Origin of the sequence: Streptomyces sp. NPDC096040, assembly GCF_040303265.1 — a bacterium.
GTDB lineage: Bacteria > Actinomycetota > Actinomycetes > Streptomycetales > Streptomycetaceae > Streptomyces.
Map to the genome: position 1 here is coordinate 56,502 of NZ_JBEOTA010000009.1, position 54,863 is coordinate 111,364.

Annotated in this window: 56 protein-coding genes, 2 tRNA genes, 5 pseudogenes and 1 riboswitch (2 of these 64 cut by a window edge); of the genes and pseudogenes, 43 read left to right on the plus strand and 20 right to left on the minus strand. The window is 71.5% G+C overall.

The window, feature by feature from the left end:
* From ABTY98_RS13855 to ABTY98_RS13905, 11 genes are all read left to right on the plus strand, one after another.
* Positions 1–39, plus strand: partial view of a DUF6380 family protein gene (locus ABTY98_RS13855; RefSeq protein WP_352221110.1) — the final stretch only. 102 nt of this gene lie to the left of the window's left edge; 39 of the gene's 141 nt are visible here — the last part of the coding sequence; its start codon lies beyond the left edge, outside the window; the stop codon is at positions 37–39.
* Positions 36–1,457 (plus strand): hydroxysqualene dehydroxylase HpnE, encoded by a 1,422-nt coding sequence (gene hpnE, locus ABTY98_RS13860; RefSeq protein ID WP_352221111.1) that lies wholly within the window; start codon positions 36–38, stop codon positions 1,455–1,457. Before ABTY98_RS13855 ends, hpnE begins: the two co-directional genes overlap by 4 nt.
* Complete coding sequence (locus tag ABTY98_RS13865) at positions 1,457–2,584, plus strand: polyprenyl synthetase family protein (protein WP_352221112.1); 1,128 nt, start codon at positions 1,457–1,459, stop codon at positions 2,582–2,584. Before hpnE ends, ABTY98_RS13865 begins: the two co-directional genes overlap by 1 nt.
* A 117-nt stretch (positions 2,585–2,701) precedes the next feature.
* Positions 2,702–4,693 carry a squalene--hopene cyclase gene (gene shc / locus ABTY98_RS13870; RefSeq protein ID WP_352221113.1) on the plus strand — a complete coding sequence of 664 codons (1,992 nt, stop codon included), beginning with the start codon at positions 2,702–2,704 and terminating at the stop codon, positions 4,691–4,693.
* Positions 4,694–5,335, plus strand: coding sequence for a 5'-methylthioadenosine/S-adenosylhomocysteine nucleosidase family protein (locus ABTY98_RS13875; protein ID WP_352221114.1), 642 nt, complete (start codon positions 4,694–4,696; stop codon positions 5,333–5,335).
* A gap of 5 nt (positions 5,336–5,340) precedes the next feature.
* Complete coding sequence (gene hpnH / locus ABTY98_RS13880) at positions 5,341–6,363, plus strand: adenosyl-hopene transferase HpnH (protein WP_352221115.1); 1,023 nt, start codon at positions 5,341–5,343, stop codon at positions 6,361–6,363.
* 4 nt (positions 6,364–6,367) lie between these two features.
* Complete coding sequence (gene ispG, locus ABTY98_RS13885; RefSeq protein ID WP_352221116.1) at positions 6,368–7,525, plus strand: flavodoxin-dependent (E)-4-hydroxy-3-methylbut-2-enyl-diphosphate synthase; 1,158 nt, start codon at positions 6,368–6,370, stop codon at positions 7,523–7,525.
* 27 nt (positions 7,526–7,552) lie between these two features.
* Positions 7,553–9,559 carry a 1-deoxy-D-xylulose-5-phosphate synthase gene (gene dxs, locus ABTY98_RS13890; protein ID WP_352221117.1) on the plus strand — a complete coding sequence of 669 codons (2,007 nt, stop codon included), beginning with the start codon at positions 7,553–7,555 and terminating at the stop codon, positions 9,557–9,559.
* Positions 9,556–10,941 (plus strand): aspartate aminotransferase family protein, encoded by a 1,386-nt coding sequence (locus tag ABTY98_RS13895; RefSeq protein ID WP_352221118.1) that lies wholly within the window; start codon positions 9,556–9,558, stop codon positions 10,939–10,941. The genes dxs and ABTY98_RS13895 overlap by 4 nt, the downstream gene beginning before the upstream one ends.
* A 92-nt stretch (positions 10,942–11,033) precedes the next feature.
* On the plus strand, positions 11,034–11,657 hold the full coding sequence (locus ABTY98_RS13900; RefSeq protein WP_352221119.1) for a helix-turn-helix domain-containing protein: 624 nt from the start codon (positions 11,034–11,036) through the stop codon (positions 11,655–11,657).
* Positions 11,654–11,776: a DUF6126 family protein gene (locus ABTY98_RS13905; protein ID WP_352221120.1), complete on the plus strand. Its 123-nt coding sequence runs from the start codon at positions 11,654–11,656 to the stop codon at positions 11,774–11,776. The genes ABTY98_RS13900 and ABTY98_RS13905 overlap by 4 nt, the downstream gene beginning before the upstream one ends.
* 22 nt (positions 11,777–11,798) lie before the next feature.
* Here ABTY98_RS13905 and ABTY98_RS13910 read toward each other — a convergent pair whose 3' ends face one another.
* Complete coding sequence (locus ABTY98_RS13910) at positions 11,799–12,596, minus strand: tyrosine-protein phosphatase (protein ID WP_352221121.1); 798 nt, start codon at positions 12,594–12,596, stop codon at positions 11,799–11,801.
* 173 nt (positions 12,597–12,769) lie between these two features.
* Here ABTY98_RS13910 and ABTY98_RS13915 point away from each other — a divergent pair, with 173 nt between their 5' ends.
* The 4 genes and pseudogenes from ABTY98_RS13915 (at position 12,770) to ABTY98_RS13930 (ending at position 18,130) form a co-directional block, all read left to right on the plus strand.
* On the plus strand, positions 12,770–14,866 hold the full coding sequence (locus tag ABTY98_RS13915) for an alpha-galactosidase (RefSeq protein ID WP_352221321.1): 2,097 nt from the start codon (positions 12,770–12,772) through the stop codon (positions 14,864–14,866).
* A 313-nt stretch (positions 14,867–15,179) separates the two neighbouring features.
* Positions 15,180–15,343: riboswitch (cyclic di-AMP (ydaO/yuaA leader) on the plus strand.
* Between the two features lie 2 nt (positions 15,344–15,345).
* Positions 15,346–16,287, plus strand: coding sequence for a M23 family metallopeptidase (locus tag ABTY98_RS13920; protein ID WP_352221122.1), 942 nt, complete (start codon positions 15,346–15,348; stop codon positions 16,285–16,287).
* 208 nt (positions 16,288–16,495) lie between these two features.
* A pseudogene (locus tag ABTY98_RS13925) lies at positions 16,496–17,256 on the plus strand (DUF6250 domain-containing protein).
* An 88-nt stretch (positions 17,257–17,344) separates the two neighbouring features.
* Positions 17,345–18,130: an SGNH/GDSL hydrolase family protein gene (locus ABTY98_RS13930; protein WP_352221322.1), complete on the plus strand. Its 786-nt coding sequence runs from the start codon at positions 17,345–17,347 to the stop codon at positions 18,128–18,130.
* A 44-nt stretch (positions 18,131–18,174) separates the two neighbouring features.
* Here ABTY98_RS13930 and ABTY98_RS13935 read toward each other — a convergent pair whose 3' ends face one another.
* Positions 18,175–18,777, minus strand: a complete 603-nt coding sequence (locus tag ABTY98_RS13935) for a TetR/AcrR family transcriptional regulator (protein WP_352221123.1) — start codon at positions 18,775–18,777, stop codon at positions 18,175–18,177.
* A gap of 42 nt (positions 18,778–18,819) precedes the next feature.
* Positions 18,820–19,338 (minus strand): GNAT family N-acetyltransferase, encoded by a 519-nt coding sequence (locus tag ABTY98_RS13940; protein WP_352221124.1) that lies wholly within the window; start codon positions 19,336–19,338, stop codon positions 18,820–18,822.
* Between ABTY98_RS13940 and ABTY98_RS13945 the strand changes: the two genes are divergently transcribed.
* Entirely contained in the window at positions 19,337–19,939 is a 603-nt protein-coding gene (locus ABTY98_RS13945; protein ID WP_352221125.1) for a helix-turn-helix domain-containing protein, read from the plus strand. The two genes, ABTY98_RS13940 and ABTY98_RS13945, sit on opposite strands and share 2 nt — an antisense overlap.
* Positions 19,940–19,984: 45 nt before the next feature.
* Here the strand turns inward: ABTY98_RS13945 and ABTY98_RS13950 are convergent, their stop codons facing one another.
* Positions 19,985–21,163: a glutamate dehydrogenase gene (locus tag ABTY98_RS13950; RefSeq protein WP_352221126.1), complete on the minus strand. Its 1,179-nt coding sequence runs from the start codon at positions 21,161–21,163 to the stop codon at positions 19,985–19,987.
* A gap of 139 nt (positions 21,164–21,302) precedes the next feature.
* On the opposite strand from ABTY98_RS13950, the gene ABTY98_RS13955 reads away from it, so the two are divergent.
* From ABTY98_RS13955 to ABTY98_RS13990, 8 genes and pseudogenes are all read left to right on the plus strand, one after another.
* On the plus strand, positions 21,303–22,520 hold the full coding sequence (locus ABTY98_RS13955; RefSeq protein ID WP_352221127.1) for an MBL fold metallo-hydrolase: 1,218 nt from the start codon (positions 21,303–21,305) through the stop codon (positions 22,518–22,520).
* A 99-nt stretch (positions 22,521–22,619) separates the two neighbouring features.
* A complete protein-coding gene (locus tag ABTY98_RS13960) occupies positions 22,620–22,883 on the plus strand; it encodes a hypothetical protein (RefSeq protein WP_352221128.1) in 264 nt (87 codons plus the stop codon).
* Positions 22,884–23,649: 766 nt separating this feature from the next.
* Positions 23,650–25,989, plus strand: a complete 2,340-nt coding sequence (locus ABTY98_RS13965; RefSeq protein WP_352221129.1) for an ATP-binding protein — start codon at positions 23,650–23,652, stop codon at positions 25,987–25,989.
* A gap of 67 nt (positions 25,990–26,056) precedes the next feature.
* Entirely contained in the window at positions 26,057–26,491 is a 435-nt protein-coding gene (locus ABTY98_RS13970) for a roadblock/LC7 domain-containing protein (RefSeq protein WP_046728213.1), read from the plus strand.
* Between the two features lie 2 nt (positions 26,492–26,493).
* Positions 26,494–26,865 (plus strand): DUF742 domain-containing protein, encoded by a 372-nt coding sequence (locus ABTY98_RS13975; RefSeq protein WP_352221130.1) that lies wholly within the window; start codon positions 26,494–26,496, stop codon positions 26,863–26,865.
* A complete protein-coding gene (locus ABTY98_RS13980) occupies positions 26,843–27,442 on the plus strand; it encodes a GTP-binding protein (RefSeq protein WP_352221131.1) in 600 nt (199 codons plus the stop codon). The genes ABTY98_RS13975 and ABTY98_RS13980 overlap by 23 nt, the downstream gene beginning before the upstream one ends.
* A gap of 61 nt (positions 27,443–27,503) precedes the next feature.
* Positions 27,504–28,085: a GAF domain-containing protein gene (locus tag ABTY98_RS13985; RefSeq protein ID WP_352221132.1), complete on the plus strand. Its 582-nt coding sequence runs from the start codon at positions 27,504–27,506 to the stop codon at positions 28,083–28,085.
* Between the two features lie 57 nt (positions 28,086–28,142).
* Positions 28,143–28,741: pseudogene (locus ABTY98_RS13990) on the plus strand (TetR/AcrR family transcriptional regulator).
* A gap of 78 nt (positions 28,742–28,819) precedes the next feature.
* On the opposite strand, the pseudogene ABTY98_RS13995 reads toward ABTY98_RS13990, so the two are convergent.
* Both ABTY98_RS13995 and ABTY98_RS14000 read right to left on the minus strand, forming a co-directional pair.
* Positions 28,820–29,008: pseudogene (locus ABTY98_RS13995) on the minus strand (MFS transporter); the annotation flags it as partial.
* Between the two features lie 119 nt (positions 29,009–29,127).
* On the minus strand, positions 29,128–29,430 hold the full coding sequence (locus ABTY98_RS14000) for a muconolactone Delta-isomerase family protein (RefSeq protein ID WP_352221133.1): 303 nt from the start codon (positions 29,428–29,430) through the stop codon (positions 29,128–29,130).
* Between the two features lie 457 nt (positions 29,431–29,887).
* Between ABTY98_RS14000 and tdh the strand changes: the two genes are divergently transcribed.
* The 7 genes from tdh (at position 29,888) to ABTY98_RS14035 (ending at position 34,919) form a co-directional block, all read left to right on the plus strand.
* Positions 29,888–30,916 (plus strand): L-threonine 3-dehydrogenase, encoded by a 1,029-nt coding sequence (tdh, locus tag ABTY98_RS14005; protein WP_352221135.1) that lies wholly within the window; start codon positions 29,888–29,890, stop codon positions 30,914–30,916.
* 32 nt (positions 30,917–30,948) lie between these two features.
* Complete coding sequence (locus ABTY98_RS14010) at positions 30,949–32,142, plus strand: glycine C-acetyltransferase (RefSeq protein ID WP_352221323.1); 1,194 nt, start codon at positions 30,949–30,951, stop codon at positions 32,140–32,142.
* Between the two features lie 39 nt (positions 32,143–32,181).
* Positions 32,182–33,084 carry a LysR family transcriptional regulator gene (locus tag ABTY98_RS14015; protein WP_352221136.1) on the plus strand — a complete coding sequence of 301 codons (903 nt, stop codon included), beginning with the start codon at positions 32,182–32,184 and terminating at the stop codon, positions 33,082–33,084.
* A 46-nt stretch (positions 33,085–33,130) separates the two neighbouring features.
* Positions 33,131–33,778 carry a helix-turn-helix domain-containing protein gene (locus ABTY98_RS14020; RefSeq protein ID WP_352221137.1) on the plus strand — a complete coding sequence of 216 codons (648 nt, stop codon included), beginning with the start codon at positions 33,131–33,133 and terminating at the stop codon, positions 33,776–33,778.
* Positions 33,775–34,311, plus strand: a complete 537-nt coding sequence (locus tag ABTY98_RS14025) for a GNAT family N-acetyltransferase (protein ID WP_352221138.1) — start codon at positions 33,775–33,777, stop codon at positions 34,309–34,311. Before ABTY98_RS14020 ends, ABTY98_RS14025 begins: the two co-directional genes overlap by 4 nt.
* A gap of 30 nt (positions 34,312–34,341) precedes the next feature.
* A complete protein-coding gene (locus tag ABTY98_RS14030) occupies positions 34,342–34,701 on the plus strand; it encodes an MmcQ/YjbR family DNA-binding protein (protein ID WP_352221139.1) in 360 nt (119 codons plus the stop codon).
* A gap of 144 nt (positions 34,702–34,845) precedes the next feature.
* Positions 34,846–34,919, plus strand: a tRNA-Pro gene (locus ABTY98_RS14035).
* An 88-nt stretch (positions 34,920–35,007) separates the two neighbouring features.
* On the opposite strand, the gene ABTY98_RS14040 is transcribed toward ABTY98_RS14035, so the two are convergent.
* Entirely contained in the window at positions 35,008–35,274 is a 267-nt protein-coding gene (locus ABTY98_RS14040; RefSeq protein ID WP_352221343.1) for a hypothetical protein, read from the minus strand.
* Positions 35,225–35,647, minus strand: a complete 423-nt coding sequence (locus ABTY98_RS14045; protein WP_352221140.1) for a muconolactone Delta-isomerase family protein — start codon at positions 35,645–35,647, stop codon at positions 35,225–35,227. The genes ABTY98_RS14040 and ABTY98_RS14045 overlap by 50 nt, the downstream gene beginning before the upstream one ends.
* A 124-nt stretch (positions 35,648–35,771) precedes the next feature.
* Between ABTY98_RS14045 and ABTY98_RS14050 the strand changes: the two genes are divergently transcribed.
* Positions 35,772–35,924 (plus strand): hypothetical protein, encoded by a 153-nt coding sequence (locus ABTY98_RS14050; RefSeq protein WP_352221141.1) that lies wholly within the window; start codon positions 35,772–35,774, stop codon positions 35,922–35,924.
* Positions 35,925–35,951: 27 nt separating this feature from the next.
* On the opposite strand, the gene ABTY98_RS14055 is transcribed toward ABTY98_RS14050, so the two are convergent.
* The 3 genes from ABTY98_RS14055 to ABTY98_RS14065 are packed head-to-tail and all read right to left on the minus strand — an operon-like array spanning position 35,952 to position 39,067.
* Positions 35,952–36,479: an NUDIX hydrolase family protein gene (locus ABTY98_RS14055; RefSeq protein ID WP_352221324.1), complete on the minus strand. Its 528-nt coding sequence runs from the start codon at positions 36,477–36,479 to the stop codon at positions 35,952–35,954.
* Positions 36,480–36,521: 42 nt separating this feature from the next.
* Positions 36,522–37,664 (minus strand): amidohydrolase family protein, encoded by a 1,143-nt coding sequence (locus tag ABTY98_RS14060; protein WP_352221142.1) that lies wholly within the window; start codon positions 37,662–37,664, stop codon positions 36,522–36,524.
* Complete coding sequence (locus tag ABTY98_RS14065; RefSeq protein ID WP_352221143.1) at positions 37,664–39,067, minus strand: type I glutamate--ammonia ligase; 1,404 nt, start codon at positions 39,065–39,067, stop codon at positions 37,664–37,666. The genes ABTY98_RS14060 and ABTY98_RS14065 overlap by 1 nt, the downstream gene beginning before the upstream one ends.
* A 229-nt stretch (positions 39,068–39,296) precedes the next feature.
* Here ABTY98_RS14065 and ABTY98_RS14070 point away from each other — a divergent pair, with 229 nt between their 5' ends.
* Positions 39,297–40,151: a Cof-type HAD-IIB family hydrolase gene (locus ABTY98_RS14070; RefSeq protein WP_352221144.1), complete on the plus strand. Its 855-nt coding sequence runs from the start codon at positions 39,297–39,299 to the stop codon at positions 40,149–40,151.
* A gap of 6 nt (positions 40,152–40,157) precedes the next feature.
* Here ABTY98_RS14070 and ABTY98_RS14075 read toward each other — a convergent pair whose 3' ends face one another.
* Positions 40,158–40,850, minus strand: coding sequence for a response regulator (locus tag ABTY98_RS14075; RefSeq protein ID WP_352221145.1), 693 nt, complete (start codon positions 40,848–40,850; stop codon positions 40,158–40,160).
* 484 nt (positions 40,851–41,334) lie between these two features.
* Between ABTY98_RS14075 and ABTY98_RS14080 the strand changes: the two are divergent.
* Positions 41,335–41,526: pseudogene (locus ABTY98_RS14080) on the plus strand (transcriptional regulator); the annotation flags it as partial.
* Between the two features lie 13 nt (positions 41,527–41,539).
* On the opposite strand, the gene ABTY98_RS14085 reads toward ABTY98_RS14080, so the two are convergent.
* Positions 41,540–42,010 (minus strand): Dps family protein, encoded by a 471-nt coding sequence (locus ABTY98_RS14085; RefSeq protein ID WP_352221146.1) that lies wholly within the window; start codon positions 42,008–42,010, stop codon positions 41,540–41,542.
* Positions 42,011–42,145: 135 nt separating this feature from the next.
* On the opposite strand from ABTY98_RS14085, the gene ABTY98_RS14090 reads away from it, so the two are divergent.
* The 5 genes from ABTY98_RS14090 to ABTY98_RS14110 all read left to right on the plus strand — a co-directional run bounded on the left by ABTY98_RS14090 (position 42,146) and on the right by ABTY98_RS14110 (position 44,516).
* Positions 42,146–42,919 (plus strand): sulfite exporter TauE/SafE family protein, encoded by a 774-nt coding sequence (locus tag ABTY98_RS14090; RefSeq protein WP_352221147.1) that lies wholly within the window; start codon positions 42,146–42,148, stop codon positions 42,917–42,919.
* A 104-nt stretch (positions 42,920–43,023) separates the two neighbouring features.
* Positions 43,024–43,188, plus strand: a complete 165-nt coding sequence (gene rpmG / locus ABTY98_RS14095) for a 50S ribosomal protein L33 (RefSeq protein ID WP_093497749.1) — start codon at positions 43,024–43,026, stop codon at positions 43,186–43,188.
* A gap of 70 nt (positions 43,189–43,258) precedes the next feature.
* Positions 43,259–43,519 (plus strand): type B 50S ribosomal protein L31, encoded by a 261-nt coding sequence (locus ABTY98_RS14100; RefSeq protein ID WP_352221148.1) that lies wholly within the window; start codon positions 43,259–43,261, stop codon positions 43,517–43,519.
* Positions 43,520–43,554: 35 nt separating this feature from the next.
* Positions 43,555–43,677, plus strand: coding sequence for a type B 50S ribosomal protein L36 (ykgO, locus tag ABTY98_RS14105; protein WP_046728129.1), 123 nt, complete (start codon positions 43,555–43,557; stop codon positions 43,675–43,677).
* Positions 43,678–43,769: 92 nt separating this feature from the next.
* Positions 43,770–44,516, plus strand: a complete 747-nt coding sequence (locus tag ABTY98_RS14110) for a cobalt-precorrin-6A reductase (RefSeq protein WP_352221149.1) — start codon at positions 43,770–43,772, stop codon at positions 44,514–44,516.
* A 659-nt stretch (positions 44,517–45,175) separates the two neighbouring features.
* On the opposite strand, the gene cobF is transcribed toward ABTY98_RS14110, so the two are convergent.
* Both cobF and ABTY98_RS14120 read right to left on the minus strand, forming a co-directional pair.
* Positions 45,176–45,958, minus strand: a complete 783-nt coding sequence (gene cobF, locus ABTY98_RS14115) for a precorrin-6A synthase (deacetylating) (protein WP_352221150.1) — start codon at positions 45,956–45,958, stop codon at positions 45,176–45,178.
* 45 nt (positions 45,959–46,003) lie between these two features.
* Complete coding sequence (locus ABTY98_RS14120; protein ID WP_352221325.1) at positions 46,004–46,513, minus strand: DUF309 domain-containing protein; 510 nt, start codon at positions 46,511–46,513, stop codon at positions 46,004–46,006.
* Positions 46,514–46,625: 112 nt separating this feature from the next.
* Here ABTY98_RS14120 and ABTY98_RS14125 point away from each other — a divergent pair.
* Positions 46,626–46,699: transfer RNA gene (locus tag ABTY98_RS14125), tRNA-Pro, on the plus strand.
* A gap of 92 nt (positions 46,700–46,791) precedes the next feature.
* Here ABTY98_RS14125 and ABTY98_RS14130 read toward each other — a convergent pair.
* Genes ABTY98_RS14130 through glyA form a run of 5 tightly spaced genes read right to left on the minus strand, consistent with a single transcriptional unit; the run spans position 46,792 to position 53,058 of the window.
* A complete protein-coding gene (locus ABTY98_RS14130) occupies positions 46,792–47,412 on the minus strand; it encodes a sarcosine oxidase subunit gamma (protein ID WP_352221151.1) in 621 nt (206 codons plus the stop codon).
* Positions 47,405–50,236 (minus strand): sarcosine oxidase subunit alpha family protein, encoded by a 2,832-nt coding sequence (locus ABTY98_RS14135; RefSeq protein ID WP_352221152.1) that lies wholly within the window; start codon positions 50,234–50,236, stop codon positions 47,405–47,407. Before ABTY98_RS14135 ends, ABTY98_RS14130 begins: the two co-directional genes overlap by 8 nt.
* Complete coding sequence (locus ABTY98_RS14140) at positions 50,233–50,532, minus strand: sarcosine oxidase subunit delta (RefSeq protein WP_352221153.1); 300 nt, start codon at positions 50,530–50,532, stop codon at positions 50,233–50,235. The genes ABTY98_RS14135 and ABTY98_RS14140 overlap by 4 nt, the downstream gene beginning before the upstream one ends.
* Positions 50,533–50,542: 10 nt before the next feature.
* Positions 50,543–51,763: a sarcosine oxidase subunit beta family protein gene (locus tag ABTY98_RS14145; protein ID WP_352221154.1), complete on the minus strand. Its 1,221-nt coding sequence runs from the start codon at positions 51,761–51,763 to the stop codon at positions 50,543–50,545.
* Entirely contained in the window at positions 51,760–53,058 is a 1,299-nt protein-coding gene (gene glyA / locus ABTY98_RS14150; protein WP_352221155.1) for a serine hydroxymethyltransferase, read from the minus strand. The genes ABTY98_RS14145 and glyA overlap by 4 nt, the downstream gene beginning before the upstream one ends.
* A 106-nt stretch (positions 53,059–53,164) precedes the next feature.
* Here glyA and ABTY98_RS14155 point away from each other — a divergent pair, with 106 nt between their 5' ends.
* The 3 genes and pseudogenes from ABTY98_RS14155 to ABTY98_RS14165 form a co-directional block, all read left to right on the plus strand.
* Positions 53,165–53,860 (plus strand): GntR family transcriptional regulator, encoded by a 696-nt coding sequence (locus tag ABTY98_RS14155; RefSeq protein WP_352221156.1) that lies wholly within the window; start codon positions 53,165–53,167, stop codon positions 53,858–53,860.
* Positions 53,861–54,092: 232 nt separating this feature from the next.
* A pseudogene (locus ABTY98_RS14160) lies at positions 54,093–54,392 on the plus strand (PfkB family carbohydrate kinase); the annotation flags it as partial.
* Positions 54,393–54,527: 135 nt separating this feature from the next.
* Positions 54,528–54,863, plus strand: partial view of an ABC transporter ATP-binding protein gene (locus tag ABTY98_RS14165; protein ID WP_352221157.1) — the beginning only. Its footprint extends 1,482 nt past the window's final position; only the first 336 of its 1,818 coding nucleotides appear in the window; its start codon is at positions 54,528–54,530; its stop codon lies off the right edge, out of view.

A 54,863-nucleotide genomic window follows, 5' to 3' on the forward strand; every position in this document is an offset into this window, starting at 1 on the left:
CACCGGCACGGCGGGCGGGCAGGGGAGGCTGCACGATGACCGACGGCACGCGATCCGAAGGGACGCACGACGACATCCCGTCCGGGCGCACCGCCGTGGTGATCGGCGGCGGCCTGGCCGGGGTCACGGCCGCGCTGGCGCTCGCCGACGCGGGGGTGCACGTGACGTTGCTCGAAGGCAGGCCGCGCCTCGGCGGGCTCGCCTTCTCCTTCCGGCGCGGCGACCTGACCGTCGACAACGGCCAGCATGTGTACCTGCGTTGCTGCACCGCCTACCGCTGGTTCCTCGACCGTATCGAGGGCGCGGCGCTGGCACCGCTGCAGGACCGGCTCGACGTGCCCGTGCTCGACCTCGCGAAACCGCAGGGGCGCCGGCTCGGCAGACTCCGCCGGGACCCCCTGCCGGTGCCTCTGCACCTGGGGCGCAGCCTCGCCGCCTACCCGCATCTCTCGCTCGCCGAGCGTGCCAGAGTCGGCCAGGCCGCTCTCGCACTCCGGTCGCTCGATCTCGGCGATCCGTCGCTCGACACACAGGACTTCGGCAGCTGGCTGGCTGCCCGAGGCCAGTCGGCTCGGGCCATCGAGGCACTGTGGGACCTGGTGGGGGTCGCCACCCTCAACGCGGTGGCCCAGGACGCCTCCCTGGCGCTCGCCGCGATGGTGTTCAAGACCGGTCTGCTGTCCGACCCGGGCGCGGCCGACATCGGCTGGGCCCATGTGCCGCTGGGCGAACTGCACGACCGGCTGGCCCGCAAGGCGCTCGACTCCGCGGGCGTGCGCACTGAGGTCCGTACACGCGTCACCTCCGTCTCCACCAACGAGAACGGGGGATGGAGCGTTCAGGTTCCCGGCGAGACGCTCAGCGCCGACACCGTGGTGCTCGCCGTGGCCCAGCGCGAGGCCTACGACCTGCTGCCCGAGGGCGCCCTCGACGCCCCGGAAAACCTTCTGGAGATCGGCACCGCGCCGATCCTCAACGTCCATGTGATCTACGACCGTACGGTGCTCACCAAGCCGTTCTTCGCGGCCCTGGGCACCCCGGTCCAGTGGGTGTTCGACCGTACCCACGCCTCCGGGCTGCGCGAGGGCCAGTACCTCGCACTGTCCCAGTCGGCCGCACAGGACGAGATCGACGTACCCGTGGCCGTCCTGCGCGAGCGCTATCTGCCCGAACTGGAACGGCTGTTGCCCGGCGCGCGCGGCGCCGGGGTGAAGGACTTCTTCGTGACCCGGGAGCGCACCGCGACCTTCGCCCCCACCCCCGGCGTCGGGCGGCTGCGGCCCGGCGCCCGCACCAAGGCCCCCGGCCTCTACCTGGCCGGAGCGTGGACCGCCACAGGGTGGCCCGCGACCATGGAGAGTGCGGTCCGCAGCGGTGTGAACGCGGCCGACGCCGCGCTGCACACCCTGGGCCGGCCCCGCCCCCGTCACCTCTTCGAGTTCGAGGAGGCGGCGTGATGCCCGCTCAGCAGGCGGCAGGCCCCCGCACCCCCGGTACCGCAACAAGAGGAGAAACTGTGCCCACTGTGCCCCCGGCCGAGACGGCTGCCGACGCGGTGGACGTGACCGCGCTCCTGGAGCGCGGCCGGACCCTTGCCAACCCGGTACTGAAGGCGGCCGTCGACCGCCTGGCACCCCCCATGGACACCGTGGCCGCCTACCACTTCGGCTGGATCGACGCCGAGGGCAACCCCGCCGACGGCGACGGCGGCAAGGCCGTACGGCCCGCGCTCGCCGTGCTCTCCGCCGAGGTCACCGGTGCCGGCCCCGAGGTCGGCATCCCCGGCGCCGTTGCCGTCGAACTCGTCCACAACTTCTCGCTGCTGCACGACGACCTGATGGACGGCGACGAACAGCGCCGCCACCGCGACACCGTCTGGAAGGTGCACGGCCCTGCCCAGGCCATCCTGGTCGGCGACGCCCTCTTCGCCCTCGCCAACGAGGTGCTGCTGGAACTCGGCACCGTCGAGGCCGGCCGCGCCACCCGCCGGCTCACCACCGCCACCCGTGCCCTGATCGACGGCCAGGCGCAGGACATCTCCTACGAGCACCGCGACCGCGTCAGCGTCGAGGAGTGCCTGGAGATGGAGGGCAACAAGACCGGCGCGCTGCTCGCCGCCTCCAGCTCCATCGGCGCGGTGCTCGGCGGCGCCGACGACCGCACCGCCGACACCCTGGAGAGGTACGGCTATCACCTGGGCCTCGCCTTCCAGGCCGTCGACGACCTCCTCGGCATCTGGGGCGACCCGGAGGCCACCGGCAAGCAGACCTGGAGCGACCTGCGCCAGCGCAAGAAGTCCCTGCCGGTCGTCGCCGCGCTCGCCGCGGGCGGGCCCGCCTCCGAGCGGCTCGGCGAGATCCTCGCCGCCGACGCCAAGAGCAGCGACTTCGAGAACTTCTCCGAGGAGGAGTTCGCCGCCCGCGCCGCCCTCATCGAGGAGGCCGGCGGCCGCGAGTGGACCGCCGAAGAGGCGCGTCGTCAGCACACCATCGCCATCGAAGCCCTCCACGCCGTCGACATGCCCGACCAGGTCCGGGCACGGTTCACGGCGCTGGCCGACTTCGTCGTCGTACGAAAGAGATGATCACTATCGGTCGAATAGCCCTCGCGTAGTCGCCGGCCGGTGCGAGCGCGCAACCAGCACCGGCCGACGGCGGACCCACAGCAGAACGATTTCGCACGACTGCACGAAGGGGAAGCCATGACAGCGACGACCGACGGAAGCACCGGGGCCACCCTGCCGCCCCGCGCTGCCTCGGCCAGCACCGACCTCACCATCCCCGTGGCGGCCGGGGTACAAGAAGCCGCCGAACGCGCCGTGAGGCGTGCCACCGACCATCTGCTCGCCCGGCAGGACGCGCAGGGCTGGTGGAAAGGTGACCTGGAGACCAACGTCACCATGGACGCCGAGGATCTGCTGCTCCGTCAGTTCCTCGGCATCCAGGACGAGTCCACGACGGCCGCCGCCGCACTCTTCATCCGCGGCGAGCAGCGGGAGGACGGCACCTGGGCCACCTTCTACGGCGGCCCGGGCGCACTCTCCGCCACCGTCGAGGCGTACGTCGCCCTGCGGCTGGCCGGGGACGCGCCCGACGCGCCCCACATGGCGAAGGCCTCGGCCTGGATCCGCGAGCGCGGCGGGATCGCCGCCGCCCGGGTCTTCACCCGGATCTGGCTCGCCCTGTTCGGCTGGTGGAAATGGGAGGACCTGCCCGAACTCCCGCCGGAACTCCTGTACTTCCCCAAGTGGTTCCCGCTCAGCATCTACAACTTCGGTCAGTGGGCCCGGCAGACCATCGTGCCGCTCACCGTCGTCTCGGCCAAACGCCCGGTGCGCCCCGCACCCTTCCCGCTGGACGAGCTCCACACCGACCCGGCCAACCCCAACCCGCCCCAGCCGTTGGCTCCGGTGGCCAGTTGGGAGGGTGTCTTCCAGCGGCTCGACAAGGTTGTCCGCGGCTACCGCAAGGTCGCCCTGCGCCGGCTGCGCGGCTCCGCCCTGAACTCCGCCGCCCGCTGGATCGTCGAACGCCAGGAGAACGACGGCGCCTGGGGCGGCATCCAGCCACCGGCCGTGTACTCGGTGATCGCCCTGTACCTGCTCGGCTACGACCTCGAACACCCCGTGATGCGCGCGGGACTTGAGTCGCTGGATCGTTACGCCGTCTGGCGCGAGGACGGCGCCCGGATGATCGAGGCCTGCCAGTCCCCGGTGTGGGACACCTGTCTGGCGGCCATCGCCCTCGCCGACGCAGGCGTGCCCGCCGACCACCCCCAACTGGTCAAGGCCGCCGACTGGATGCTCGGCGAGCAGATCGTGCGGCCCGGCGACTGGGCCGTGAAGCGCCCCAACCTCCCGCCGGGCGGCTGGGCGTTCGAGTTCCACAACGACAACTACCCCGACATCGACGACACCGCCGAGGTCGTCCTCGCGCTGCGCCGGATCAAGCACCACGACCCCGAGCGGATGGAGAAGGCCATCGGGCGCGGGGTGCGCTGGAACCTCGGCATGCAGTCGAAGAACGGCGCCTGGGGCGCCTTCGACGTCGACAACACCAGCCCGTTTCCCAACCGGCTGCCGTTCTGCGACTTCGGCGAGGTCATCGACCCGCCCTCGGCCGACGTCACCGCGCACGTCGTGGAGATGCTCGCCTTCGAGGGCATGTCCCACGACCCGCGCACCCGGCGCGGCATCGAGTGGCTGCTCGCCGAACAGGAGCCGAACGGCTCGTGGTTCGGGCGCTGGGGCGTCAACTACGTCTACGGCACCGGCTCCGTGGTGCCCGCGCTGACCGCGGCCGGGCTGCCCGCCTCGCACCCGGCGATCCGGCGCGCGGTGACCTGGCTGGAGCAGGTCCAGAACGAGGACGGCGGCTGGGGCGAGGACCTGCGCTCCTACAAGTACGCCACTGAGTGGAGCGGACGCGGCGCCTCCACCGCCTCCCAGACGGCCTGGGCGCTGATGGCGCTGCTCGCGGCGGGGGAGAAGGACTCCAAGGCCGTCGAGCAGGGTGTGCGGTGGCTCGCCGAGACCCAGCACGAGGACGGCTCCTGGGACGAGCCCTACTTCACAGGCACCGGCTTCCCCTGGGACTTCTCCATCAACTACCACCTCTACCGGCAGGTCTTCCCGCTCACCGCGCTCGGCCGTTACGTCTACGGCGAGCCCATGCCCGAGGCCGAGAGGAGCTGAATGAGCACCACGCCCGCTCCGGCTCCGCTGCTGATCGCCTGCGCGCTCGGCATCGAGCACCTCGCCCTGCGCGCCGGCGAACGCGGCGGCGCGGGCGGGCCGGTCACCGTGCTGCGCACCGGCATGGGCCCCAGGGCGGCGGAACGGTCCGTCACCCGGGTCCTGGCCGACCCGGCACTGGCCGGTGCCGCCGTCCTGGCCACCGGCTTCTGCGCGGGACTCGCCCCCGGGATGCACCCCGGCGACCTGGTCGTCGCCGAGGAGACCCGGGACCCGCGCGGCAGTGTCCCCTGCGTCGGCACCGAACTCCTCGTGAAAGAACTGGTGCGGGCCGTGCCCGGCCGCACCGTCCACACCGGCCCTGTCACCGGTTCCGATCACGTCGTCCGCGGTCACGAACGGTCTGATCTGCTCGCGACCGGCGCGATCGCGGTCGACATGGAATCGGCGGCCACGCTCCTGAGCGCCGTGCACGCGGGCGAGCGCCCGGTTGCGGCCGTCAGGGTGGTCGTGGACGCTCCTGAACATGAACTCGTCCGGATCGGCACAGTGCGCGGTGGAATATCGGCTTTCCGCGTTCTTCGATCCGTTCTTCCCGCTTTTTTCGAATGGCACCGTTCTTTGCTGCTCCCCCGGAGGTGAGCCAGATGGCCATGCCGCTGCGCCAGACCATCAAGATCGCTACATACCTGGCCGAACAGAAGCTCCGCAAGCGGGACAAGTTCCCGCTGATCGTGGAGCTGGAACCACTGTTCGCCTGCAACCTGAAATGCGAGGGCTGCGGCAAGATCCAGCATCCGGCGGGTGTGCTCAAGCAGCGCATGCCGGTCGCGCAGGCCGTCGGGGCGGTTCTTGAGTCCGGCTCGCCGATGGTGTCCATCGCAGGTGGTGAGCCCCTCATGCACCCCCAGATCGACGAGATCGTCCGGCAGTTGGTGGCTAAGAGGAAGTACGTCTTCCTCTGCACCAACGCGATGCTGTTGCGCAAGAAACTGGACAAGTTCACGCCCTCCCCGTACTTCTCCTTCGCCGTGCACATCGACGGGCTGCGCGAGCGGCACGACGAGTCCGTTGCGAAGGAAGGCGTGTTCGACGAGGCCGTGGCGGCCATCAAGGAGGCCAAGCGGCGCGGCTTCCGGGTGACCACCAACTCGACCTTCTTCAACACCGACACCCCGCAGACCATCATCGAGGTGCTCAACTACCTCAACGACGACCTCAAGGTCGACGAGATGATGATCTCGCCCGCCTACGCCTACGAGAAGGCCCCCGACCAGGAGCACTTCCTCGGCGTGGAGCAGACCCGCGAGCTGTTCAAGAAGGCCTTCGCGGGCGGCAACCGGCGCAAGTGGCGGCTCAACCACTCCCCCCTCTTCCTGGACTTCCTGGAGGGCAAGGTCGACTTCCCGTGCACGGCCTGGGCGATCCCGAACTACTCGCTCTTCGGCTGGCAGCGCCCCTGCTACCTGATGAGCGACGGGTACGTACCGACGTACCGCGAACTCATCGAGGAGACCGACTGGGACAAGTACGGCCGCGGCAAGGACCCGCGCTGCGCCAACTGCATGGCGCACTGCGGCTACGAGCCCACCGCCGTCCTCGCCACCATGGGCTCCCTCAAGGAGTCACTGCGCGCGATGCGCGAGACGGTCAGCGGAAACCGGGAGTGACCGCATGACCGCCATCTCCCTGGGCCTCCCCGAGGTCCCGGCCCGGCCGATCGCCGAGCGGCGCGTGTCGCGGCAGATCCACGTCGGACCGGTGGCCGTCGGGGGCGGTGCCCCGGTGTCGGTGCAGTCGATGACCACGACCCGTACGTCGGACATCGGCGCCACCCTCCAGCAGATCGCCGAACTCACCGCGTCCGGCTGCCAGATCGTCCGCGTCGCCTGCCCCACGCAGGACGACGCGGACGCCCTGGCCACCATCGCCAGGAAGTCCCAGATCCCCGTGATCGCGGACATCCACTTCCAGCCGAAGTACGTGTTCGCGGCGATCGAGGCCGGCTGCGCGGCCGTCCGCGTCAATCCCGGCAACATCAAGCAGTTCGACGACAAGGTGCGGGAGATCGCGCGGACCGCGAAGGACCACGGCACACCGATCCGGATCGGCGTCAACGCCGGCTCGCTCGACCGGCGGCTCCTTGAGAAGTACGGCAAGGCGACCCCGGAGGCGCTCGTGGAGAGCGCTCTCTGGGAGGCCTCGCTCTTCGAGGAGCACGACTTCCGGGACATCAAGATCTCCGTCAAGCACAACGACCCGGTCGTGATGATCGAGGCGTACCGGCAGCTGGCCGCCCAGTGCGACTACCCGCTGCACCTCGGTGTCACGGAGGCCGGCCCGGCCTTTCAGGGCACGATCAAGTCGGCGGTGGCCTTCGGCGCGCTGCTCTCGCAGGGCATCGGCGACACCATCCGGGTGTCGCTGTCGGCCCCGCCCGCCGAGGAGGTCAAGGTGGGCATCCAGATCCTGGAGTCCCTGAACCTCCGGCAGCGGCGCCTGGAGATCGTCTCCTGCCCGTCCTGCGGGCGCGCGCAGGTCGACGTGTACAAGCTGGCGGACGAGGTGACGGCCGGCCTGGAGGGCATGGAGGTGCCGCTGCGCGTCGCCGTCATGGGATGCGTGGTCAACGGCCCCGGCGAGGCACGGGAGGCCGACCTCGGCGTCGCCTCCGGCAACGGCAAGGGCCAGATCTTCGTCAAGGGCGAGGTCATCAAGACCGTCCCCGAGTCGAAGATCGTGGAGACCCTCATCGAGGAAGCGATGAAGATCGCCGAGCAGATGGAGCAGGACGGCGCCGGGTCCGGAGCACCCGCCGTCACCGTGAGCTGAACAGCACGGACCGAGAGGGGGCCGAGCGTGACAATTCTGGAGACCATCCGGGGACCACGCGACCTGAAGGCGCTGTCCGAGGCGGAACTTCATGAACTGTCCGAAGAAATACGCGAGTTCCTGGTGCATGCGGTCGCCAGGACCGGCGGTCACCTCGGCCCCAACCTGGGCGTCGTGGAACTGACCGTGGCACTGCACCGGGTCTTCGAGTCCCCGGTCGACCGCATTCTCTGGGACACCGGTCACCAGAGCTATGTGCACAAGTTGCTGACGGGCCGCCAGGACTTCTCCAAGCTGCGCGGCAAGGGCGGCCTGTCCGGATATCCCTCGCGCGAGGAGTCCGAGCACGACATCATCGAGAACAGCCACGCGTCCACCGCGCTCGGCTGGGCGGACGGCCTCGCCAAGGCCCGCCAGGTGCAGGGGGAGAAGGGCCATGTCGTCGCGGTGATCGGCGACGGCGCGCTGACCGGCGGGATGGCCTGGGAGGCGCTCAACAACATCGCGGCCGCCAAGGACCGGCCGCTGATCATCGTCGTCAACGACAACGAGCGGTCGTACGCCCCCACCATCGGCGGGCTCGCCAACCATCTGGCCACCCTGCGCACCACCGACGGCTACGAGCAGGTGCTGGCCTGGGGCAAGGACGTACTCCTGCGCACCCCGATCGTCGGCAACACCCTCTACGAGTCCCTGCACGGTGCCAAGAAGGGCTTCAAGGACGCCTTCGCCCCGCAGGGCATGTTCGAGGACCTGGGTCTCAAGTACGTCGGTCCGATCGACGGCCATGACCTCAAGGCGGTCGAGTCGGCGCTGCGACGCGCCAAACGCTTCCACGGCCCCGTGCTGGTCCACTGCCTCACCGAGAAGGGCCGCGGCTACGAGCCCGCGCTCGCCCACGAGGAGGACCACTTCCACACCGTCGGCGTGATGGACCCGCTCACCTGCGAGCCGCTCGCGCCGTCCAACGGACCTTCCTGGACCTCGGTGTTCGGTGACGAGATCGTCCGGATCGGCGAGGAACGGGACGACGTCGTGGCGATCACCGCCGCCATGCTGCACCCCGTCGGTCTCGGCAAGTTCGCCGAGCGCTTCCCCGACCGGGTCTGGGACGTCGGCATCGCCGAGCAGCACGCGACCGTCTCGGCGGCCGGCCTCGCGACCGGCGGACTGCACCCGGTCGTCGCCGTCTACGCCACCTTCCTCAACCGCGCCTTCGACCAGCTGCTGATGGACGTGGCGCTGCACCGCTGCGGGGTGACCTTCGTCCTGGACCGGGCGGGCGTCACGGGTGTCGACGGCGCCTCCCACAACGGCATGTGGGACATGTCCGTCCTCCAGGTGGTCCCGGGCCTGCGGATCGCCGCCCCGCGCGACGCGGAACAACTGCGCCTCCAGCTGCGCGAGGCGGTCGCCGTGGACGACGCGCCCACCCTGGTCCGCTTCCCGAAGGAGTCGGTGGGGCCGGAGATCCCGGCCGTCGACCGGATCGGCGGGCTGGACGTGCTGCATCGCGGCGCGGACGCTCAGGTACTGCTGGTCGCGGTCGGCGTGATGGCGCCGGTGTGCCTCCAGGCCGCGGAGCTGCTGGCCGCTCGGGGCATCAGCTGCACGGTCGTGGACCCCCGTTGGGTCAAGCCCGTGGACCCCGCGCTGCCGGTCCTGGCGGCCCAGCACGAGCTGGTGGCCGTCGTCGAGGACAACAGCCGGGCGGCCGGCGTCGGCTCGGCGGTCGCGCTCGCGCTCGGTGACGCCGAAGTGGACGTGCCGGTACGCCGGTTCGGGATTCCGGAGCAGTTTCTGGCGCATGCGAAGCGGGGGGAAGTGCTGGCCGACATCGGGCTGACGCCGGTGGAGATCGCCGGGCGGATCGGGGCGAGCCTCGCGGGGCGGGGGGCCGAAGGCGCCCACGGGGGCACCGGGCGAGGTCGTGTGGCGGGTGCGGCACCGGCTGGGTTGATCGCGCCCCGCGGCGGCAGCCGCACATCGACGCGCCCCGCGCCCCTGCGGGGCGCCGACAAGGAGAAGCAATGAGTACGGAGTTCGACCTCGGCGCGTTGCTGGCCGAGCGCGGAGCCGAGCGCTACGAGCTGCACACCAAGTACCTGAACCACCAGCTCCCGCGCATGCTGCACACCATCGGCTTCGACAAGGTGTACGAGCGCGCCGAGGGCGCCCACTTCTGGGACGCGGACGGCAACGACTACCTGGACATGCTCGCCGGGTTCGGGGTGATGGGCCTGGGCCGCCACCACCCTGTCGTCCGCAAGGCCCTGCACGACGTCCTGGACGCCCAGCTGGCCGACCTCACCCGCTTCGACTGCCAGCCGCTGCCCGGACTGCTCGCCGAACGGCTCCTCATCCACACCCCGCACCTGGACCGGGTGTTCTTCGGCAACAGCGGCACCGAGGCCGTCGAGACGGCCCTGAAGTTCGCCCGCTTCGCCACCGGAAGACCGCGTGTCCTCTACTGCGACCACGCCTTCCACGGCCTGACCACGGGCTCGCTGTCGGTCAACGGCGAGGACGGCTTCCGGGACGGCTTCGCTCCGCTGCTGCCCGACACGGCCGTCCCCCTCGGTGACCTGGACGCGCTCGCGCGGGAGCTGAAGAAGGGCGATGTCGCCGCCCTGATCGTCGAGCCGATCCAGGGCAAGGGCGTGCACGAGGCCCCGCCCGGCTATCTGCGCGGCGCCCAGGAACTGCTGCACAAACACAAGGCGCTGCTGATCGCCGACGAGGTGCAGACCGGCCTCGGCCGCACCGGCGACTTCTACGCCTACCAGCACGAGGACGGCGTCGAGCCGGACCTGGTGTGCGTGGCCAAGGCGTTGTCCGGCGGCTATGTCCCCGTGGGCGCGACCCTCGGCAAGGACTGGATCTTCAAGAAGGTCTACTCGTCCATGGACCGTGTCCTGGTCCACTCGGCGAGCTTCGGCGCGAACGCCCAGGCGATGGCGGCCGGACTGGCCGTTCTCTCCGTCATGGAGAACGACCAGATCGTCGCCAACGCCCGGGCCGTGGGGGAGCAGCTCAAGTCGCGGCTCACCGCGCTGATCGACAAGTACGAGCTGCTCGCCGACGTACGCGGCCGGGGCCTGATGATCGGCATCGAGTTCGGCAGGCCCAGCTCACTGAAGCTGCGCAGCCGCTGGACCATGCTCCAGGCCGCCCGCAAGGGCCTGTTCGCGCAGATGGTCGTCGTACCGCTGCTGCAACGGCACCGGATCCTCACCCAGGTCTCCGGCGACCATCTGGAGGTCATCAAGCTCATCCCACCGCTGATCGTCGACGAGACGGACGTGGACCGCTTCGTGGCGGCCTTCACGGACGTGATGGACGACGCCCACAGCGGCGGCGGCCTGATGTGGGACTTCAGCAAGACCCTCATCAAGCAGGCGGTGGCCAACCGCTGACGCCCAGCGAGGGCCTCCCGCGGGCGGCCCCCGCCTTTTGTCTGAGAGGCAAGGAATTTGCCGCTGAGGCAATAGCCCGGCTCAATAGAGGTATGAACGTCTCAGACCCGGCGCCGCCCGCCGGTCCCGGCGACGACCTGCCCTCCGTCGCCCCGCAGCTGCGCTCCCTGCGCCGCCGCGCCGGCCTCACCCTGGAGGCCGCTGCCCGGGACGCCGGGCTGTCGCCGGCCCACCTCTCCCGGCTGGAGACCGGGCAGCGCCAGCCGTCGCTGCCGATGCTGCTCGCGCTCGCACGTGTCTACGGTACGACGGTTTCCGAGTTGCTCGGCGAGACGGTCGCCGACCGGGACGCGATCGTGCGTGCCGCGGACATGGAGCCGACCAAGGCGGGCGGCTGGACGTACTGGCAGGCCGGGGCGCCCGGCCGGGGCATGCAGGCGCTGCGCGTCCGGGTGCCGTACGGCTCCCAGGGCGACATCGTTCGGGTGCATCCCGGCGAGGAGTGGCTGTACGTCCTGCACGGGCGGCTCCGGCTGCGCCTCGGCGACACCACCCATGTGCTCGCGCCCGGCGACAGCGCGCACTTCGACTCGCTCACCCCGCACCGGCTCGCCGCCGAGGACCACGACGGGGTCGAGCTCCTGTTCGTCCACACCCTGCTGCAGAGTCCCCTGGCCGCGTTGTGCCTGGGGCCGATCACCGGAGAGCTGCCGTGAGCAACATCGAGGAGAAGTTCCCCCGGGCCCTGTGGGTCCGGCTGATCATCTACATCGCCGGCGGGCACGTATTCGCCGCGTTCCTCTACCTGCTGTTCGCCGTCGGCGGCAAGGGCTGAGCACTCCCGTCGCCGCCCGGCCTCAGTCGAGGAGGCGGGCGCGCAGCCGCTCGCGGACCTCCGGGGGGACCTTCAGACCCTGCTCCAGGTACGTGTCGACGTCACCCCACGTCTTCTCGATGCTCTCGAAGGCCGCCGTCAGATACTCCGCGCGGGCGTCGAAGAGCGGGCTCAGCAGCTCCATCACCTCGGGGCTGTACGCGCTGTCCCCGCCGCCGCTGCGCCGCACCTTGTAGCGGCGGTGCTTGGCGTTGGACTCCAGATAGTCGGCGAGAATCGCGTCCCGCTCCACGCCCACCGCGAGGAGCGTCACGGCTATCGAGACGCCCGCCCGGTCCTTGCCGGCCGCGCAGTGCATCAGCGCCGGGACGCTGTCCTCGGCGAGCGCGTGCAGCACGCGCGAGTGCTCGTCGGTACGGTCCCTGACGATCGTGCGGTACGAGTTGACCATCCGGTTCGCGGCCTTGCCATCGCCCAGGAGTCCGCGCAGCTGCTCGATGTCGCCCTCGCGGACCATCGTCCAGAACTCGGCGCCGTGCGCCGGGTCAGTCAGCGGCAGGTTCAGGTTCCGCACGCCGGGCAGCTCGACGTCCGGGCCCTCCAGCTTCTGGTCGGCCGCGTTGCGGAAGTCGAAGATCGTGTGCAGACCGAGGGAGGCGAGGAACTCCGCGTCCTGCTCCGTCGCGTGTGCCAGATGCCCGCTGCGGAACAGCACGCCCTGCCGGACCCGGCGCCCGTCCACGGTCGGCAGGCCACCCACGTCACGGAAGTTGCGCACACCGGCCAGTTCGGGCTCGGTGGACGGGACCTGCTGCGTCACGGGGGCTCCTCCCGGCCGGCCCCGTCGGCGCTCCTCGTCGACGGGCACTGGGTCGACCATACGACATCGGTTTCCGCGGGCAATGAGTTGTCCACAGGCGTTGCTTCAGGGGCCCGTGGCCTTGATGATGTTGGTGCTTGAGCGGATCTGTTGGCACCTGTGTGAGGTTTCTAGTGGTGGACATCGCCGAAAACGGTCGTACCTGGCTCCTGTCGGGCCCCGGCAGCAGCTACGCGCTGCACCTCACGGAGGACGACGAGCTGCTCCACCTGCACTGGGGCCCCAAAATCGGGCTCGCCGACGCCGAGGAGCTCAGCACCCGGGCGCTGCCCCGCTACTGGGCCTTCGAGTCCCCGCTGGACGGCCGTGAGGAGTACCCCGTCGAGGGCGGCCCCCGCTTCGTCCGCCCCGCGCTCTCCGTGCGCACCGAGGAACGCCGCGGCACCGAGTGGACCTTCGAGTCGTACGAGACGGACGGTGGCACCGGGGATGCCGCGAACGGTGAGGGACTCCGGCTTCGCTTCCGGGACGACCGGATCGTCATCACCCTGCACTACCGGATGCGCGGCGATGTCGTCGAGCGCTGGGTGACCGTCGACAACGAGGGTGACGCGCGCGTGGAGCTGCTGCGCGCCGACCCCGCCGCCTGGACGCTCCCCGACCGCGAGGGCTGGCGGCTCTCCCAGCTGCACGGCCGCTGGGCCGCCGAGTCCCGCCTCACCAGCGCTCCGCTCACCTACGGCGAGAAGGTCATCGGCAGCCGCCGCGGCCACACCGGCCACCAGCACCTGCCCTGGGTCGCCCTCGACACCGACGCCACCGAGGAGCGTGGCGAGGTCTGGGGCTGTGCCCTCGGCTGGTCCGGCTCCTGGCGGATCGCCGTCGCCCAACTCCCCGACGCGCGGGTGCAGATCACCGGCGGCGCCGGTTACGACGACTCCGGCCTGCTGATGCTGGCGGAGGGCGAGTCGTACACCAGCCCGGTCTTCGCGGGCCTGTGGACCGACGGCGGCTTCGGCGGGGCGAGCCGCGCCTGGCACGCCTACCAGCGGGCGTACATCATCCCGGACGCAGACCGGGACCGGCCGGTGCTGTTCAACTCCTGGGAGGCCACCACCTTCGACATCTCCGAGGAGCAGCAGGCCACCCTCGCCCGGCGGGCCGCCGCGATCGGCGTCGAACTGTTCGTGGTCGACGACGGCTGGTTCGGCGCCCGCACCAGCGACCGCGCGGGCCTCGGCGACTGGACGCCCAACCCCGACCGCTTCCCGAAGGGGCTCAAGCCCCTCGCGGACTATGTGCACGCCCTCGGCATGCAGTTCGGCATCTGGGTCGAACCCGAGATGGTCAACGCGGACAGCGACCTGTACCGCGCGCACCCCGACTGGGTCCAGTACCAGCAGGGACGGAAGCGGACGGAACTACGCAATCAGCTCGTCCTCAACCTCGCCCGCGAGGACGTCCAGGAGTACCTCTGGGGACAGCTGGACACCCTGCTGTCCAGCGCCCCGATCGACTACGTCAAGTGGGACTTCAACCGCTGCTTCACCGACGCGGGCTGGCCCGGCGAGCCGTATCCGCAGCGCCTGTGGGTCGACCACGTCCGCGGGCTGTACGCCCTGCTCGACCGGCTCCGGGCAGCGCACCCGAACGTCGCCATCGAGTCCTGCTCCGGCGGTGGCGGCCGGATCGACCTCGGCATCATGAGCCGCACCGACGAGGTGTGGACCTCCGACAACACCGACCCGCTGGACCGGCTCGCCATCCAGCACGGCTTCAGCCAGATCCATCCCGCCCGGGTGATGTCCGCCTGGGTCACCGACAGCCCGAACCATCAGCTCAACGGCCGGGTCAGCTCGCTGCGTTTCCGCTTCGTCAGCTCCATGGCGGGGGCGCTCGGCGTCGGCGGCGACCTCTCGCAGTGGACCGAGGAAGAGCTCGCCGAGGCCGGCCGCTGGGTGAAGCTCTACAAGGACATCCGGCCCCTGGTGCAGCGCGGCGACCAGTTCCGGCTGCGGCCGCCGACCGGCGGGCTCAGCGCGGTGCAGTACACGCTCGGCGACGAGACCGTGGTCCTCACCTGGCTCCAGGCGCAGAGCTACGGCGAGCCGATGCCGGCACTGCGACTGCAGGAGCTCGACCCGACAGCGTCGTATGAATGCCGCGAAACGGGCGAAGTGCACCGAGGTGCTGTTCTGTTGCATCACGGGCTGCGCACAGAGCTGCATGGCGACCTGGATGCGGCAGTTCTCCGGCTGCGCCGCATCTGAGTCTTCTGTCCGAATTGGCCCCTTCATTGCAACTCGCCCTGGAATAGAGGGACGTGGCGTGACGTGACGTGCGTGAGGAGCGCCATATTCGTGACCGTCCGTCGCGCGTCATGTCCACGTAATTACCGTGCTTTTCAAGGGGATCAGGAAAGCGAGGAAAGCCGGAATACACGGAGGGTGACCGGGAATTCCCGTAACGGATCAAGCGAAACTCGGACAGGCGGAACCGGTGGCTTGTCCGGGTGCGTCTTGCTCGCTTACGTTCGCCACGCATCCGGGCGGAACGCCGAACCCTGCCACCGCCCGGAGTCCCCACACACACTCACCCGTGCACGGCAGGAGCGGGGGACCCACCAGGTATGACCGCCTGTTCCGGTTCCCGGGACGGCTAGGGGTGCAGCCACGTCTTCCCGCGTGTGCCGGGCAGCTCCAGCCCGGACCCGACAGCTCACCTCGCGGGCGCCGGAGGGGAATGCGTCATGCCCGCGAAGGGTAAGCACCGCCGCCCCAAGACCCAGCGTTTCACCCGCTCCATGGCCGTCGCCGGAACCGGTGGCGCCGCGCTGGCTCTGCCGCTCATGGGGGCCACCGGCGCCCACGCGGCCACCGCGCAGTCCGTTTCCGAAAAGGCCACGCAGTCGCTTCCGACCATCGAGAAGACGGCTGTACGGAAGGCCGCCGTTCAGAAGTCCGCCACCGAGAATTCCACACACCACACCTACACGGTGGTGCCCGGCGACTATCTCTCGAAGATCGCCCGCGAGCAGAACGTCGACGGCGGCTGGCACCGGCTCTACGCCGACAACTGGCAGGCCATCGGCGACAACCCCTCGCTGATCCACCCCGGTCTCAAGCTCACCCTCAGCGGCCGTCACACGACGACGACACGGACCCCGAACTCGGACTCCCGATCCGAGACGCGGTCCCACTCGCGGTCGTCCACCCCCTCCTCGTCCTCGTCGTCGTCCTCGAACTCGGCCTTCCCCTCGGGCACGTCGACAACGACGGCCTCCGGCTTCACCCTCCCGGTCACCGGTGCCACGGTCGGCACCGGCTACCACGTGGCCGGCAGCATGTGGTCCAGCGGTTACCACGCCGGTGTCGACTTCGTCGTCCCGACCGGCACCCCGGTCAAGGCCGTCGGCGCGGGCACGGTCGTCACGGCCGGCTGGGGCGGTTCCTACGGCAACCAGGTCGTCATCAGGCTCGCCGACGGCTACTACGCGCAGTACGGCCACCTCTCCGCGCTCTCCGTCTCGGTCGGCCAGACCGTGACCGCGGGCAAGCAGATCGGCCTCTCCGGTGCCACCGGCAACGTGACCGGCCCGCACCTCCACTTCGAGATCCGGACCACCCCCGACTACGGCTCGGACGTCGACCCGGTCGCCTACCTCCGTTCGAAGGGCCTCGCCGTCGGCTGACCAGGCGCCTTCACCGATCTGACACGCACTCCGAAGGCCGGACCCCCGATCCCCGGGTCCGGCCTTCGGCGCGTTGCTTTCTCGTGGCAGGAGTGCTCGGGTCGTCGACAGCGAAGGCGGGGCGGCGGCACAGCGATCCCGCCGGGTCCAAGCGCTTTCCGCTCATGCGCTCGCCCTCACTCGCGCCCCGACGGAAGGAACCCGCCGTATGACGACCACCCGCCGAGGCTTCGGAGCCCTGGCCGCCGGAGCCGCCCTCGCGGGCTTCGTACCCGCTTGGCATGCGAGCGCCGCGCCCCGGCATCGCCCGGCTGATCGCCCACGACGACTTCCGCCACGGCCTCGGCCAGTGGTTCGTGGAACTGGAGCAGGCCGGCACCGTCGCCGCCTCGCACGGGATCCTGGAGGTCGACGTGCCCGCCGGCGCCACCGTCTGGAGGGGCCGTACGTCCTGGAGTACACCGCCACACCGGTGTCGGCGGGCGGCGCCAACGACCGAGTCTCTGACCTCGACAACTTCTGGAACGCCACCGACGTCCGTTCCCCTCACGACCTCTTCGTCCATCCCGCGCGGTGGCGTGCTCGCCGAGTACGACTACCTGAAGACGTACTACGCCGGCTACGGCGCCGACTACAGCACCACGACCGGGCTCCGCCGTTACGTCGGCGAGCCCGGCGTACGGCCGCTGGTCCACGACCACACCGAACCGCTCCTGGTCGCGAACCGGCCCAACCGTGTGCGAATCGTCTCCGACGGCGCGGCTGTGCAATGGTGGAACAACGGCCGACCGGTGTTCCACCACACCGACCTGGAGCCCCTGCACGCGTGGGTACTTCGCCTTCCGTGCCACCTGGAGTCACTTCAGGTTCAGCGACTTCGACGTCTGGCGATCATCACCTCAACGTCGCTGGTCAGGGCCTTATTCCAACCTTGGTGAAGTATTTAGAAGTGTCTTATCTCACCGCTAGTCAACCCCTTATTACGGTCGCGTAGGTCACAGTCGAAGGTGAATCATGGTCCGATGTGGCAGACGATTCGAAGAGTGACAAGGCATCAGTGATCGGGTCGTACGTGGCGGTGGGGGACAGCTTCACCGAGGGTGTCGGCGACCCCGGCCCCGACGGGGCGTTCGTCGGCTGGGCCGACCGGTTCGCGGTACTGCTGTCGGACCGGCGGCCCGAGGGCGACTTCGAGTACACCAACCTCGCGGTACGCGGGAAACTGCTCGACCAGATCGTGGCGGACCAGGTGCCGCAGGCCCTGGAGCTCGCCCCGGACCTGGTCTCCTTCTGCGCGGGCGGCAACGACATCATCCGCCCCGGCACCGACCCCGACGAGGTGGCCGAGCGGTTCGAGCGGGCCGTGGCCCAACTGACCGAAGCCGCCGGCATGGTACTGGTGACCACCGGCTTCGACACCCGTGGCGTGCCCGTCCTCAAGCATCTGCGCGGCAAGATCGCCACCTACAACGGGCATGTCCGGGCCGTCGCCGACCGGTACGGCTGCCCGGTCCTCGACCTGTGGTCCCTGAAGACCGTGCAGGACCGGCGGGCCTGGGACGGCGACCGGCTGCACCTCTCTCCCGAGGGGCACACGCGCGTGGCCCTGCGGGCCGGTCAGGTGCTCGGCGTCGAGGTGCCGGCCGACCCGGACCAGCCGTGGCCGCCGCTGCCGCCTCGCGGCACCCTGGAGGTCCGCCGCGACGACGTGCACTGGGCCCGCGAGTACCTGGTGCCGTGGATCGGGCGGCGGCTGCGCGGTGAGTCGTCGGGTGACCACGCGACGGCCAAGGGAGCGCTCTCCCCGGACGACATCAAGATGCGGATCGCTTCCGTGGCTTGAGGCGGCGAGAGTGTGTAAGGGGCGGCAACCTCGCGGGCCGCCCCTTACTGCTCCTCGGGCAGCCCCAGTTCGCGCGCCAGCGCCTCGTCGACCCACTCCTGCGCCCGGGAGCGGGGCAGGGCACCCGGGTACGAGGTGAGCTGGACCGCGAGCCCGTCGAGCAGGGCGGTCAGCCGCAGCGCCGCGGCCGTGGGGTCGGGGCACCGGAACTCACCGGCGGCCACCCCTTCTGCGATGACCTCGGCGATCGCCGCCTTCCACTGCTGGTCCAGCTCCTTGGTGACCTCCCGCAGGGCGGGTTCGCGCAGCGCCACCGCCCAGCCCTCGATCCACAGCCGCCAGCCCTTGGCCTGCCCGGTCGGCGCGTACCAGCGCACCGCCGCCCGCAGCCGACGCGACGCCGTCGTGCGGCGGCCCAGCAGCTTGCGCAGATGCGCCAGGTCGTCCTCGGCGGCAAAGGCGAAAGCGGCGGCGACCAGCTTCTCCTTCGTCGAGAAGTGGTACAGCACCAGCGCGTTGCTCACCCCGAGGGTCGAGGCGACATCGGCGATCCGCACCGCCGCCACGCCCCGCGCCTCGATCTGCTCGATGGCGGCCCGCAGCAGTTCCTCCCGCCGCTCGGCCACACTCAACCGCACTCTCGCCACGCGGTCACCCTAATCGGTCGTACCCCCGCGCGCGTTGCCGTCTCAGGCCAGCGGCAGTCGCATGAGCGTGAGGTCCAGCCAACGGCCGAACTTGGTGCCCACCTCCCGGACCGTGCCGGCGTGCTCGAAGCCGAACCGCTGGTGCAGCCGGACCGACGCGGTGTTCTCCGCCTCGATGCCCGCGATCACGACGTGGTGGCCGGCCTCGCGCGCCGCGGCGACGAGCGCGCCCAGCAGTGCCGAGCCGATGCCGAGCCCGTGCCGGCCCTCGCGGACGTAGACCGAGTCCTCCACCGTGTACCGGTAGCCGTCCAGCTCCCGCCACGGGCCGTACACCGCGAACCCGGCCACCTCGCCCGCCACTTCGGCCACGAAAGCCGAGCCGCGCGCCAGATGGGCGGCGAGCCAGGCCGCTCCCTCGACGGGAGACTGCGGGGTCTCGGTCCACAACGCCGTCGAGTGCTCGATCGCGTGGTTGCGGATCGCGCGTACGGCCTCCAGGTCGCCGGGTCGGGCCGGACGGACCGTCACCGCCCCGCCTCTCTCGTATATTGGATTCATGTCCAACATAGTAGATCCGCCGATGGACCCCCTCGTGGCGCGGATCGCGGCCCGTGTCCGCATCGAGCGGGAGCGCCGCCGCTGGACCCTGGCCCAACTCGCGGACGTCTCCGGTGTCTCCCCGGCGATGATCAGCCGGATCGAACGCGGCGAGAGCAGCCCCACCGCGGTCGTCCTCGGCAAGCTGTCCGCCGCGTTCCAGCTGAGCGTCGCCTCCCTGCTCGCCCTCGCCGAAGGCGTGCGGGACGGCGTGGCCGACACCGGGGGAGTGCGGCGCGGCGCCGACGCGGCCGAGTGGCGCGACCCCGGCACCGGCTACCGGCGCCGTCAGATCACCGGACCGCGCTTCCCGGCGGAGATCGCCGAGATCCGCCTGCCCGCCGGAGCCCGGGTGCCCTACCCCGCGGCCGCCTTCGCCTTCGTACGACAGCTCGTCTGGGTCCTCGACGGCCGCCTGACCTTCCACGACGGTGGCACGGTCCACGAACTCGACGCCGGCGACACCCTGGAACTCGGGCCGCCCGCCGAGCGTGTCTTCGCCAACACCACCGACGCCGAGTGCCGCTACGCCGTCGTCCTCACCCGCGACGCACAGCCGTGAGCCGACGGTGGTCTGCGGCTCGGGCGCCGCTGAGCGCCCGTCCTCTCACCGGTACCAGCCGAACCGTTCCGCGATCACCGGCAGCCGGTCGCTCACCAGGGCGTGGGCCGCGGCACGCGGGGTCGTGCCGTCGGACTCGGCCCGATCCAGCATCAGCTCCACCAGGGCCCGCATCGAGCGGCGGGTGTGGGCGAACGCCTCGTCCGCGTCCGGCCCGATGTCGCCGAAAAGGGTCCACCACCACCAGGCGTTGGTACCCGAGTTGACCACCACGTCCGGCAGCACGGTCACCCCGCGCTCCGCGAGCCGCTCCTCCGCCTCGGGCAGCACGGGCATGTTTCCCGCCTCCACGATCCAGCGGGCGGTGACGAGGTGCTCGTTGGCCGCGTCCACGACGTACGACACCGCCGCCGGCACCAGCACCTCCGCATCGGCGGACAGCCAGGCTTCGCCCGGCAGTTCGAGATCCCCGGGGCGCAGCACCGCGCGGTCGACGGTGCCGTACGCGTCCCGCGCGCGCAGCAGCGCTTCGACGTCCAGGCCCGCCGGGTTGGCGATCGTGCCCTTGACATCGGCGACGGCCACCACCGTGAGTCCCGCGCGGGCGAGGAAACGCGCCGTGGCCCCGCCCATCGTGCCAAGCCCCTGCACCGCGACCCGCGTCCCCGCGTACGGCACCCCGGCCCGGTCCAGGGCCGTCAGTGCCGACTCGGCGACTCCGCAGCCGCCGACCAGCTCGTCGAGACCGATCCCGTCCACCTCGATGGCGAAGGCGTCCGCCAGCCGCCGCCGGGCCGCGGCCTCGTCGTCCAGCAGTGGATACACGGCCTGGACCGAGGAGACCAGCCCCGCCTCGACGGCCGCCCGGTCCACCAGATCCTGGGTGAGCCCGAGGTCCTCGCCGGTGGTCCAGAAGCTCTCGACATACGGCCGCATTGCGCGCAGATAGCGGACCAGCAGGGCGTACGACCCCGGGTCCTGCGGATCGCAGTCGATGCCGCCCTTGGCCCCGCCCAGGGGGATGTAGCGGCCCTCGGGGTTGTAGTGCAGGGCCTCCTTCATCGTCATGCCGCGGGCCAGCCCGGTGACCTCCTCCAGGGTGCAGCCCGGCCGCATCCGCAGACCGCCGCTGGCCACCCCCCGAACCAGCCGGTCGACGACCAGGAAACCCTGCCGGCCGGTGATGTGGTCGGTCCAGACGAGAGACATCAGGGGAGCGGCCATAGTGGCTCCTGAGGGGTTGGTGAAGGAGGGTGCTACTGAACAGTGGGTCAGTATTCGGAGGTGGGCGACAGGGTGTCAACGCCGACCACCGGAGGGGCCGACCATAATGGAGCATCCCGGCGACACCACTGGAGGTACCGTGACCCGTTTGCGTTCCCTGAGCTCCGGGCTCCGCGTGCTGCGGCCCGCTGCCTTCGGCGTGGACCCCGGCGGCGAGCGCATGGCCCGCATTCAGGGCTCACCGCACTTCAAGGACGGTGTCTTCCAGAACCCCGGCGGTACCGCCCGCACCCGCCCCTCGGGCTCGATGCTGGACTTCGCGAAGATCTACTTCGAGAAGGAGCAGCGCGTCCGCCGAGCTCCCCGGGGCGCCGTCCCGGTGCACGCCACCACCGTTGCCGACCTCGCCCGGCCCGCCGCCAGTGGGCTGCGGCTGACCTGGATGGGCCACTCCAGCGTGCTCGCGGAGATCGACGGACACCGCGTCCTCTTCGACCCCGTCTGGGGCGAGCGCTGCTCCCCGTTCCCGTTCGCCGGGCCCAAGCGGCTGCACCCGGTGCCGCTGCCGTTGGGCGCGCTCGGCCGGGTCGACGTGGTGGTCATCTCGCACGACCACTACGACCACCTCGACCTGCCCACCATCAAGGCGCTGGCCGGCACGGACACCCTCTTCGCCGTGCCGCTCGGCGTCGGCGCCCACCTCGAACACTGGGGCGTCCCCGCCGACCGGCTGCGCGAGCTGGACTGGCACGAGGAGACCAGGGTCGGCGGCCTCACCCTGACGGCCAATCCCGCCCGCCACTTCTGCGGCCGTGGTCTGCGCAACACCCAGCACACCCTGTGGGCGTCCTGGACCGTCGCGGGCGAGCAGCACCGGATCTACCACAGCGGTGACACCGGTTACTTCGAGGGCTTCAAGGACATCGGCGCCGACCACGGGCCCTTCGACGCGACGATGATCCAGATCGGTGCGTACAGCGAGTTCTGGCCGGACATACACATGACGCCCGAGGAGGGCATGCGGGCCCACCTCGACCTGCAGGGCGGTGCCCCGCACGGGGTGCTGCTGCCGATCCACTGGGGCACCTTCAACCTCGCCCCGCACGCCTGGGCCGAGCCGGGGGAGTGGACGAAGGACGCCGGGGACGGAGCGGGCCAGGCGGTGGCGCTGCCGCGCCCCGGTGAGCCCTTCGAGCCGTCCGGGAAGCTGCCCGCCGACCCGTGGTGGCGCGAGGTGTCGGCGCCGATCGCCCGGCCGTGGCGCCTTGCCGTCCAGCCGCGGAGTGAGGCCGGGCAGGAGAACCTCGGCCTGGTCGGCGAAGCGGTGACGCCGGACGCGGACGACCTGGTGAAGTGAGGGCTCCGCCGTTGTCGCGGTGACGTGTAAGTGCCGTGCGTGCCCCTGCGCAACCCGGGCAGTGGCACGCGCATTGACCATGTCCGCCTGCCAACTCCCGTGTCCTTATCGGAATTTGAACCCGGCCCGGCGCTTCTGCACCGAGGCCGTACGCTCACTGCTGGAGGAGGCCGCGCCGGAACTCCGCGCTCGGCGGCCCGTATCGGCCCGGGTTTCGGTGTCACGCCGTCGGACCGGGTCGCCATCCCCACCCAGCTCCTCGCCGAAGTCACCGCCGGTGCCATCTTCCACGACGGCTTCCGTACGCTCTCCCCGGCCCGGGCCGCCCGCCTGGTCCGCGAACTCATGCGGCTTGCCTGCTGATGGACCGGCGCCACCCGCCGTACGGCAAGTGGCTCGGCAGTGCGCTCGCCCAGGCCCCCGGGGCCGCTCGGCTCGCCCCCGCTCTCGCCGCCAGGCACTGGCATGCGCGCGAGCGGCGGCCGTTCCGCGTGTACGAGATCGTCGCCCATCCGCACAACGAACTCCAGCTCACCGCCCGCGTCGACCCGGCCCCGCCCCTCCCATTCCCGGCCCTGACGGGTGCTGCGCGCCGACCGCTTCGCGCGTGCCCTCGCCGCCCGCACCAAAGGATCCCGGCATGTCGCTGTCCGGGCCCTGCAGCAGGCCGCTCATCCAGTGCGAGCCGAGGGGGGAGGGTCACCGTGAGTGATGTTCTGCGGGGCGGTGACAGGGGTGCGGCAGGTCGCGCGGTCGTCCTGCCGGGGCGGTCGAGGGTGTGCGGACCGATGGTGGAGGAGAGGCGCCGTGTGTCGGTCGTCCGGGCGCCCAACTTCTCCTTACGACCGTTTTTGAGCAGGTCGGATCGGTTGGTGGCCGGTCGGAAGTGAGGCGCCCACGGGGATATCGGTCCTTCGTGCGACAGCTCATACCAGGGCGGGACCATCTCCGGGTGACTTTGTCAACTGCCCACCGCACATGATGCGTTGGCGACTACTGTGAGTGTCCGTCGGGCGTCACGGGGCCGAATTCTTTTGCGGTCCCCTCGGCCGGCACCGCGATGGCGCATACCCGACTCGCGCGAGACGCGCGAGCATTCCAGGCCCGACGGACCAGTACGAGGACGCAGATGTCTCACCTCCGTGCACCGGCCGCCCGTGCCGACCGCCGTGAGGGCGGCCGGCACGGACGTCCGGTCGCCCGACCCGTTCCCGCGCTGCCCGAGACCCACATAAGGCCTCAGCTCATGCGCCTCGCCGTGCTGCCGCCGATCGCGGTGGCGCTCAGCGGCTACGCGGCCGTCCTGTTCACCGTCCGCTCCACCGGAGCCCGGCCCAGCCTCACCCTGCTGGCCGTACTCGCCGGAGCGGTCTCGGTGACGGTCGCGGCCATCGTGATCGCTGCCGTGGCCGCGGGCCGCGCCGCCCGCTCGGTCAGCGACCGCGTCGGCATCCTGCGCCGCAACACCGCCCGCGGCGAGGCCGAACTGCTGGCCCTCGTCGACGCGCTGCGCCGCGGCCAGACCCCGCCCCCGCGCAAGTCGCGCGGTGGACCGCCCGAGGACGCCGACGACTTCGAACTGCTCGCCGCCGACCTGTCCCGCGCGCACGACGGCGCCGTCACCGCCGTCGTGCAGGCGGCCCAGCTCTCCAGCCAGGCCGGCAGCGAACAGAAGCTGGAGGTCTTCGTCAACCTGGCGCGGCGGCTTCAGTCCCTCGTGCACCGAGAAATCTCGATTCTCGACGAACTGGAGAACGAGATCGAGGACCCGGACCTCCTCAAGGGTCTCTTCCACGTCGACCACCTGGCCACCCGCATCCGACGGCACGCCGAGAACCTCGCTGTGCTCGGCGGCGCCGTGTCCCGCCGGCAGTGGAGCAACCCCGTCTCCATGACCGAGGTGCTGCGCTCCGCCATCGCCGAGGTCGAGCAATACTCCCGGGTCAAACTCGTCCCGCCGATCGACGGCGAACTGCGCGGGCACGCCGTCGCCGACGTCATCCACCTCCTCGCCGAACTCGTCGAGAACGCCACGGTGTTCTCCGCCCCGCACACCCAGGTGCTGCTCCGCGCCAACCTCGTCACCTCCGGCCTCGCGGTCGAGGTCGAGGACCGCGGACTCGGCATGCCGGTCGGCGAACAGTCCAAGATGAACGCCCTGCTCGCCGACCCCGACCAGGTCAACGTCGCCAGCCTGCTGGCCGACGGCCGCATCGGCCTCTTCGTCGTCTCCCAGCTCGCCCGCCGCCACGGCATCAACGTCCGCCTCCAGAACAACATCTACGGCGGCGTCCAGGCCGTCCTCGTCGTCCCGCAAGGCCTGCTGGGTACGGCACCGGGCGTACCCGGTGCCGTACCGCAGCCGCGCGACGCCGGCGCCGGGGGCGGCGCACCGGGGGCACCGGGTGGTGCGCCGGGAGCCGGGGCCGCGCGCCCGTCCCGCATCACCGGGACACTGGAGGACATCCGCGGCGCCGCCGCCGGAACCGAAGCGGGAGCCGGGGACCGGGCGGCCGCCCCGAGCGGTTCGCCGGCGGACCGACGGCCCGCGCCGCAGCAGGGACCGGCCGCGGCCGCCGCCGGTGGGCGGCGCAGGCACGCACAGCACGGGAGCGCACCCGCGCCGCTGCCGGTACGCGGCGCCCAGGAGACCCGGCCCAACCCCGCCGAGGCGTTGCCCGGCATCCGACCCGAGGACCGGCCCTCGGTCGCCGAGCACGCCGGCGCCCCGCCCGTCCCGCGTGTCGGCGCCGTGCGCGGCACCATGGGCAAACCCCAACTGCCGCGCCGACGCGCCCAGGAGCACATCGTCCCCCAGCTCCGCGGCGGCCCGGCACCTCGCCAGGACAACGAGGTGCCGGCCGGACACGACCCCGGTCTGATGGCCGCCTTCCAGCGTGGCATCGGCCTCGCCGAGGCCCAGCAGCATCTGGAGGCCACTCAGACGGAGCTGACAGCCACCGAGTCGACGGGCGGGACACATGGAGAACCCTTCTATACCGGGCTGACCAGTGTGGACCTCGCAGACATGGGCGTCGACGACGGATCCGGGTCCGGGTCCGGCGAGGGGTCCGGGAACGTGGCGAGCAGCGCATCCCACGCCACACATGCGGACGCCGCGCACATGGAGTCCAGGCACATGGCTCCGGACCACACAGCCCCGGACCAATCGGCCCTGGACCGAAGGGCGTCGGATCCCATGGGATCGGAACCCATGGCGTCGAGCCCCATGTCGCCCTCGGACCACATGGGCGCGGCCCACACGGCCTCGGACCACATGGGCGCGGCACACATGGCCCCGGACCACATGGACGCTGCACACACGGCCTCGGCGCACACGAGCCGGGCGCACGGGGACCCGGCCGACCCCCAGTCCGCGTCACGGCCCCCGTCGCACTCCCCGGCCCTGCGCCCCGTGCGCACCTCCGAATTCACCACCCGGCCCGACGGGAGCGCACCGGCCGGATGACCAGCACCGTTTTCCCCCCACCCCCACTGCTCCCGTAGACCTTCGTACCCCAAGGAGTCGATCCACCATGGCGAGCGATGCGCCGACCGCCCAGGTATCCGACCTCGACTGGCTGATGAGCGGCCTCGTCCAGCGCGTACCCCACACCACCAGCGCGGTGCTCCTGTCCTGCGACGGACTGGTGAAGTCCGTCCACGGCCTCGACCCGGACAGTGCCGACCACATGGCGGCGCTCGCCTCCGGTCTGTACTCGCTCGGCCGCAGCGCGGGCGTCCGCTTCGGCGACGGCGGGGACGTCCGCCAGGTCGTCGTCGAACTCGACTCGACGCTGCTGTTCGTCACCACCGCCGGCTCCGGCACCTGCCTCGCCGTGCTGGCCGGCCGCGAGGCCGACGCCGCCGTCCTCGGCTACGAGATGGCGATGCTGGTCAAGAGCGTCCGCCCGTACCTCGTCACCGCGCCCCGGCAGCACGCCGTCGAACCCACGGCGATGAGGCCTTGAGGGTGGCGGCAGCCGGCGACGGGCCATGGCTGGACGATGCGGCCGGACGCCTGGTGCGCCCGTTCACGATCAGCAACGGCCGCACCGAGCCGAGCATCGCCTTCGACCTGATGTCGCAGGTGATGGCCACCGGGGCCACCCCCCTCGGCTACCTCGGTCCCGAGCACGCGCAGGCGCTCGACCTGTGTCGAGCACCCGTCTCGGTCGCCGAGATCGCCGCGCACCTCAAGCTGCCCGCCGTGGTCACCAAGGTGCTGCTCTCCGACCTCGTCGACTGCGGGGCGCTCACCGCCAAGCCCCCCGTGTTCCACCACAACCCCACTGACCGGTCTCTTCTGGAGGCAGTGCTCGATGGACTACGACGACAGCTGTGACCCCTTCCCCACCGCGCTGAAAATCCTGGTGGCCGGTGGGTTCGGGGCCGGCAAGACCACCTTCGTGGGCGCGGTCAGCGAGATCGCGCCGCTGTCCACGGAGGAACTCCTCACCACGGTGAGCGCCGCGACCGACAACCTCGACGGTGTCGAGAACAAGGTCGAGACGACCGTGGCCATGGACTTCGGCCGCATCACCCTGGACCCCGAACATGTGCTCTACCTGTTCGGTACGCCCGGGCAGGAGCGGTTCTGGTTCATGTGGGACGAGCTGTCCGAGGGCGCGCTCGGCGCGGTCATCCTCGCCGACACCCGCCGTCTGGAGGACTGCTTCGCGGCCGTCGACTTCTTCGAGGAGCGGGGTCTGGGTTTCATCCTCGCCATCAACGAGTTCGACGGCTCCTACCGCTACGACCCCGAGGAGGTGCGCGCCGCCATCGACCTCGACCCCGAGGTCCCGGTCGTCCGCTGCGACGCCCGTATCTCCAGCTCCGGTGTCCAGACCCTGCTCACCCTCGTCCGCCATCTCATCGCCCACGCTCCGGTCTCCGCGCCGAGCCACGGCGCCCACATGTGACCCCCATACACCCCTCACGGAGCCCATATATGACCCACGTCCACAGCGACGGAGCCCACCCATGAGGTACGACCCGTCGCGCCCGGCCGGTCGTCTGTTGCTCACACCGGAGGACAAGGAGGTGCCCGTACGCACCCGGCGCCTCGGCCAACTGGGACTCGGCGAACATCCCGACCCCGAGCTCGACGCCTACGCGGACCGGCTCGCAGAGGTCGCCGGGACGCCGTACGCCATGGTCAACTTCATCGGTGAGAACCGGCAGTTCTTCGCGGGCCTGCACCTGCCGGCCGTGCCGCCGCCGGTGGTGAAGCCCGACGGCAGCACGCCGGTGCTGGGCCGTGAGCTGGCCCGCGACCATGGTTTCTGCCCCCATGTGGTGGTCCGGCGCAAGGCGTTGGTTCTGGAGGACGTCGGCGACTACCCGCGGTTCGCGGGCAACCCGGTCGTCGACGAGTTCGGCATCCGTTCCTATCTGGGCGCCCCGCTCATCGACAGCACGGGGACGGTGCTCGGTACGGTGTGTGTGGTCGACGTGGAGCCGCGGCCGTGGGGTCGGCCCGGTCTGGAGACCATCAAGTCGTCGGCGGCGGAGCTGGTGGCCCGCATCGAGCGACGCGGGGCGGACGGGCTCCCGCTGCTGTGACCACGGGAACGGATCCGTCACTAGGCGACCGGTCTAGTACCTTCCTACGCTGACGGCATGGGCCGCACCAGTGACGCCAGGCGCAAGATCCTCGACGCCGCCCGCTCGTTGATCGAGAGGTGCGGCTACTCGGCGCTCGGGGTGGCCGAGATCTGCAAGGCGGCCGGGGTGCCGAAGGGCAGTTTCTACTACTTCTTCGAGTCCAAGGAGGCCCTCGCGCTCGCGGTCGTCGACGAGCACTGGGCAGCCCAGAAGCGCGAGTGGACGCATGCCCTGACCGGTGAGGGGGAGCCGCTCCGGCGGTTGCGGCGGCTGTTCGAGGAGACGGAGGCCGGCCAGCGCGCCGTGCAGCAGGGCTGCGGCACGGTGGCGGGCTGTCTGTTCGGGAACCTCACCCTGGAGCTGAGCAACCAGACCGAGGCGGTCCGTGGGCGGCTCCAGGAGATCTTCGACGCACAGGTCGGCATGGTGGAGTCCGTCATCGCCGAGGCCCGCGACCGCGTGAGGTCGGCGTGGCCGACACCCGGGAGGCGGCGCGGGCGGTGGTGGCCCAGCTGGAGGGCCAGGTGATGTTCGCCAAGCTGTACAACGACACCCAGCTGCTGGGCCCGCTGTGGCAGAACTGCCGGGCCCTGCTCGGCGCGGCAGCGGCATGACAGTGGCGTGACAGGCAGGGCCCAGGGATGTGTGGCCTCCGCCCGCTGTCGCAGTCGTACCGGCACTGTGTGGTCCCCGCCCACGTGGTGCGGGAAGCCGATCCGCAGCACGGCGGCGGCCGCGGCGAGGACCACCAGGGCGGCCAGGAGCAGGGCCTGGTGGTAGCCGTGACGCAGCAGCGGGGCGACGACCAGGGGGCCGAGAACCTGGCCGACGGAGTATCCGGTGGTCAGCAGGGCGACGGAGCGTGGGAAGCGCAGATGTGCACAGGGCCGCCCGCGCGTGCATCAGCGGCAGGATCGGGGTGTACACGAAACGGCCGACGCCATGCCCGCGGCGAGCGCGGCGCCGGCCCTGGCGACATGGGTCCAGGGAGACGCGGTGGTCATCGCGTGCCGTCGACGCGGCCGGGGTCGTTGGGGTGGGACTCCAGCGGGGTGACGGTGACCGTCATCCACGGGCGCAGCGGCAGGGTGCCGAGCACCTTCTCGTGGAGTTCCTCCTCGTCGGTGGCGCGCCAGACGCCGATGCTGCGCAGTTCGCCGACGGGGCGCCACAGTCGGGCCAGATGGCCGGTAGCGGCCAGTTCCCTCGCGCGGACCGCCTCCGCGGCCCGCCGCCGGTCGACCTCCTCCTGGCCCGTGCCCTCGGGGACGGTAGTGGTGATCTGGACGAGGAACTCTCGCATGATGTGCTCCCTCCGGTGCCCGTGAGTTCATCATGCGCTTGTCACCAGCATCGATGCCACGACCGGTTCCCTCGCTGCTGAGAGGCGCGGCCTACCAGCGCGCGTTCGCAGAAAATCGGCGGTGCCGCATCGACGCCGGTGAGCGGGGCCACGCGGTGGGGTCAGCCCCGGCCGAAGGCTGGGGGACGTCGGCGAGTGACGACAACGCCGCTGGGGTCCCCCTCTGGGGGAGTGCGTGCCGGACCCCGCGTCTGCGGCATGACCCGCCGGACAGGCCCTGGCGCTGCCGCCGGGCGTCGTACGGGCGTGAAGCGGAGCTGTGGCGGCGGTTAAGAAATCCTCGATGGACCCGAGGCGCCCGAGTACGGCAGATTTCTGTGCGATTCCACCCCCCTCCCCGGCTGCGGGCCGCTTCGGCGTGCCCGCGTCCGGGACCTCACGCACAGGAGCCGTAGCGTTGAAGGCGCTGGTCAAGGAGAAAGCCGAGCCGGGGCTGTGGCTCGCCGACGTGCCGGAGCCCGCGGTCGGACCCGGTGACGTACTGATCAAGGTGCTGCGGACCGGTATCTGCGGCACCGACCTGCACATCCGGGCCTGGGACGGCTGGGCCCAGCAGACGATCACCACCCCCCTGGTGGTCGGACACGAGTTCGTCGGCGAGGTCGTCGGGACCGGCCGCGATGTCGCGGACATCAAGGTCGGTGACCGCGTCAGCGGCGAGGGCCACCTGGTCTGCGGCAAGTGCCGCAACTGCCTGGCCGGGCGGCGCCATCTGTGCCGGGCCACGGTCGGCCTCGGCGTCGGCCGCGACGGCGCGTTCGCCGAGTACGTCGCGCTGCCCGCCGGCAACGTCTGGGTGCACAGGGTCCCCGTCGACCTCGACGTCGCCGCGATCTTCGACCCGTTCGGCAACGCCGTGCACACCGCGCTCTCCTTCCCGCTCGTCGGCGAGGACGTCCTGATCACCGGCGCCGGCCCGATCGGCCTGATGGCCGCCGCGGTGGCCCGGCACGCCGGCGCCCGCAACGTCGTGATCACCGATGTCAGCGAGGAGCGCCTCGACCTCGCCCGCAAGATCGGCGTGAGCCTCGCCCTGAACGTGTCGCAGTCCCGGATCGCCGACGGACAGCGGGAGTTGGGGCTGCGTGAGGGCTTCGACATCGGTCTGGAGATGTCCGGGCGGCCCGAAGCGCTCCAGGACATGATCGCGAACATGACGCACGGCGGCCGTATCGCCATGCTGGGCCTGCCCGCCCAGGAGTTCCCCGTCGACTGGGCCCGGATCGTCACCTCGATGATCACGATCAAGGGCATCTACGGCCGTGAGATGTTCGAGACCTGGTACGCGATGTCGGTCCTCCTGGAGGGAGGACTCGACCTCGCCCCCGTGATCACCGGCCGCTACGGATACCGGGACTTCGAGGCGGCCTTCGCCGACGCCGCGAGCGGCCGCGGCGGCAAGGTCATCCTCGACTGGACCCTCTGACGACAGTCTCTGACGACAATCAAGGATTGATGATGTTCGACTCCGTGCGCGACGACCTGCGCGCCACCCTCGACGAGATCCGCGCCGCCGGTCTGCACAAGCCCGAGCGCGTCATCGGCACCCCGCAGTCCGCGACCGTCAACGTGACCGCGGGCGGCCGCCCCGGCGAGGTCCTCAACTTCTGCGCCAACAACTACCTCGGTCTCGCCGACCATCCCGAGGTGATCGCCGCCGCCCACGAGGCCCTGGACCGCTGGGGCTACGGCATGGCCTCCGTCCGCTTCATCTGCGGCACCCAGGAGGTCCACAAGGAGCTGGAGGCGCGCCTCGCCGCGTTCCTCGGCCAGGAGGACACGATCCTCTACTCCTCCTGCTTCGACGCCAACGGCGGTGTCTTCGAGACCCTCCTCGGCCCGGAGGACGCGGTGATCTCCGACGCCCTCAACCACGCCTCGATCATCGACGGCATCCGCCTCTCCAAGGCCCGCCGTCTCCGCTACGCCAACCGCGATCTGGCTGACCTGGAAAGCCAGTTGAAGGAGGCGCAGAGCGCCCGGCGCCGGCTGGTCGTCACCGACGGCGTCTTCTCCATGGACGGCTACGTGGCACCGCTGCGCGAGATCTGCGACCTCGCCGACCGCTACGACGCGATGGTCATGGTCGACGACTCGCACGCCGTCGGCTTCGTCGGCCCGTCCGGCCGCGGCACCCCCGAACTGCACGGCGTGCTGGACCGTGTCGACATCATCACCGGCACCCTCGGCAAGGCCCTCGGCGGCGCCTCCGGAGGCTATGTCGCCGCCCGCGCCGAGATCGTCGCCCTGCTCCGCCAGCGCTCCCGCCCCTACCTCTTCTCCAACACCCTCGCCCCGGTGATCGCGGCGGCCTCGCTGAAGGTCCTCGACCTGCTGGAGGCCGCGGACGACCTGCGGGTCCGGCTCGCCGAGAACACCGCGCTGTTCCGCCGCCGGATGACCGAGGAGGGCTTCGACATCCTCCCCGGCGACCACGCCATCGCCCCTGTGATGATCGGCGACGCGGGGCGGGCCGCCCGGATGGCCGAGCTGCTGCTGGAGCGGGGCGTGTACGTGATCGGCTTCTCGTATCCGGTGGTGCCGCAGGGCCAGGCCCGGATCCGGGTGCAGCTGTCCGCGGCCCACTCGACGGACGACGTCAACCGCGCGGTGGACGCCTTCGTCGCGGCCCGGGCCGAGCTGGCGGCCTGAGCGGCCTGAGCACCCCGGGCCTATTGCGATAATCGAGCCATGATCGAGGCGCGGCGGCTGCACATCCTCCGAGCGGTGGCCGACCACCGCACGGTGACGGCGGCTGCCGCCGCGCTGTATCTGACCCCGTCGGCCGTCTCGCAGCAGCTGGCGGCCCTGGAGCAGGAGACCGGCCACCGTCTGGTCGAGCGCAGCGCCAAGGGGGTACGACTGACCCCGGCCGGCGAGATCCTGCTCGGCCACACCAACGCGGTCCTTGCCCAGCTGGAGCGGGCCGAGGCCGAACTGGCCGCGTACGGCTCCGGCGAGGCCGGCACGGTCACCGTCGCCGCCTTCGCCACCGGCATCGCACAGGTGGTCGCCCCGGCCGTGGCCCACCTCGCCCGCACCGCCCCCGGCATACGGATCCGGGTCCAGGACGCTGAGGGCGACGCCAGCCTGCCGATGGTGCTGGACCGGCAGGTCGATGTCGCGGTCGCCGTCGAGTACCGCGGGGCCCCGCCCGCCGACGACCCCCGGCTCAGCCATGTGTCCCTGTACGCCGAGCCCTTCGACGCGGTCGTCCCGCTCCACCACCGCCTTGCCGGGGCGAGCGAGGTCCCCCTCGCCGAACTGGCCAAGGACCCCTGGATCGGTCCGTACCCCGGCAACCCCTGCCATGACGTGGTCGTCCTGGCCTGCGAGAGCGCCGGCTTCCAGCCCCGCCTCGAACACTCCTCCGACGACTTCCGGGCCGTGGTGGCCCTGGCCTCGGCCGACGCGGGCGTGGCCCTTGTCCCCCGCTCGGCCCTGCGCGGCATGGACCTGACCGGCGTCGTCGTACGCCCCGTCGACGGCACCGCCCCGACCCGCCGCGTCTTCGCGGCCGTACGACGCGGAGCCGAGGGCCACCCGCTGATCCGCCCGGTGCTGGAGGCGCTGGGCAAGGCGGCACGACTGTGAGCCTTCCCTAACACCGTCGTTTCACATCAGGGATATCGTCCCGTATATGAAACGAGACGCGCCGGACGCGCAGCGAAACGAAAGGGGCGCCCTCGATTCCGTCCCCGATCCCTCCATTCCCGGCCTGGATCCCGCCCCTGACCCCGTCGACGCCCGCCTGGGCAGCCGTCTCGCTGAACTGCGGGCCGAACACGGCTGGTCCCTGGGTGAGTTGGCGGAGCGCAGCGGAGTGAGCAAGTCCACCCTGTCCCGGGCCGAACGGGCCGAGACCAGCCCCACGGCAGCCCTCCTCAACCGGCTCTGCAACGTCTACGGGCGGACCATGTCCCAGCTGCTCAGCGAGGTCGAGGCGGCCCCCGCGCCGGTGCTGCGCGCGGCGGAACAGCAGATCTGGGAGGACCGCGCCTCCGGCTTCGTACGGCGGTCCGTGTCGCCGCCGCACGGGGGACTGCGCGGCGAACTCGTCGAGGGCCGGCTCGACCCGGGCGCGGACATCGCCTACGACCGTCCGCCGGTGCCCGGCCTTGAACAGCACCTCTGGGTGCTCCACGGGAGACTCGCGGTGACCGCGCAGGAGGTCGAACATCTCCTGGACACCGGCGACTGTCTGCGCCTGCGGGTGTGGGGGCCGACGCGGTTCCGGTGCGCCGGGCCGGGGGAGACGCGGTACGTCCTGGCGGTGGTGCGGCCATGACGGCGCTGCGCCTCACGGCGGCCCAACTGACTGCACGCATAGGCGAGTTGGCCGGGCTGCTGGCCGACACCGTGAACGGCGGCGCGTCCGTCGGCTTCCTCGCGCCCTTCGAGCGGGAGCGGGCCCTCGCCTGGTGGCAGGGACGGGTGGACGCCGTGGCCGCCGGGCGGCTCGCCGTCTGGGCGGCGCTGGACGGCGCCGACCGGGTCGTCGGCACGGTCAGCCTGGCCTTCCCCTTCCCCGGCAAGCCGAACAGCCGGCACCGCGCCGAGCTGGTGAAGCTGATGGTCCACCGCGAGGCCCGCGGCCAGGGCATCGGGCGGCGGCTGCTGGCCGTCGCCGAAGAGGCAGCGATCGCCGCCGGCATCACGCTGCTCCATCTCGACACCGAGACGGACAGCCCCGCCGAACACCTCTATCGCTCGGCCGGCTGGACCCGCGCCGGGGTCATCCCCGACTACGCGGCCGACCCCGGCGGGGTGCTACGGCCGACGACCCTCTACTACAAGCACGTCGGTGCTCTGACCAGCTGACTGTCAGTGGCAGGGGCTACGGTTCTGGGCATGCCGGAAGCCGAAGACGTACGCCGTGTCGCGCTGTCCCTGCCGGACACCAGCGAGAAGATCGCCTGGAGCATGCCCACGTTCCGGGTCGCCGGGAAGATGTTCGCCACGCTGCCCGAGAGCGAGACCTCCATCGCCGTGCGCTGTCCCAAGGAGGAGCGCGACGAGCTGGTGCTCGCCGAGCCGGACAAGTTCTGGATCGCCGATCACGAGGCCCAGTTCGCCTGGGTCCGGGTGCGGCTCGCCGCCCTGGAGGGCGAGGCCGAGCTGCGCGACATCCTCGCCGACTCCTGGAGACAGGCGGCCCCGCCCCGCCTCCTGGACTCCTACCCGGAGGTGGGGCTGCCCGGCCCGGACTGAGATCCACCGCACCTGCTCGTACCGCCCCGGCCTCCGGGCCGAGCCGTCACCCCGCCCGGACAAAAGCCGTGCGCGACCACCTGTCCGAGTGCGGTATTGTTTCCTTGCGCGTTTCGACCGGAGAAATCCCAGGTCAAACGGCACCGGGACGTGGCGCAGCTTGGTAGCGCACTTGACTGGGGGTCAAGGGGTCGCAGGTTCAAATCCTGTCGTCCCGACGGTGCGAAGGGTCTTCGCAGGCGGAAGCCTGGGAGGGCCCTTTTTCGCGTGGGCCGCTCCCGGCTTCCGGCCGTCGGCGTGATCGGCTCACTTCCGCCGTTCGAAGAGCCAGTCCCGGATTCCCTCGATGGTGGAGGCGGCCCGCCAGGTGCAGACGTGGTCGTCGACGCTGTTCTCCGCCAGGCCGCGCCACACCACCGTGCCCTTCTTCAGCGCCACGAAATTGACCGGGATGTTCTCGGCCTTCATCGCGGCGGCGTAGGGGGCGAATCCCGCGGGGGTGAGCTGCCCGTTCCCCGGAAGGCTACGTTCCTGCGCCGTACAGCCATTGCCGATCCGGTGGCCGAAGGGCAAGTCCTGACACCCGTCCGCCCCGACCGGTAACAGCGTCGCGGCTCCCGTCTCCGACCGGGGGCCGCGACGGTGCGCCAGTCGGCCGTCGGGGGGAACGCAGGATCTCCCGCAGCCGGCCGGCCGCGGGCGCCCGCCACGGGCCGATGCCGCGGCCCCGGCCTGGCAGCGTCCACAGGCGGATCAGACGGTCCTCGGCGGCCGCTTCCCGCAGGCACTCGGCCTCCTTGGCGTTCAACCCCGCCAGGGCCTCGGGGCTCGTTCCGGACGGCACCTCCACGGCGAACCTGACCAGGTACTCATCGCTGTCCGCCGCGACCGGGACCCCGCCCGGGCCCGGATCTCCACCGTGAAGACATGAGCCTTCGCCATGCACTTCTCGGTCTCCTGGCCGACCGGCCCGCCGGCGGCTGCTGTAGGGGGAGCCGAACCGGCTGGCGGAGGCCGGGCCGGCCGGCGTCTCGAGGGAGGGGCCGCGCCACAGCGAACCGCTGCTCAAGGTGTTCTACAAGCGGCTCACGGAGTTGAGATCCGGGCTTGAGCACGAGGACGGGCCGCTGACCGTCGACGGCCGGATCGCCCTCGAATACGGCCTGCGCGGGCCGAGATGGAACCGCGAGCGGGCCCGCTGGGCCGCCGAACAGCTCGGCTGATCACCGCCGGCGGCACCTCGGCCGTACTCAGCCCACGCACCCGACATGCGCCAGGGCCTGCTTCAGCAGCACCCCGTGACCGCCGGGCATCTCGCTCTGCACGGCCTCGGACACCGCGTCCTGCGGGCTGAACCACACCAGGTCCAGGGCGTCCTGGCGAGGCCGGCAGTCACCGGTCACCGGCACGACGTAGGCCAGCGACACCGCGTGCTGGCGTGGGTCGTGGTACGGCGTGACACCCAGCGTCGGGAAGTACTCGGCCACCGTGAACGGCTGCAGGGAGGCCGGCACCCGGGGCAGCGCGACCGGGCCGAGATCCTTCTCCAGATGGCGCAACAGGGCGTCACGGACCCGCTCGTGGTGCAGGACACGGCCGGAGACGAGGGTCCGGCTGACCGTTCCGTCCGGGCCGATGCGGAGCAGCAGCCCGATGCTGGTGACTTCGCCGCTGTCGTCCACGCGTACGGGCACGGCCTCCACGTACAGGATCGGCATACGGGCGCGAGCCATCTCCAGCTCGTCGGAGGACAGCCATCCGGGCGTGGTTTCGGTCATGTCAGACATTGCTTGATCATACTTTCCGGGTGGGGCACGCGCTCAGTCGCGGCCGGGGTCCGATACGGGAAGTCCGTAGAGGCGACGGGCGTTGTCGCGTCCTGTCCAGGCTGCGATCCTCACTGCGTCGGCCGTGCTCAGTTCGTCGGAGTCCACCCGTTCCTGGAGCAGTCCGGCCAGCCCCTGCCGGAAGGACAAAGCGCCGAGATGGTGGAACTCCGCCACACCATAGGCGTCCGAGCTGTACAGCAGTTTGCGGAACGGGGTGATCTCCGTCGCCTCCGCCAGGACCGCGGCCGCCCGGGCCGGCCCCACATAGTGCAGCGTGAGCCCCACGTCGAGGTGCACATGCTCGAACACCGTGGCCAGATAGGCGGCTTGGCGCTGGTACGGCCAGCAGTGCAGCAGGAGCACCGGGATGGTGCCCGCGGTCAGCCGCAGCCAGTCGGTGAGCAGGGCCGGGTCCGCCAGGTGCAGCCGTAGGTCCGAGTCCCCGAAACCGGCGTGCAGTTGGAGCGGCAGCCCGAGGGCGACGGCGGTCCACAGCAGATGGCGCATCAGCACGGGGTCCGTGAGCTTGCCGCCCCGCGCGAACCAGAGCGCGGCCGCCCGGGTCACCTCGGAGTACGTCGGCCGCGCAGGATCCAGGTCGAAGCCGGTGCGGTAGGCGGCGACCGACTTGACCGCGATCACTCCCGGCCGCCGTACCGCCTCCTCGGCCGCCGCGCGGAAGGCGGCGGCGTACTCGCCGGCGTCGATGCCCCGCGCGGCCACCTCCTCGGCGATGCTCTCCAGCCGTACCACCTCGTAGGCGGCGGCGCCGGACGTGTTCGCGAGGTCGGCGGGCGAGGTGACCGGGTGCGGGGCGTAGCCGGTGTCCACGCAGAAGGTCTCCGCGTGCGCGGCCGTGAGGAAACGGCGGTTGACCTCCTGCCACCCCAGTTCGGCGCGGCGCGCCAGGTAGTCGGCGGCGGGCGCGTGCCGGTCCAGGTCGAGCAGGGGCGCGCAGTGGCGTCGTACGGCCACGCCGACCGGACTGTCGAACGGCGACACGCCCGGCCAGACCGCGCCCTCCGTCAGCAGCGACTCGAACTCCGTCGGGTCGAGGTCGGCGGTGACCGCGCCGTGGCAGTGGTGGTCGACGAGGGGGAGCGCGTCGAGGGCTTCCCGGATCGCTCCCGCCATCAGTACTTCCAGCGGTAGGCAGCCGCCACCCCGGCCTCGTCGAGCCCGGCCACGGCCGCCGTCTCGCCTTCGCGTACGGCGACCACCGCGTCCGCGAGGACCGGGCCGAGGGCCGTGCACACCACCTCGTCCTCGCGGAACGCGTCGACGGCCTGCGCCAGCGAGGTCGGCAGCCGTCGTACCCCCCGGGCCACCGCCTCGTCCGGGATCAGCCGGGCCGGGTCGTCGACGACCTCCTCGGGGAGGGCCGTGCCGGAGGTGATGCCGTCGAGGCCCGCGACGATGGCGCAGCCGAGGGCCAGATACGGGTTGGCGGCCAGGTCGGCCGGCTTGATCTCCAGATTGGCGTCCTGGCTCTGGTGGCCTGCCGTGCCGGTGATGACCCGGACGCCGGTCTCGCGGGTCTCCCGGCCCCAGGCCGTGAACACCCCGGCCCACTGGGAGGGTTTGAGCCGCAGATAGCTGGCCGGGCTCGGCGCGATGACCGCCGTCAGCCCGGGCAGATGGGCCAGCAGCCCGGCCACGAAGGACTCGGCCTCGCGCGTCATGCCGTACCGGCCGCTGCCCCCGGCGTGCAGACTGACCCCGTGGCGCCAGACGGAGAGATGGAGGTGGCCGCCGTTGCCGACGCCCCGCTCGGTGACGGCCGGGGAGAACGAGGCCCGCAGCCCGTGCTTCTGTGAGATCGCGCGGATGGTCTGCCGTACCAGCACGCTCTGGTCGGCCGCCGCCACCGGATCCAGGGCGCCGGTGGACAGCTCGAACTGGCCGGGGGCGTACTCGGGGTGGAACTGGGCGACCGGCACCTCCTGCGCGTCCAGGGCCGCGAGCAGGTCGGCGGCGTAGTCGCTCAGCTCGATCTGCCGGGTGGCGCCGTATGCAGGACCCTGGGTCGCCGGGGCGAACTCGTCGGCCGGGGCGGCGGCCCGGCCGAGCGTCCACTCGATCTCGACGCCCGCCTTGAAGGTGAGGCCGTGCCGGGCCTCGGCGTCGGCGACGGTCCGGCGCAGGAAGGTGCGGCTGCACCCCGGGTGCAGGTCGCCCTCCTGGGTGATCCGGTCGACGGGGGCCCAGGCCCAGCCGGGCTGCCCGGCCAGCACCACCAGGCGGTCCAGATCCGGGTAGAGGCGCAGATCGCCGTCGGGCGAGCCGAGGACGTCGGTGCGGACGATCGCGTCGTTCGCGAGGAAGGTGTCGAACACCGGGGACATGCCGACGCCCCAAGCCACCGCCTGCTGGAGCCGCTGCCAGGGGACCGTCTTCACCCGGCAGATCCCGGCGGTGTCCACGTAGGCCAGCACGATCGCGCGCACGCCCTGCGCGGACAGCTCATGGGCGAGGGCATGCGCCCGGGCGAGATCACCGGGGCGCCCGCCGGGCACGGGGTCGACAAGGGGTGGCATACGACGTCCTCCTCGACGGGCTCGGATGCACACGTCCGGGTCAGGCTTTCACGGCGACCGCGCCGAACTGCGGCACCGGCGCGCCACTGCGAGCACGGCACCAGGCGGGGTGGCGTGGTCGTTCCACGACCGCACCGCCGCGATGTGGCATCCCCCTGGCCGTTTCCGGGTCCGTCAGCCGCATGAGGGACACTGGTGTGCGATTGCCGTCCCCGACCGGAAGCAGGACATGCCCGCCTCGCCCGCGTCCCTTCTCACCACGCCCGGCCTCCCCGCCGGCTCCGCCGACATCCGCCTCGTCGTCACCGACATGGACGGCACCCTCCTCGACGACGAGAAGCGCATCCCCGAGGGACTCTGGCCGATGCTGGCCGAACTGCGCCGCCGCGGTGTGCTGTTCAGCCCGGCGAGCGGCCGCCAGTACGCCACCCTGGCCCGGCAGTTCGCCGAGGTCGCCGACGGCATGGTGTTCATCGCGGAGAACGGCACCTACGTGGTGCGCGACGGCGTCGAGCTCAGCTCGGACGTCCTGGACCCGTCCGTCGCCGACGGCCTCGCCCGGACCGTACGGCGGCTGGTCGCGGACGGTGTCGACGTGGGCGCCGTGGTCTGCGGAAAGCGGTCCGCTTACGTGGAGCGCACGGACGAGGCGTTCCTCGCCGAGGTCCGCCGCTACTACGTCGAGCACCGGATCGTGGACGACCTCACCGCCGTCGACGACGACGTGATCAAGGTCGCGCTCTTCGACTTCGGCCCGGCCGAGCGCACCACCGCCCCGGCACTGGCCGGCTTCGCCGGCACACACCAGGTCGTGGTCTCCGGTGAGCACTGGGTCGACGTGATGAACCGCACCGCCAACAAGGGCACCGCCCTGCGCGGCCTCCAGCGCGAGCTGGGCATCACCCCCGCCCAGACGATGGTCTTCGGCGACTACCTCAACGACCTGGAGATGCTCGACGCCGCCGACTGGTCCTTCGCGATGGCCAACGCCCACCCGGACGTCATCCGCCGGGCCCGCCACCTCGCCCCCTCGAACAACGACAACGGGGTACTGCGCACCGTCGCCCGGATGCTGGGCCTCTGAGCCCGCTCAGGTGTGGCCGTTGCGCCAGGCCCAGGCGGCGATCTCGACCCGGTTCCGGGCCGGCAGCTTCAGCTGCACGCTGGACAGATGCGTCTTGACCGTGGACAGCGAGACGTACAGCTCGGCGGCGATCTCCGCGTTGGTGCGGCCGACCGCCACCAGCCGCACCACGTCCAGCTCACGGTCGGTGAGCGGCTCGGCCGGTGTCTCGGCGGGGGACACCCCGGCGGGCTCCGGGGCCGGGCCGGGTTGCTCGGTGAGGTGCTTGAGCAGGCGGACCGTCACCGAAGGCGAGACCAGCGAGTCACCGGCCGCGGCGGCGCGGACGGCCTCCGCGAGGAGGGTGGGTCCGGAGTCCTTGAGGAGAAACCCGCAGGCGCCGCCGCGCAACGCGCCGTAGACGTACTCGTCGAGATCGAAGGTGGTGACCACGACCACCCGCAGCGGGTCGGGCACATCCGGCCCGGCCAGCAGCCGGGTCGCCGCCAGACCGTCCAGCCTGGGCATCCGGATGTCCAGCAGGCACACGTCCGGGCGCAGTCGCCGGGCCAGCGCCACCGCCTCCTCGCCGTCGGCGGCCTCCGCGACGACCGTGATGTCCGGCTGGGCGTCCAGGAAGAACCTGAAGCCGGTACGGACCATCTCCTGGTCGTCGGCGATGAGGACCCGGATGGGCGGAGCGGAACTGGAGGCGGTCATAAGTCGATGATCCCTCAGTCGGCCGCAGGGGCGGATCCTGCGGTGACCCTCCGCGGCAGCGTCCGGCTCCCGCCGATCGCGGTGAACAGGGCCGGCGCCCCACCCCGTGGCCCAGACCGCGATCTGAACCGCGCCCGAGGCGCTGACGGTGCTGTCGCCGGCCAGGACCAGGAGCGGCAGGAACGTCTCCCGGGCCGGGCCCCGTTCAGGGCCCGTAGCGGTTGCCCGGCAGCCGCGGCAGGCCGTTGGACCCGCCGCCGGTCCAGCACGTTGGCGGCGGCGGTCAGGGGCGCCGAGGCGGTGACGCTCAGGAAGCTCATGGCGAGGGTGGCGGTGCCGAGCCGGTCGGAGACGGTGATGTCCTGCGCGTCGGCGTACGCCCGCGCTGTCGTCGATGCGGCGCATGGTGGGCGTGTTGCGGGACACCGGCCCCACGGCCGACCGTCGCTCGACGCGGCCGGCTTCCGCGTCCAGGCGGCCCTGAACTGTGCCGGCCGCCCTTGCCGCCGTCGCGCCACCGGGCGTCCGGATCCTCCCCGTACGCGGCGGACCTCAGGAACAGCGGCGCCAACTGCTGGCCAGGCTGCCCCACCCGCCGACGCAGGCGGTCACCCGCGTGGCGGCGGCCCTGCGCGCGGCGGCGCTCGACACGGACCTGCCGGACGGGCCCAAGTGAGCCTCCCGGAAGCTCAGTTGTTCTCGGCCGCGAACATCCAGCGCTGCTTCTCCAGGTCGGCTGTGATGGATATCAGCAGGTCCTGGGTGACCGGGTCGGGTTCGTCGGTCGCGGCGATGCGCTCGCGCAGCCGTCCGATCGCCGACTCAAGCGTCCGCACCATCAGGTCGACGACCTCGTCGTCCCGCAGCCAGCCGTCCTTGGCGCCGGGCAGCGAGAAGGCCGCGGCGATCGTCTCCGGGCGGCCGTCCGGTGCCACGCCCAGCGCGGCGGCGCGCTCCGCGACGGTGTCCGAGTAGGAGCGTGCGGTGGCGACCACCTCGTCGAGCTGGAGATGGATCGAACGGAACCGGGGCCCCACGATGTTCCAGTGCGCCTGCTTCCCGATCAGGGACAGCCCGAGCAGATCCACCAAGGTCTCCTGGAGAGCGGTCCCGGTGACCTGGAGCGCTCCCTCGGGCAGCGTGCTCTTCACCACGGTCATGCGCGTGTTTCCCTTCTGTGCTGTGGTCGCAGCTCGGGTGCCCCCGCTGAACAGGCACAAACGGACAGACGCAGGGCCGATCAGCGAGACGGTACTTACCTCATCGGCTTGTCCGGACATAGCATCGGTCACCGCATGAACACCATGACCCTCTGGCACATATCCGGCTGGGAGTTCGCCGCCCTGGCCCTCGCCGCGCTGCTCGTCGGCTTCTCCAAGACCGCCGTCAGCGGGGCCAACACCGTCAGCCTCGCCGTCTTCGCCGCGATCCTCCCGGCCCGCGCCTCCACCGGCGTCCTGCTCCCGATCCTGATCGCGGGCGACGTACTGGCCGTCGCCACCTACCGCAGACACGCCCACTGGCCCACGCTCTGGCGGCTGTTCCCCGCGGTCGCGGCCGGCGTGGTGATCGGGACGCTGTTCCTGGTGTGGGCCGACGACAAGGTGGTACGGACCTCGATCGGCGCGATCCTGCTGCTGATGGCCGCTGTCACCCTGTGGCGACGGCGCAGGGCCGACAGCCCCGACGACCCGGACGCGGTCACCACCCGGGCGGGCCGGGTGAAGGCCCGTTCGTACGGCGTCCTCGGCGGCTTCACCACGATGGTCGCCAACGCGGGCGGCCCGGTGATGTCGATGTACCTGCTGTCGGCGGGCTTCCGGAAGCTCGGCTTCCTGGGCACCTCGGCGTTCTTCTTCCTGATCGTGAACGTCTCCAAGGTCCCCTTCAGCGCCGGCCTCGGTCTGATCGACGGCAACTCGTTGCTGCTCGACGCCGCGCTCGTGGTGTTCGTCGTCCCCGGCGCGCTCCTCGGCAAGTGGGCGGTGGACCGGATCAATCAGCGGCTGTTCGAGCAGCTGGTCATCGCGGCGACGGTCGTCGGCGGTCTCCAGCTGCTCCTTCGCTAGCCGGTCCGGCGGCCCGGGAATGCGACCGCGGGAGGCGTTGTTACAGCCATCGTGATTGACATGCTCGGATCAGTGATCCCGGGTGTGGGCGAAGGGAGAACCTCATGGCACGCAGTACCGCGCGTCCCGTCGTCAGGCTGAAGTCGACGGCCGGGACCGGAGTCACCTATGTGACCCGCAAGAACCGCCGGAACAACCCCGACCGGCTGGTCCTGCGCAAGTACGACCCGGTGGCCGGCGCGCACGTGGACTTCCGCGAAGAGCGCTGAACCGCCGAGTACGACCGGGCCCGAACCCACCGCAAACACCACCGGACCGAGGCCCCAGGAAGGAAAACCCATGAAGCCCCGCATCCATCCCGACTCCCGGCTCGTCGTCTTCCGCGACCGCGCCGCGGACATCGCTTTCCTGACCCGCTCCACCACCGACTCGTCCCGGACGATCGAGTGGGAGGACGGCAACACGTACCCGGTGGTCGACGTCGAGATCTCGTCCGCGTCGCACCCCTTCTACACCGGCAGGGCGCGGGTCCTGGACAGCGCCGGCCGGGTGGAGCGTTTCGAGCGCCGCTACGGCCGTACTGCCGCCGCCCGCGGCTGACCCGGCCCGGCGGCCGACACGAGGAGAACAGAACCATGAAGGTGCGCAAGTCCCTGCGCTCGCTCAAGGCCAAGCCCGGCGCCCAGGTGGTCCGCCGACGCGGCGTGGTCTACGTGATCAACAAGAAGGACCCCCGTTTCAAGGCCCGCCAGGGCTGACGGGAGTCACTTCCCACGACGGCCGCCCGGCCCCTCCGCCGGGCGGCCGTCCCGCGTCCCGGCCGCTCCGCAGGGCCCCGTACGCTCGCCCCATGTCCCCGCACGTCCTGATCCTCGGCGGCACCACCGAGGCCCGCGAACTGGCCGCCGCGCTCGTCGTGCACCCCGGTGTCCTCGTCATCACCTCCCTGGCGGGGCGCGTCGCCCGGCCGGGTGCGCTGGCCGGGGAGGTGCGCGTCGGGGGCTTCGGAGGGGCGGAAGGCCTCGCCGACTGGCTTCGCGAACAGCGCGTGGACGTCCTCGTCGACGCCACCCACCCCTTCGCCTCGACGATCACCGCGAACGCGGCCCTGGCCGCGGCGCGGGCCGGCGTCCCGGCCCTGGTGCTGCGCCGCCCGGGCTGGCGCCCCGGCCCCGGGGACCGCTGGCACCTCGTCGCGTCCCTGGCCGCCGCGGCGGACCTGCTGCCGCGCTTCGGCCCCCGCGTCCTCCTGACCACTGGACGCCTGGGCCTGTCCGCCTTCGCCCACCTGACCGACCGGCACTTCGTCGTCCGCTCGGTGGAGCCGCCCGAGCCCCCCATGCCCCCGCACACCGAAGTGCTGCTGGCCCGCGGACCGTTCACGGTGGCCGACGAGACCGCGCTGCTCCGCGAGAACCTGATCGACGTACTGGTCACGAAGGACAGCGGGGGAGCGGCCACGGCCGCCAAGCTCACGGCCGCACGCGAACTGGGCCTGCCGGTGGTCGTCGTACGCCGCCCACCGCTGCCGGCCGGGGTGACGGCGGTACCCGATGTGGCGGGTGTACTGGAGCGGCTGGGGCTCGGCCCCGCGTGACGATCGAGCCCTGCGGGCCGAAGCCGCACCGAGCCTGACCACGGCGGTCGGGGCCTGGGGCCGGCCGACGGCACGTTGCCTGGCCGCGGGCGCCGAGGCGCGCGTCCGGTTGTCGGGGTGCCGAGGGTGCCGTGGTTGTCGGGGCCTGGGGTGGGCCGATGGCCGGGTGTCTGGCTGAGGGCGCTGAGGCGCGTGTCCGGCTGTCGGCGTGGCTCGCCTGGCCGTGGTTGTCGGCCCGTGGCCAGCCGCCGAGGCTCGCACCCGGTCGCGGAGGCGTGTGTCCGGCTGTCGGGGTGTCGAGGGTGGCCGTGGTTGTCGGGGCCTGGGGTGGGCGACGGCACGTCCGAGGTGCCTGTCCGGCTGTCGGCGTGGCTGGCCCGGGTGTTCGTCGGGGCCTGCGATCGGCCCACGGCACGTTGCCTGGCCGTGGTCACGGGGACCACGGTTGGCCGACGGCACGTCGCCTGACCGTGGTAGCCGAGGCCTGGGCCCGGCCACCGAGGCCTGTGTCCGGCTGTCGGGGTGCTGAATCCGGCCGTGGCCTGGCCGCACCGTCACGGCTCGTGCGCGGAGGTCAGGCTGCCTTGGTGGCGGTCGGTTCCGACTCCGCTGTGTGGTCGGACTACCGTCGCATGCCGGAGTGGCCCACCGGGTACCGCTCAGCCCTCCTTCGGAACCTCCGGGTGGCGGCGCAGCAGATATGTGTCCATGATCCAGCCCTTGCGCTCCCGTGCCTCGGCCCGCAGTCGCTCGATTCGCGGGCCGGCCTCGGCGATCGGGCCGGAGACCAGGATCTCGTCGGGGGTGCCGATATAGGCGCCCCAGTAGATGTCGATGTCCTGGTCCTCGTACTGCCGGAAGGCCTGGTGCGCGTCCAGCATCACCACCACGTCGTCCACACCGTCCGGAAGCCCTTCGGTGAGCCGCCGTCCGGTGGTGATCTGCACCGGCCGGGCCACCCGGTTCAGCCCCGTGCGATGCCGGGCCACCAGCGCCGACACACTGCTGATCCCGGGCACCACGTCGTACTCGAACGCCACCGCGCCGCGGACCAGCACCTCCTCCAGGATCGCCAGCGTGCTGTCGTACAAGGAGGGATCGCCCCACACCAGGAAGGCGCCGGTCTGCTCCGCGCCGAGTTCCTCGCGGATCAGCCGCTCGTAGATGTCCGCGCGGGCGCTGCGCCAGTCCCCGACGGCCGGTGAGTACGCCCCGCCGCTCGCGGCCCGGTCCCGGTCCGGGTCCCGCGCCTCGACCAGGCGGTAGCCGCCGTCCGGTATGTGCGTGTCGAGCATGTCCCGGCGCAGCTGGGTGAGGTCGCTCTTGACCTCGCCCTTGTCGAGAAGGAAGAACACGTCCGTGCTCTTCAGCGCCCGGACCGCCTGGAGGGTGAGCTGGTCGGGGTCGCCCGCGCCGATACCGATGACATGAATCTTTCGCACGCCCCCGAGTCTGCCGCATGCCACTGACAGCGGATCACCCCGGTGCTACCGGGTGCCGCGCAGCCGGGGTGCTTCGTCCCCCGCCTCGACGCTCCCGGCACCGCTCTCCACCCGCCCGGCCAGCTCCCGCGCCCACTCGGCGAGCCCGTCGAGCTCCATGCCGTACGGCCGCCGGACCCCGCTGCCGGCCGCCCACTCCCCGACCGCGCCCGCGCCGCGTCGCAGCAGCCGCGCCCCGCCGGCGACGTTCCCGCGAGCCGTGTGCGTGAGCCCCACGGCCAGCTGGGCCAGCCCCCGCCACAGCGTCCGCTCCTCCTCGGGCCCGGACTTCCAGGCGTCCTCGAACACCTCGTGCGCATGGAAGGGCTTACCGGCGTCCAGCAGCGCCTGCGCCTCGGCGACGGTCTCGTCCGGAGTCCGTACGACCCCCTCGGCCTGCCGCTCGACGCCCGGCGCGCCGTACGGCAGCGGCCGCCCCAGCCCGTCCCGCGGCCGTGCGCTGCGCGCCCGCCCCTCGGCGTCCCGGTCCCGTGCCCCTGCCCCGGTGTTTCCCATACGGCCCATACGATCGATTGTCCCCCTCCCCACGTCCCTCTTTCGGCGCGCCCAGGGACGTGGGGTAAAGTAACGTCCGCGTGATCACGCGGGTCACCGCGAGTGAGCGCACCGGGACGTGGCGCAGCTTGGTAGCGCACTTGACTGGGGGTCAAGGGGTCGCAGGTTCAAATCCTGTCGTCCCGACGGTGCGAAGGGTCTTCGCAGGCGAGAGCCTGTGGGGGCCCTTCGTCTCTGTGGGTCGCTTCCTGTTTCGCCGTGGAGCATGCCGCTCATCCTCACGGCACCTCCTGACCGCGGTACTCGCTCATCGCGTCGATGAGCCAGCGCGCCAGGTAGTCGGCGAACGAGGACCGCGGGAAGAGCCGGTACGTCGGCTCGTCGTCGACCTGCCAGAGCAGGACCGCGACCGGGCCCACCGTGGTCGACACCGCCCGGCCGGGGCCGAAGGCCCGGGGGTGCAGATCGAGCGGGCAGCCCTTCTCCAGCACCTCGCGGGCGGACGGGCCGGTCAGCTCCAGGGTGGTGCGGTTCGCCGAGACGTCCACGACCGAGCCCGGGTCCGCTCCGAGTGCCTCCCGCAACTCGGCGGCCACAGCGGTCGCTTCGGCCTGGGACAGCACGAGCCATTCGTCGGGGCCGAGCCAGACGACCGTGTGAGGGCCGGACGCGGTGGTGTGGCCGCACTGCCGCGGAAGGGCTGCCCCCAGGGTCTTCTCGACGCGGTCGGCCGCTTCGGAAGCGGGGTCGACGCGCAGGTTCACCATGGTGATGAAGGGCCACTCGGCCAGCGCGACTCCCCGAGCGCCGGTGACGGTCGCGGCGCGCATCCGTTCCTCCAGGTGCGCCAGGGGGCTGGTGCGCAGCGCCACCGGGCCGGAGCCGGTCCACTCAGCCATCTCGCTTGGTCCCTTCGGGGTCGTAGAGGACGAAGTCGGTCACCTCGACGGGCACCCGGTCCTCGCCCACCGGGGCGAGCAGGGTCTCGCCGATCCTCGCCCGCCCGTCGGCGACGAGAGCGAGGGCGAAGGGGCGGCCGAGGGCCGGGCTGTGGTAGCTGGAGGTGACATGGCCGAGCATCGGCACGGGCACCGTCTCCAGGGCGGTGTCCGGCGCGATGAGCTGGGTGCCCTCGGGCAGCCGGGTCGTGCGGTCGCTCGGCAGCAGGCCGACCAGTTGCTTGCGGTCGGTGCGGGAGGTGTCGGTGCGGGAATAGGACCGCTTGCCGATGAAGTCCTTCTGCTTCGAGACCACCCAGGACATGCCGGCGTCCTGCGGGGTGACCGTGCCGTCCGTGTCCTGGCCGACGACGATGTAGCCCTTCTCGGCCCGCAGGACGTGCATGGTCTCGGTGCCGTACGGGGTGATGCCGTACGGCCGGCCCACCGCGTACACCTCCTCCCAGACCGCGAGCCCGTACCAGGCGGAGACGTTGATCTCGTAGGCGAGTTCGCCCGAGAAGGAGATCCGGCAGATACGGGCCGGAACGCCGGACGCCAGGGTGGTCTCGCGGAAGGCCATGAACGGGAAGGCCTCGTTCGACAGGTCGACCTCGGGGGCGAGACGGGCGACGACCTCGCGGGACCGGGGGCCGACGACCGCGATCGTCGCCCACTGCTCGGTCACCGAGGTGCAGTGGACGTCGAGTTCGGGCCACTCGGTCTGCAGCCACTCCTCCAGCCAGTCCAGGACACCGGCCGCACCGCCGGTCGTGGTGGTCATGAAGTAACGGTTCTCGTCGAGGCGCAGCGTCACACCGTCGTCGAAGATCATGCCGTCGGGCTTGCACATCACGCCGTAGCGGGCCGTGCCGGGCTTCAGCTTCTTGAAGGCGTTCGTATAGACGCGGTTGAGGAACTCACCCGCGTCCGTGCCCCGGATCTCGATCTTGCCGAGGGTGGAGGCGTCCATGAACGCCACCCCCTCACGCGCGGCACGGCACTCGCGGGCCACGGCCTTGTCCATGTCCTCGCCGGGCCGCGGGTAGTACCGGGGACGCTTCCACTGCCCCACGTCCTCGAACACCGCCCCGTTCGCCACGTGCCAGCCGTGCACGGACGTCGTGCGCTCCGGGTCGAACAGCTCGCCGCGCTCCCGCCCGGCCAGGGCGGCGAACGCCACCGGTGTGTACGGCGCCCGGTAGGCCGTGGTGCCGATCTCCCCCAGGGAACCGCCCAGCGCCTCCGCGATCACACCGATGGCGTTGACGCCGGAGGTCTTGCCCTGGTCGTTCGCCGTGCCGAGCGAGGTGTAGCGCTTGACGTGCTCGACTCCGCGCATGCCGGCGCCGGTGGAGCGCCGGACGTCGGCGACGGTGACATCGCGCTGGAGGTCGACGAAGTGGCTGTCCCAGCTGCCGGGTTCGCCGTCGGACGCGGGGACCACCCACAGTGCGCGCGTGGGGCCCGGGGCCTGGGCAGGGGGCAACGGCGGAACGGGCACCGGGAATCCGGCGTCCGTCGCGGCCCGCGCACCGGCCCGCGCCCCTTCGGCCACACAGCCGTCGAGGTCGTACGTCCCCCGGGCCGCACCGACGACCTGCTGGTCCCGTACCGTGCCGTCGGGCACGAAGGCGACCAGGTCCTCGTCCCAGCGCAGCCGGCCCTGGCGTTGGCTGTGCAGATGCACCACCGGGCTCCAGCCACCCGAGACGGCGAGCAGATCACAGTCGAACGACTCGGCGGCGCCGCTGAGCTGACCGTTCGCGTCGAGGGCCTGGACGGCGACGCCGGTGAGCCGTCGCTCGCCCGCGGTGGAGACCACCGCGCTGCCCGTGAGTACCCGCACACCAGTGGCCACGGCGACCTCGGCAGCCCGCGGGGACAGCTCGGGGCGCGCGTCCACGACCGCGGCGATGTCGGTCCCGGCCGCGTACAGATCGGCCACCGTGTCATAGGCGCTGTCGTTGGTGGTACTCACGACGACCCGTGAACCCGGCACCACGGCATACCGGTTGAGGTATGTGCGCACGGCCCCGGCGAGCATCACCCCGGGCCGGTCGTTGCCGGCGAAGACCAGCGGACGCTCATGGGCACCGGTCGCCAGGACCACCTGGTGGGCCCGGATGTGCCACAGCCGCTGGCGGGAGACACCTTCGGGTGCATCGGGGCCGAGGTGGTCGGTGCGGCGCTGGAGGGCGAGCAGGTAGTTGTCGTCGTAGGAGCCGAACACCGTGGCGCGCTGGAGTACGACGGCCTCGGGGGAGGCGTCGAGTGCCGCGCGCACCTCAGCACCCCTTGAGAACAGCGAACCGCCCGGCTCGGGCTGGTCGTCGACGAGGATCACCCGGGCGCCGGAGCCGGCCGCAGCGGCGGCGGCCGCGAGCCCGGCAGGGCCGGCACCGACGACCAGCACGTCCGTGTGCACGTACTTCTTGTCGTAGACGGCCGAGTCGGGCGTCGGGTCGAGCCGGCCCATCCCGGACAGTGTGGTGGCGGACAGGCCGTCGTACAGCTCGACCGTCGTGGCCGGCAGCATGCCCTCCGAGCATGAACGGCCCACCTGCAAAAGGGCGTTGGGCTCCTCGACCCCTGCGGAGACGATGCCGCGCGGGCGACCGCGGTAGATCGACGGGGCCACCTCGACGAGACCGTTGGCCAGCATCGCCGAGGCGACGGTGTCTCCGGGATGTCCGGTCAGCTCCCTTCCGTCGACGGTGAACCGCAGCACGCGGCCACGGTCGATACGGCCCCTTTGCGGCAGCCGGAATCGCTGGTCGGTCATCGGTCGTTCCCTCCGGCCTGGGGCAGTTCGGGTCGGGGCTCGTCGAGCCGGTAGGCGGCGAGCACCTCGTAAGTGACGGTGTCGCGCAGGACGTTGAACCAGCGGCGGCAGCCGGTGCTGTGCATCCACCGTTCGGCGAAGGGCCCCTTGGGGTTGGCGCGGTAGAAGACGTACTCGGCCCACTGCTGGTCGGTGAGGTCGGCGGGGGACTCGGGGTAGGGGACATGGGCCTGTCCGCCGTAGCGGTACTCGGTCTCGTCACGGGGACCGCACCACGGGCAGCTGATCAGCAGCACGACGTCCTCCTCAGTGGGCCACGGCTGCTGCGCCGTGTTCGTCGATCAACGCGCCCGTCGTGAAGCGTTCGAGGGCGAAGGGGGCGTTCAGCGGGTGCGGTTCGCCGGTGGCGATGGTGTGCGCGAAGGTCCAGCCGGCGGCCGGGGTGGCCTTGAATCCGCCGGTGCCCCAGCCGCAGTTGACGTAGAGGTTCCCGACGGGGGTGGTGCCGATGATCGGGGAGGCGTCCGGGGTGACGTCGACGATGCCGCCCCAGGTCCGCAGCACATGCGCACGGGCGAAGATCGGGAACAGCTCGACGGCGGCGGCCATCTGCTGCTCTATGACGTGGAAGGAGCCGCGCTGCCCGTACCCGTTGTACGAGTCGACGCCGGCACCCATCACCAGCTCGCCCTTGTGGGCCTGGGAGACGTAGACGTGCACGTGGTTCGACATGACGACGGTCGGGTGCACCGGCTCGTGCAGTTCGGAGACGAGGGCCTGGAGCGGGTGGGACTGCACGGGCAAAGGGAAGCCGGCCCGCTCGGCCAGCACGCTGCTGTGCCCGGCGGACGCGAGGCCGACCCGCCCGGCGAGGATGCGGCCGCGGCTGGTCTCGACGCCCACGACCCGGTCGCCGTCCTTGAGGAAACCGGTGACCTCGCAGCCCTGGATCAGGTCGACGCCCAGCTCGTCGGCGCGGCGGGCCAGCGCCCAGGCGACGTGGTCGTGCTTGGCGATGCCGGCCCGGGGCTGGAAGGTGCCGCCGAGGACCGGATAGCGGGTGTGCGGCGAGACGTTGAGGATGGGGCAGACCTCGGCGATCTCGTCCGGTTCGAGCCACTGGGCGTCGACCCCGTTGAGGCGGTTGGCGTTGACGCGGCGCACGCCCTCGCGGACGTCCTGGAGGGTGTGCGCGAGGTTGAGGACGCCGCGCTGGCTGAACAGGAAGTCGTAGTCCAGTTCCTCGGGGAGCCCCTCCCACAGCTTGAGCGCGTACTCGTAGATCGCCGCGCTCTCGTCCCACAGGTAGTTGGAGCGGATGATCGTGGTGTTGCGTGCCATGTTGCCGCCGGCCAGCCAGCCCTTCTCCAGGACGGCCACATCGGTGATGCCGTGGTTCTTGGCGAGGTAGTAGGCGGTGGCCAGGCCGTGGCCGCCCGCGCCGACGATGACGACGTCGTACGAGCGCTTCGGCTCGGGCGTGCGCCACAGGAATTCCGGGTGTTCGGGCAGCGGTTCGGCGGTCATGCCGCGGCTCCCTGGACATAGAGGGGGAAGGCGTCGGCGAGCTTCCGGACCCGGGTGCGCAGTTCGGCGTCGGGCTGTTCGCCCTTCAGGGCCTCGGCGATGATGTCGGCGACCTCCCGGAACTCCGTCGTCCCGAAGCCCCGGGTGGCCAGGGCCGGGGTGCCGATCCGCAGCCCCGAGGACACCATCGGCGGACGTGGGTCGAACGGCACCGCGTTGCGGTTGACGGTGATGCCGACGCGGTGCAGCCGGTCCTCGGCCTGGCGCCCGTCGAGCGCGGAGTCGCGCAGGTCGACGAGGACCAGGTGGACTTCGGTGCCGCCGGTCAGCACGGTGATCCCGGCCTCGGCGACGTCGTCGGCCAGCAGCCGTCCGGCGAGGATGCGTGCGCCGTCCAGGGTGCGCCGCTGGCGCTCCCTGAACTCCTCGCCCGCAGCCACCTTGAAGGCCACCGCCTTCGCCGCGATGACATGCTCCAGCGGGCCGCCCTGCTGGCCCGGGAACACCGCGGAGTTGATCTTCTTGGCCAGGTCGGCACGGCTGAGGATCACACCGCCGCGCGGGCCGCCCAGGGTCTTGTGGGTGGTGGTCGTGACGACGTCGGCGTACGGCACGGGGTTCGGGTGCAGGCCCGCGGCCACCAGCCCGGCGAAGTGCGCCATGTCCACCATCAGATACGCGCCCACGGCGTCGGCGATCCGCCGGAAGGCCGCGAAGTCCAGCTGCCTCGGGTACGCCGACCAGCCGGCGACGATCATCCTTGGCCGGTGCGTGAGGGCGAGTTGTTCGACCTCGTCCATGTCGATGCGCAGGTCGGACTCGCGCACATGGTACGGCACGACGTCGTACAGCTTGCCGGAGTAGTTGAGGCGCATGCCGTGGGTGAGGTGACCGCCGTGCGCCAGATCGAGGCCGAGGATCGTGTCCCCGGGGTCGAGCAGCGCGAACATCGCGGCCGCGTTGGCCTGCGCACCCGAGTGCGGCTGCACGTTCGCGGCCTCGGCGCCGAACAGTTCCTTCACCCGGGCGATGGCCAACCGCTCGATGACGTCGACGTGTTCGCAGCCGCCGTAGTAGCGGCGGCCCGGGTAGCCCTCGGCGTACTTGTTGGTCAGCACCGAGCCCTGGGCCTCCATGACGGCGGCCGGGGCGAAGTTCTCCGAGGCGATCATCTCGAGGGTGGACTGCTGACGGTGCAGCTCGGCGGCCACCGCGGCGGCGATCTCGGGGTCGAGTTCGCCGAGCGGGAGGGCGAGGGGGGAGGCGAGCGTGGTGGTCGACGGGGTCGTTGCCATCTGTGCACCATCCTGGGAGCCAGTTAATGAGCGACTAATGAGCAACTGATATATCAGCCTGTGCGGTAAGGTATGGGAGCTCGCCGGACAGGTCAAGGGGGCATCCATGCAGCAGGCGGCGGCCGATCCCAGAGGCCGGGAGTCCAGGGGCGGGGAGCCCGGGGACGAGGAGCTGTCCCTCGCCGAGCGCGCCTATCGCGCCATCCGCGACCAGCTCGTCATGCTCGACATCCGCCCGGGCGCGCCGATCAACGAGGAGCAGCTGGCGCAGTCCCTCGGCGTCGGACGGACCCCGGTGCGCGAGGCGCTCAAGCGACTCCAGTACGAGCGCCTGATCACGACCTATCCCCGGCGCGGCACCTTCGCCACCGACGTCAACATCACCGACCTGGCCCATATCTCCGAGGTGCGCCTGGAGCTGGAGCCGCTGGCCGCCGCCCAGGCCGCGCGGCGCGCCACGGCCACGGACCGGGCGAGGCTGACCGCTCTGCGGCAGGAGCTGGAGAGCGTGGACTCCGGCGGGCGCGACGCCGCCGAGTTGATGCGCCTGGACCTCCAGGTCCACCGCGCCGTCTACGCGGCCACGCGCAATCCGTACCTGGAGGACACCCTTGTCCGCCACGACAACCTGGCCACCCGTATCTGGTGCCTGTTCGTGGACCGGCTGTCCGACATGGCGGGCCATGTCGACGAGCACGGACCGCTGATCGAGGCGATCGTCGCCGGTGACCCCGACCGGGCGGCACGGCTCGCCCGCAGCCACGTCGAGGGCTTCGAGCGGGCCGTTCGCGCGGCGATCTGAGCGCCGCACGACCGGCGGCTCCCGGTTCCGGCCGTCATGCGGCGCCCCGCGACTCCTGCCGGCGCGGACGGAGTCCTCGGGGAGCTGGGCGATCGCGTACCGGACGCAGCGAGCCGCCGAGTCTGCCGGCGGCCGAGCGGGTGGAGCGGTGCGGCCTACCTGAAGGCGTTGCGCGGCCCGTTCCCCGACGCCGTGCTGGTTCCCGGTGGGTGGCGTCGACGTCACCGCCGCCCGGGCCGCCACGGCCGTCACCGCGAACAGCGTCCGCACGCTGCCCGCGCTGCGTACGACGGTGGTGGAACCTGTCGGAGCGGGCGATGCGTTCGCGGCGGGCTTCCTGGCCGGGCTGCCGCGCGGCGGGACGACGGTCCGTGCCCTGCGGCTCGGCCACATCACCGCGGTCTCCGCGCTCAAGGTGACGGGGGATCACGGGCCCCTGCCCGACACGGCGGAGACCGAGCGACTCCTAGGCCTGCCGGACGCGGACCGGGAGCGATGCGAGGACCGGATCGACCGCGTGTTCGCACAGTAGCCGCCGTCCGGAAAACACGTGGACTCAGTGACCGTCGTCACGGCACACTTCCCTTTCCTGACCTGCCGATTCCAGGCCGCCGCGGAGATGCGGCGGCCGACTCGGCACGCCGTGCGACGACTACACAGGGTTGAGATGACATCCTCTGTCGATTTACCTGCGAACGGTCCGCGCAAGGGCGCCGTCCTGCTCGCACTCCGCTTCTACGGACGGGAACTGGCCCGGCTCAAGTGGCTCACGCTGCCCGCGATGCTACTGCCGGCGCTCGGCAACATCGGAATCAACTACCTGGCACCGCTGGTCGTGGCCAAGCTGGTCGGCCGGATCGCCGACGGCCACGGCCTGAGTCTCGGCACCACACTGCCGTACGTCCTCGCTTTCGCGGGTGTCCTGCTGCTGGCGGAGACGCTCTGGCGGATCGGTCTGCACGCCCTGAACCGCCTGGACGCCCTCGGTATCGAGCAGCTGTAC

Excerpts from the sequence above, each read along its gene's own strand:
- hpnE (WP_352221111.1), top strand. The coding sequence starts at position 36 with ATGACCGACGGCACGCGATCCGAAGGGACGCACGACGACATCCCGTCC.
- ABTY98_RS13865 (WP_352221112.1), top strand. The coding sequence starts at position 1,457 with ATGCCCGCTCAGCAGGCGGCAGGCCCCCGCACCCCCGGTACCGCAACA.
- shc (WP_352221113.1), top strand. The coding sequence starts at position 2,702 with ATGACAGCGACGACCGACGGAAGCACCGGGGCCACCCTGCCGCCCCGC.
- ABTY98_RS13875 (WP_352221114.1), top strand. The coding sequence starts at position 4,694 with ATGAGCACCACGCCCGCTCCGGCTCCGCTGCTGATCGCCTGCGCGCTC.
- hpnH (WP_352221115.1), top strand. The coding sequence starts at position 5,341 with ATGGCCATGCCGCTGCGCCAGACCATCAAGATCGCTACATACCTGGCC.
- ispG (WP_352221116.1), top strand. The coding sequence starts at position 6,368 with ATGACCGCCATCTCCCTGGGCCTCCCCGAGGTCCCGGCCCGGCCGATC.
- ABTY98_RS13895 (WP_352221118.1), top strand. The coding sequence starts at position 9,556 with ATGAGTACGGAGTTCGACCTCGGCGCGTTGCTGGCCGAGCGCGGAGCC.
- ABTY98_RS13900 (WP_352221119.1), top strand. The coding sequence starts at position 11,034 with ATGAACGTCTCAGACCCGGCGCCGCCCGCCGGTCCCGGCGACGACCTG.
- ABTY98_RS13920 (WP_352221122.1), top strand. The coding sequence starts at position 15,346 with ATGCCCGCGAAGGGTAAGCACCGCCGCCCCAAGACCCAGCGTTTCACC.
- ABTY98_RS13945 (WP_352221125.1), top strand. The coding sequence starts at position 19,337 with ATGTCCAACATAGTAGATCCGCCGATGGACCCCCTCGTGGCGCGGATC.
- ABTY98_RS13940 (WP_352221124.1), bottom strand. The coding sequence starts at position 19,338 with ATGAATCCAATATACGAGAGAGGCGGGGCGGTGACGGTCCGTCCGGCC.
- ABTY98_RS13950 (WP_352221126.1), bottom strand. The coding sequence starts at position 21,163 with ATGGCCGCTCCCCTGATGTCTCTCGTCTGGACCGACCACATCACCGGC.
- ABTY98_RS13965 (WP_352221129.1), top strand. The coding sequence starts at position 23,650 with ATGTCTCACCTCCGTGCACCGGCCGCCCGTGCCGACCGCCGTGAGGGC.
- ABTY98_RS13970 (WP_046728213.1), top strand. The coding sequence starts at position 26,057 with ATGGCGAGCGATGCGCCGACCGCCCAGGTATCCGACCTCGACTGGCTG.
- ABTY98_RS13980 (WP_352221131.1), top strand. The coding sequence starts at position 26,843 with ATGGACTACGACGACAGCTGTGACCCCTTCCCCACCGCGCTGAAAATC.
- ABTY98_RS13985 (WP_352221132.1), top strand. The coding sequence starts at position 27,504 with ATGAGGTACGACCCGTCGCGCCCGGCCGGTCGTCTGTTGCTCACACCG.
- ABTY98_RS14000 (WP_352221133.1), bottom strand. The coding sequence starts at position 29,430 with ATGCGAGAGTTCCTCGTCCAGATCACCACTACCGTCCCCGAGGGCACG.
- ABTY98_RS14010 (WP_352221323.1), top strand. The coding sequence starts at position 30,949 with ATGTTCGACTCCGTGCGCGACGACCTGCGCGCCACCCTCGACGAGATC.
- ABTY98_RS14015 (WP_352221136.1), top strand. The coding sequence starts at position 32,182 with ATGATCGAGGCGCGGCGGCTGCACATCCTCCGAGCGGTGGCCGACCAC.
- ABTY98_RS14020 (WP_352221137.1), top strand. The coding sequence starts at position 33,131 with ATGAAACGAGACGCGCCGGACGCGCAGCGAAACGAAAGGGGCGCCCTC.
- ABTY98_RS14025 (WP_352221138.1), top strand. The coding sequence starts at position 33,775 with ATGACGGCGCTGCGCCTCACGGCGGCCCAACTGACTGCACGCATAGGC.
- ABTY98_RS14030 (WP_352221139.1), top strand. The coding sequence starts at position 34,342 with ATGCCGGAAGCCGAAGACGTACGCCGTGTCGCGCTGTCCCTGCCGGAC.
- ABTY98_RS14055 (WP_352221324.1), bottom strand. The coding sequence starts at position 36,479 with ATGACCGAAACCACGCCCGGATGGCTGTCCTCCGACGAGCTGGAGATG.
- ABTY98_RS14060 (WP_352221142.1), bottom strand. The coding sequence starts at position 37,664 with ATGGCGGGAGCGATCCGGGAAGCCCTCGACGCGCTCCCCCTCGTCGAC.
- ABTY98_RS14065 (WP_352221143.1), bottom strand. The coding sequence starts at position 39,067 with ATGCCACCCCTTGTCGACCCCGTGCCCGGCGGGCGCCCCGGTGATCTC.
- ABTY98_RS14070 (WP_352221144.1), top strand. The coding sequence starts at position 39,297 with ATGCCCGCCTCGCCCGCGTCCCTTCTCACCACGCCCGGCCTCCCCGCC.
- ABTY98_RS14075 (WP_352221145.1), bottom strand. The coding sequence starts at position 40,850 with ATGACCGCCTCCAGTTCCGCTCCGCCCATCCGGGTCCTCATCGCCGAC.
- ABTY98_RS14085 (WP_352221146.1), bottom strand. The coding sequence starts at position 42,010 with ATGACCGTGGTGAAGAGCACGCTGCCCGAGGGAGCGCTCCAGGTCACC.
- ABTY98_RS14090 (WP_352221147.1), top strand. The coding sequence starts at position 42,146 with ATGAACACCATGACCCTCTGGCACATATCCGGCTGGGAGTTCGCCGCC.
- rpmG (WP_093497749.1), top strand. The coding sequence starts at position 43,024 with ATGGCACGCAGTACCGCGCGTCCCGTCGTCAGGCTGAAGTCGACGGCC.
- ABTY98_RS14100 (WP_352221148.1), top strand. The coding sequence starts at position 43,259 with ATGAAGCCCCGCATCCATCCCGACTCCCGGCTCGTCGTCTTCCGCGAC.
- ykgO (WP_046728129.1), top strand. The coding sequence starts at position 43,555 with ATGAAGGTGCGCAAGTCCCTGCGCTCGCTCAAGGCCAAGCCCGGCGCC.
- ABTY98_RS14110 (WP_352221149.1), top strand. The coding sequence starts at position 43,770 with ATGTCCCCGCACGTCCTGATCCTCGGCGGCACCACCGAGGCCCGCGAA.
- ABTY98_RS14120 (WP_352221325.1), bottom strand. The coding sequence starts at position 46,513 with ATGGGAAACACCGGGGCAGGGGCACGGGACCGGGACGCCGAGGGGCGG.
- ABTY98_RS14130 (WP_352221151.1), bottom strand. The coding sequence starts at position 47,412 with ATGGCTGAGTGGACCGGCTCCGGCCCGGTGGCGCTGCGCACCAGCCCC.
- ABTY98_RS14135 (WP_352221152.1), bottom strand. The coding sequence starts at position 50,236 with ATGACCGACCAGCGATTCCGGCTGCCGCAAAGGGGCCGTATCGACCGT.
- ABTY98_RS14145 (WP_352221154.1), bottom strand. The coding sequence starts at position 51,763 with ATGACCGCCGAACCGCTGCCCGAACACCCGGAATTCCTGTGGCGCACG.
- glyA (WP_352221155.1), bottom strand. The coding sequence starts at position 53,058 with ATGGCAACGACCCCGTCGACCACCACGCTCGCCTCCCCCCTCGCCCTC.
- ABTY98_RS14155 (WP_352221156.1), top strand. The coding sequence starts at position 53,165 with ATGCAGCAGGCGGCGGCCGATCCCAGAGGCCGGGAGTCCAGGGGCGGG.